The 54,018-nt window shown below is 65.0% G+C and carries 61 protein-coding genes (2 of these 61 cut by a window edge); 37 read left to right on the forward strand and 24 right to left on the reverse strand.

Features of this window, described 5'->3' with window-relative positions; genetic code table 11:
- Positions 1-277, reverse strand: the 5' portion of a protein-coding gene (locus ACYVKM_RS16970; protein WP_460878788.1) for a DUF502 domain-containing protein. It extends 401 nt beyond the left edge of the window; the window shows 277 of its 678 coding nt (coding positions 1-277); the start codon lies at positions 275-277; its stop codon lies beyond the left edge, outside the window.
- 28 nt (positions 278-305) lie between these two features.
- The gene (locus ACYVKM_RS16975; RefSeq protein WP_460878789.1) at positions 306-1,367 is read right to left on the reverse strand and encodes a tellurite resistance/C4-dicarboxylate transporter family protein; all 1,062 of its coding nucleotides are present in this window, start codon (positions 1,365-1,367) and stop codon (positions 306-308) included.
- Positions 1,368-1,487: 120 nt separating this feature from the next.
- On the opposite strand from ACYVKM_RS16975, the gene ACYVKM_RS16980 reads away from it, so the two are divergent.
- Together ACYVKM_RS16980 and ACYVKM_RS16985 are read left to right on the forward strand one after the other, a co-directional pair.
- Positions 1,488-2,009: an RNA polymerase sigma factor gene (locus ACYVKM_RS16980; protein WP_460878790.1), complete on the forward strand. Its 522-nt coding sequence runs from the start codon at positions 1,488-1,490 to the stop codon at positions 2,007-2,009.
- Between the two features lie 2 nt (positions 2,010-2,011).
- The gene (locus tag ACYVKM_RS16985; protein WP_460878791.1) at positions 2,012-2,656 is read left to right on the forward strand and encodes a hypothetical protein; all 645 of its coding nucleotides are present in this window, start codon (positions 2,012-2,014) and stop codon (positions 2,654-2,656) included.
- Between the two features lie 168 nt (positions 2,657-2,824).
- Here the strand turns inward: ACYVKM_RS16985 and ACYVKM_RS16990 are convergent, their stop codons facing one another.
- Positions 2,825-3,277 carry a DUF4442 domain-containing protein gene (locus tag ACYVKM_RS16990; protein ID WP_460878792.1) on the reverse strand — a complete coding sequence of 151 codons (453 nt, stop codon included), beginning with the start codon at positions 3,275-3,277 and terminating at the stop codon, positions 2,825-2,827.
- A 113-nt stretch (positions 3,278-3,390) separates the two neighbouring features.
- On the reverse strand, positions 3,391-4,260 hold the full coding sequence (trxA, locus tag ACYVKM_RS16995) for a thioredoxin (RefSeq protein WP_460878793.1): 870 nt from the start codon (positions 4,258-4,260) through the stop codon (positions 3,391-3,393).
- 152 nt (positions 4,261-4,412) lie between these two features.
- Here trxA and ACYVKM_RS17000 point away from each other — a divergent pair, with 152 nt between their 5' ends.
- From ACYVKM_RS17000 to nadD, 8 genes are all read left to right on the forward strand, one after another.
- The gene (locus ACYVKM_RS17000; protein WP_460878794.1) at positions 4,413-5,030 is read left to right on the forward strand and encodes a paraquat-inducible protein A; all 618 of its coding nucleotides are present in this window, start codon (positions 4,413-4,415) and stop codon (positions 5,028-5,030) included.
- Positions 5,027-5,680 carry a paraquat-inducible protein A gene (locus ACYVKM_RS17005; protein ID WP_460878795.1) on the forward strand — a complete coding sequence of 218 codons (654 nt, stop codon included), beginning with the start codon at positions 5,027-5,029 and terminating at the stop codon, positions 5,678-5,680. The genes ACYVKM_RS17000 and ACYVKM_RS17005 overlap by 4 nt, the downstream gene beginning before the upstream one ends.
- Positions 5,673-7,385, forward strand: a complete 1,713-nt coding sequence (locus ACYVKM_RS17010) for a PqiB family protein (protein ID WP_460878796.1) — start codon at positions 5,673-5,675, stop codon at positions 7,383-7,385. The genes ACYVKM_RS17005 and ACYVKM_RS17010 overlap by 8 nt, the downstream gene beginning before the upstream one ends.
- Positions 7,382-8,005, forward strand: coding sequence for a PqiC family protein (locus tag ACYVKM_RS17015; protein WP_460878797.1), 624 nt, complete (start codon positions 7,382-7,384; stop codon positions 8,003-8,005). The genes ACYVKM_RS17010 and ACYVKM_RS17015 overlap by 4 nt, the downstream gene beginning before the upstream one ends.
- Before the next feature lie 103 nt (positions 8,006-8,108).
- A complete protein-coding gene (gene leuS, locus ACYVKM_RS17020; RefSeq protein WP_460878798.1) occupies positions 8,109-10,763 on the forward strand; it encodes a leucine--tRNA ligase in 2,655 nt (884 codons plus the stop codon).
- A 5-nt stretch (positions 10,764-10,768) separates the two neighbouring features.
- Positions 10,769-11,317, forward strand: a complete 549-nt coding sequence (locus ACYVKM_RS17025) for an LPS-assembly lipoprotein LptE (protein ID WP_460878799.1) — start codon at positions 10,769-10,771, stop codon at positions 11,315-11,317.
- On the forward strand, positions 11,317-12,327 hold the full coding sequence (gene holA / locus ACYVKM_RS17030) for a DNA polymerase III subunit delta (RefSeq protein ID WP_460878800.1): 1,011 nt from the start codon (positions 11,317-11,319) through the stop codon (positions 12,325-12,327). Before ACYVKM_RS17025 ends, holA begins: the two co-directional genes overlap by 1 nt.
- 48 nt (positions 12,328-12,375) lie before the next feature.
- A complete protein-coding gene (nadD, locus tag ACYVKM_RS17035; RefSeq protein WP_460878801.1) occupies positions 12,376-13,023 on the forward strand; it encodes a nicotinate-nucleotide adenylyltransferase in 648 nt (215 codons plus the stop codon).
- 12 nt (positions 13,024-13,035) lie between these two features.
- On the opposite strand, the gene ACYVKM_RS17040 is transcribed toward nadD, so the two are convergent.
- The 3 genes from ACYVKM_RS17040 to ACYVKM_RS17050 form a co-directional block, all read right to left on the reverse strand.
- Positions 13,036-14,907: a 3'-5' exonuclease gene (locus ACYVKM_RS17040; protein ID WP_460878802.1), complete on the reverse strand. Its 1,872-nt coding sequence runs from the start codon at positions 14,905-14,907 to the stop codon at positions 13,036-13,038.
- Between the two features lie 106 nt (positions 14,908-15,013).
- Entirely contained in the window at positions 15,014-15,955 is a 942-nt protein-coding gene (locus tag ACYVKM_RS17045; RefSeq protein ID WP_460878803.1) for an oxygenase MpaB family protein, read from the reverse strand.
- A 58-nt stretch (positions 15,956-16,013) separates the two neighbouring features.
- On the reverse strand, positions 16,014-16,439 hold the full coding sequence (locus ACYVKM_RS17050; RefSeq protein ID WP_460878804.1) for an OsmC family protein: 426 nt from the start codon (positions 16,437-16,439) through the stop codon (positions 16,014-16,016).
- Between the two features lie 149 nt (positions 16,440-16,588).
- Between ACYVKM_RS17050 and ACYVKM_RS17055 the strand changes: the two genes are divergently transcribed.
- The 7 genes from ACYVKM_RS17055 to ACYVKM_RS17085 all read left to right on the forward strand — a co-directional run bounded on the left by ACYVKM_RS17055 (position 16,589) and on the right by ACYVKM_RS17085 (position 20,933).
- Positions 16,589-16,873: a GNAT family N-acetyltransferase gene (locus tag ACYVKM_RS17055; RefSeq protein ID WP_460878805.1), complete on the forward strand. Its 285-nt coding sequence runs from the start codon at positions 16,589-16,591 to the stop codon at positions 16,871-16,873.
- A gap of 70 nt (positions 16,874-16,943) precedes the next feature.
- The gene (locus ACYVKM_RS17060) at positions 16,944-17,633 is read left to right on the forward strand and encodes a DUF1345 domain-containing protein (protein ID WP_460878806.1); all 690 of its coding nucleotides are present in this window, start codon (positions 16,944-16,946) and stop codon (positions 17,631-17,633) included.
- A 9-nt stretch (positions 17,634-17,642) separates the two neighbouring features.
- Positions 17,643-18,716: an NAD(P)H-dependent flavin oxidoreductase gene (locus ACYVKM_RS17065; RefSeq protein ID WP_460878807.1), complete on the forward strand. Its 1,074-nt coding sequence runs from the start codon at positions 17,643-17,645 to the stop codon at positions 18,714-18,716.
- An 88-nt stretch (positions 18,717-18,804) separates the two neighbouring features.
- The gene (gene rsfS / locus ACYVKM_RS17070; protein WP_460878808.1) at positions 18,805-19,191 is read left to right on the forward strand and encodes a ribosome silencing factor; all 387 of its coding nucleotides are present in this window, start codon (positions 18,805-18,807) and stop codon (positions 19,189-19,191) included.
- Positions 19,192-19,205: 14 nt separating this feature from the next.
- The gene (rlmH, locus tag ACYVKM_RS17075) at positions 19,206-19,676 is read left to right on the forward strand and encodes a 23S rRNA (pseudouridine(1915)-N(3))-methyltransferase RlmH (RefSeq protein ID WP_460878809.1); all 471 of its coding nucleotides are present in this window, start codon (positions 19,206-19,208) and stop codon (positions 19,674-19,676) included.
- A 60-nt stretch (positions 19,677-19,736) separates the two neighbouring features.
- Positions 19,737-20,186 carry a GNAT family N-acetyltransferase gene (locus tag ACYVKM_RS17080; RefSeq protein WP_460878810.1) on the forward strand — a complete coding sequence of 150 codons (450 nt, stop codon included), beginning with the start codon at positions 19,737-19,739 and terminating at the stop codon, positions 20,184-20,186.
- Between the two features lie 168 nt (positions 20,187-20,354).
- Complete coding sequence (locus ACYVKM_RS17085) at positions 20,355-20,933, forward strand: Maf family protein (RefSeq protein WP_460878811.1); 579 nt, start codon at positions 20,355-20,357, stop codon at positions 20,931-20,933.
- Positions 20,934-20,936: 3 nt separating this feature from the next.
- On the opposite strand, the gene ACYVKM_RS17090 is transcribed toward ACYVKM_RS17085, so the two are convergent.
- The gene (locus ACYVKM_RS17090) at positions 20,937-21,779 is read right to left on the reverse strand and encodes a lysostaphin resistance A-like protein (protein ID WP_460878812.1); all 843 of its coding nucleotides are present in this window, start codon (positions 21,777-21,779) and stop codon (positions 20,937-20,939) included.
- A gap of 206 nt (positions 21,780-21,985) precedes the next feature.
- On the opposite strand from ACYVKM_RS17090, the gene ACYVKM_RS17095 reads away from it, so the two are divergent.
- Entirely contained in the window at positions 21,986-22,762 is a 777-nt protein-coding gene (locus tag ACYVKM_RS17095) for a class I SAM-dependent methyltransferase (RefSeq protein ID WP_460878813.1), read from the forward strand.
- A gap of 10 nt (positions 22,763-22,772) precedes the next feature.
- Here ACYVKM_RS17095 and ACYVKM_RS17100 read toward each other — a convergent pair whose 3' ends face one another.
- On the reverse strand, positions 22,773-23,165 hold the full coding sequence (locus ACYVKM_RS17100; protein ID WP_460878814.1) for an MAPEG family protein: 393 nt from the start codon (positions 23,163-23,165) through the stop codon (positions 22,773-22,775).
- Between the two features lie 120 nt (positions 23,166-23,285).
- Here ACYVKM_RS17100 and ypfJ point away from each other — a divergent pair, with 120 nt between their 5' ends.
- A complete protein-coding gene (ypfJ, locus tag ACYVKM_RS17105) occupies positions 23,286-24,146 on the forward strand; it encodes a KPN_02809 family neutral zinc metallopeptidase (protein WP_460878815.1) in 861 nt (286 codons plus the stop codon).
- A gap of 100 nt (positions 24,147-24,246) precedes the next feature.
- Positions 24,247-24,633, forward strand: a complete 387-nt coding sequence (locus tag ACYVKM_RS17110) for a YkgJ family cysteine cluster protein (protein ID WP_460878816.1) — start codon at positions 24,247-24,249, stop codon at positions 24,631-24,633.
- A 3-nt stretch (positions 24,634-24,636) separates the two neighbouring features.
- Here the strand turns inward: ACYVKM_RS17110 and ACYVKM_RS17115 are convergent, their stop codons facing one another.
- Positions 24,637-25,431 (reverse strand): anti-sigma factor family protein, encoded by a 795-nt coding sequence (locus tag ACYVKM_RS17115; protein ID WP_460878817.1) that lies wholly within the window; start codon positions 25,429-25,431, stop codon positions 24,637-24,639.
- Positions 25,421-25,990 carry a sigma-70 family RNA polymerase sigma factor gene (locus tag ACYVKM_RS17120; RefSeq protein ID WP_460878818.1) on the reverse strand — a complete coding sequence of 190 codons (570 nt, stop codon included), beginning with the start codon at positions 25,988-25,990 and terminating at the stop codon, positions 25,421-25,423. The genes ACYVKM_RS17115 and ACYVKM_RS17120 overlap by 11 nt, the downstream gene beginning before the upstream one ends.
- A gap of 164 nt (positions 25,991-26,154) precedes the next feature.
- On the opposite strand from ACYVKM_RS17120, the gene ACYVKM_RS17125 reads away from it, so the two are divergent.
- A complete protein-coding gene (locus ACYVKM_RS17125; RefSeq protein ID WP_460878819.1) occupies positions 26,155-27,099 on the forward strand; it encodes a metallophosphoesterase family protein in 945 nt (314 codons plus the stop codon).
- Positions 27,096-27,491, forward strand: a complete 396-nt coding sequence (locus ACYVKM_RS17130; protein WP_460878820.1) for a cupredoxin domain-containing protein — start codon at positions 27,096-27,098, stop codon at positions 27,489-27,491. The genes ACYVKM_RS17125 and ACYVKM_RS17130 overlap by 4 nt, the downstream gene beginning before the upstream one ends.
- Here ACYVKM_RS17130 and ACYVKM_RS17135 read toward each other — a convergent pair.
- A complete protein-coding gene (locus tag ACYVKM_RS17135; protein WP_460878821.1) occupies positions 27,478-28,302 on the reverse strand; it encodes a DODA-type extradiol aromatic ring-opening family dioxygenase in 825 nt (274 codons plus the stop codon). The two genes, ACYVKM_RS17130 and ACYVKM_RS17135, sit on opposite strands and share 14 nt — an antisense overlap.
- Before the next feature lie 117 nt (positions 28,303-28,419).
- Positions 28,420-30,354 (reverse strand): DEAD/DEAH box helicase, encoded by a 1,935-nt coding sequence (locus tag ACYVKM_RS17140; protein ID WP_460878822.1) that lies wholly within the window; start codon positions 30,352-30,354, stop codon positions 28,420-28,422.
- 143 nt (positions 30,355-30,497) lie between these two features.
- Here ACYVKM_RS17140 and fghA point away from each other — a divergent pair, with 143 nt between their 5' ends.
- Entirely contained in the window at positions 30,498-31,346 is an 849-nt protein-coding gene (fghA, locus tag ACYVKM_RS17145; protein ID WP_460878823.1) for an S-formylglutathione hydrolase, read from the forward strand.
- Positions 31,347-31,391: 45 nt separating this feature from the next.
- Here the strand turns inward: fghA and ACYVKM_RS17150 are convergent, their stop codons facing one another.
- Together ACYVKM_RS17150 and ACYVKM_RS17155 are read right to left on the reverse strand one after the other, a co-directional pair.
- On the reverse strand, positions 31,392-32,708 hold the full coding sequence (locus tag ACYVKM_RS17150) for a DEAD/DEAH box helicase (protein WP_460878824.1): 1,317 nt from the start codon (positions 32,706-32,708) through the stop codon (positions 31,392-31,394).
- Between the two features lie 175 nt (positions 32,709-32,883).
- Positions 32,884-33,549: a class I SAM-dependent methyltransferase gene (locus tag ACYVKM_RS17155; protein WP_460878825.1), complete on the reverse strand. Its 666-nt coding sequence runs from the start codon at positions 33,547-33,549 to the stop codon at positions 32,884-32,886.
- A 162-nt stretch (positions 33,550-33,711) separates the two neighbouring features.
- Between ACYVKM_RS17155 and ACYVKM_RS17160 the strand changes: the two genes are divergently transcribed.
- Both ACYVKM_RS17160 and ACYVKM_RS17165 read left to right on the forward strand, forming a co-directional pair.
- Entirely contained in the window at positions 33,712-34,944 is a 1,233-nt protein-coding gene (locus tag ACYVKM_RS17160; protein ID WP_460878826.1) for an MFS transporter, read from the forward strand.
- A gap of 78 nt (positions 34,945-35,022) precedes the next feature.
- Entirely contained in the window at positions 35,023-35,508 is a 486-nt protein-coding gene (locus tag ACYVKM_RS17165; protein WP_460878827.1) for an FKBP-type peptidyl-prolyl cis-trans isomerase, read from the forward strand.
- An 80-nt stretch (positions 35,509-35,588) separates the two neighbouring features.
- Here the strand turns inward: ACYVKM_RS17165 and ACYVKM_RS17170 are convergent, their stop codons facing one another.
- On the reverse strand, positions 35,589-36,098 hold the full coding sequence (locus tag ACYVKM_RS17170; RefSeq protein ID WP_460878933.1) for a C40 family peptidase: 510 nt from the start codon (positions 36,096-36,098) through the stop codon (positions 35,589-35,591).
- A gap of 327 nt (positions 36,099-36,425) precedes the next feature.
- Between ACYVKM_RS17170 and ACYVKM_RS17175 the strand changes: the two genes are divergently transcribed.
- The 4 genes from ACYVKM_RS17175 to ACYVKM_RS17190 all read left to right on the forward strand — a co-directional run bounded on the left by ACYVKM_RS17175 (position 36,426) and on the right by ACYVKM_RS17190 (position 40,370).
- On the forward strand, positions 36,426-37,685 hold the full coding sequence (locus ACYVKM_RS17175) for an NAD(P)/FAD-dependent oxidoreductase (protein ID WP_460878828.1): 1,260 nt from the start codon (positions 36,426-36,428) through the stop codon (positions 37,683-37,685).
- 97 nt (positions 37,686-37,782) lie between these two features.
- The gene (gene gorA / locus ACYVKM_RS17180; RefSeq protein WP_460878829.1) at positions 37,783-39,129 is read left to right on the forward strand and encodes a glutathione-disulfide reductase; all 1,347 of its coding nucleotides are present in this window, start codon (positions 37,783-37,785) and stop codon (positions 39,127-39,129) included.
- A gap of 30 nt (positions 39,130-39,159) precedes the next feature.
- Complete coding sequence (gene hutG / locus ACYVKM_RS17185) at positions 39,160-39,939, forward strand: N-formylglutamate deformylase (RefSeq protein ID WP_460878830.1); 780 nt, start codon at positions 39,160-39,162, stop codon at positions 39,937-39,939.
- A 191-nt stretch (positions 39,940-40,130) separates the two neighbouring features.
- Positions 40,131-40,370 (forward strand): hypothetical protein, encoded by a 240-nt coding sequence (locus ACYVKM_RS17190; RefSeq protein ID WP_460878831.1) that lies wholly within the window; start codon positions 40,131-40,133, stop codon positions 40,368-40,370.
- Positions 40,371-40,460: 90 nt separating this feature from the next.
- Here ACYVKM_RS17190 and ACYVKM_RS17195 read toward each other — a convergent pair whose 3' ends face one another.
- From ACYVKM_RS17195 to asnS, 7 genes are all read right to left on the reverse strand, one after another.
- Complete coding sequence (locus ACYVKM_RS17195; RefSeq protein ID WP_460878832.1) at positions 40,461-40,889, reverse strand: RidA family protein; 429 nt, start codon at positions 40,887-40,889, stop codon at positions 40,461-40,463.
- Positions 40,886-41,554, reverse strand: a complete 669-nt coding sequence (gene can / locus ACYVKM_RS17200; protein ID WP_460878833.1) for a carbonate dehydratase — start codon at positions 41,552-41,554, stop codon at positions 40,886-40,888. The genes ACYVKM_RS17195 and can overlap by 4 nt, the downstream gene beginning before the upstream one ends.
- A gap of 56 nt (positions 41,555-41,610) precedes the next feature.
- Positions 41,611-43,077 (reverse strand): aldehyde dehydrogenase, encoded by a 1,467-nt coding sequence (locus ACYVKM_RS17205; protein ID WP_460878834.1) that lies wholly within the window; start codon positions 43,075-43,077, stop codon positions 41,611-41,613.
- Positions 43,078-43,156: 79 nt separating this feature from the next.
- Positions 43,157-43,948, reverse strand: coding sequence for an SDR family oxidoreductase (locus ACYVKM_RS17210; RefSeq protein ID WP_460878835.1), 792 nt, complete (start codon positions 43,946-43,948; stop codon positions 43,157-43,159).
- Between the two features lie 19 nt (positions 43,949-43,967).
- Complete coding sequence (locus ACYVKM_RS17215) at positions 43,968-44,282, reverse strand: hypothetical protein (protein ID WP_460878836.1); 315 nt, start codon at positions 44,280-44,282, stop codon at positions 43,968-43,970.
- The gene (locus ACYVKM_RS17220) at positions 44,279-45,139 is read right to left on the reverse strand and encodes a MalM family protein (RefSeq protein WP_460878837.1); all 861 of its coding nucleotides are present in this window, start codon (positions 45,137-45,139) and stop codon (positions 44,279-44,281) included. Before ACYVKM_RS17220 ends, ACYVKM_RS17215 begins: the two co-directional genes overlap by 4 nt.
- Positions 45,140-45,153: 14 nt before the next feature.
- Positions 45,154-46,554: an asparagine--tRNA ligase gene (gene asnS, locus ACYVKM_RS17225; protein WP_460878838.1), complete on the reverse strand. Its 1,401-nt coding sequence runs from the start codon at positions 46,552-46,554 to the stop codon at positions 45,154-45,156.
- Between the two features lie 160 nt (positions 46,555-46,714).
- On the opposite strand from asnS, the gene ACYVKM_RS17230 reads away from it, so the two are divergent.
- From ACYVKM_RS17230 to radA, 7 genes are all read left to right on the forward strand, one after another.
- A complete protein-coding gene (locus ACYVKM_RS17230; RefSeq protein WP_460878839.1) occupies positions 46,715-47,041 on the forward strand; it encodes a HesB/IscA family protein in 327 nt (108 codons plus the stop codon).
- 154 nt (positions 47,042-47,195) lie between these two features.
- Entirely contained in the window at positions 47,196-47,627 is a 432-nt protein-coding gene (gene rpsF / locus ACYVKM_RS17235; RefSeq protein ID WP_149364367.1) for a 30S ribosomal protein S6, read from the forward strand.
- Positions 47,628-47,641: 14 nt separating this feature from the next.
- Entirely contained in the window at positions 47,642-47,872 is a 231-nt protein-coding gene (gene rpsR, locus ACYVKM_RS17240) for a 30S ribosomal protein S18 (protein WP_007081973.1), read from the forward strand.
- A gap of 134 nt (positions 47,873-48,006) precedes the next feature.
- Positions 48,007-48,462 carry a 50S ribosomal protein L9 gene (gene rplI, locus ACYVKM_RS17245; protein ID WP_460878840.1) on the forward strand — a complete coding sequence of 152 codons (456 nt, stop codon included), beginning with the start codon at positions 48,007-48,009 and terminating at the stop codon, positions 48,460-48,462.
- Between the two features lie 246 nt (positions 48,463-48,708).
- Positions 48,709-50,103: a replicative DNA helicase gene (locus ACYVKM_RS17250; RefSeq protein WP_460878841.1), complete on the forward strand. Its 1,395-nt coding sequence runs from the start codon at positions 48,709-48,711 to the stop codon at positions 50,101-50,103.
- A 19-nt stretch (positions 50,104-50,122) separates the two neighbouring features.
- Positions 50,123-51,211 carry an alanine racemase gene (alr, locus tag ACYVKM_RS17255; RefSeq protein ID WP_460878842.1) on the forward strand — a complete coding sequence of 363 codons (1,089 nt, stop codon included), beginning with the start codon at positions 50,123-50,125 and terminating at the stop codon, positions 51,209-51,211.
- A gap of 111 nt (positions 51,212-51,322) precedes the next feature.
- Complete coding sequence (gene radA, locus ACYVKM_RS17260) at positions 51,323-52,705, forward strand: DNA repair protein RadA (protein ID WP_460878843.1); 1,383 nt, start codon at positions 51,323-51,325, stop codon at positions 52,703-52,705.
- Between the two features lie 6 nt (positions 52,706-52,711).
- Here radA and ACYVKM_RS17265 read toward each other — a convergent pair whose 3' ends face one another.
- Positions 52,712-53,512: a cytochrome C assembly family protein gene (locus ACYVKM_RS17265; RefSeq protein ID WP_460878844.1), complete on the reverse strand. Its 801-nt coding sequence runs from the start codon at positions 53,510-53,512 to the stop codon at positions 52,712-52,714.
- A 95-nt stretch (positions 53,513-53,607) separates the two neighbouring features.
- Between ACYVKM_RS17265 and ffh the strand changes: the two genes are divergently transcribed.
- A protein-coding gene (ffh, locus tag ACYVKM_RS17270; RefSeq protein ID WP_460878845.1) for a signal recognition particle protein crosses the window boundary here: on the forward strand, positions 53,608-54,018 show its 5' portion. Its footprint extends 978 nt past the window's final position; only the first 411 of its 1,389 coding nucleotides appear in the window; it begins with the start codon at positions 53,608-53,610; the stop codon falls past the right edge of the window.

Raw genomic sequence — 54,018 nt, forward strand, 5'->3', positions numbered from 1 at the left:
AACGCTGGCCGATCACGCGATTGGCCACCCAGCCGAGCAGGTACAGCGCGCCGAGCGTGATCAGCAGCGCGACGATGAAGGTCAGCCATTGCGTGCCGAGCGTGGCTGCGGCACGAGGCGCCACCAGGGCCAGCGCGCCGAGGAATGCATTGACCAGCGGTGCACCGATATCTGCCAGCGTGCCCAGCACCAGTTTGAATACGGCCCAGGTCACCCACAGCGGAATGAAGGTGAGCAGACCAGTCAGCAGGTAGCGTTTGAGGCGCAACGATCGCATGGCGATTCTTGTCGATGACGGGGAACGCTCATTGTAGATGACGGCCATGACGTACCGTGACCACGCCGCGATACCAGCGCACCAGGCCCGCGGCCATCACCAGCAGCCACGCCAGCAGGCTGACGTAGACGCCGACGATGGGTATGACCCGCAGGAAATCCAGTTGCAGCGCATGTGCCAGTTCGTAGGTGCCGACGGTGTACATGCCCAGCGGAAACACAATGTCCCAGTCGTCCACCTCGTAACGCAGTGGCACATGCCGCCATGCGTAGCGCCACAGCTCCAGGATCACCAGCAACGGGATCCACCACGTTGCGGTGGCCCAGAAAAACAGTGTGAAGCCTTTCACGAACGGCATCAGCTCGCTCAACGGCCCGGGCGTCGGCGTATGCAGCACGATCAGGCTGCCAGCCAGCGTGGTGATCGCCAACGCACCCATGTCGATCCAGTATGGCGGCGTGAATTCGCGCGCACGCAGCGGAAAGAACACCATGCGATAGACCACCAGCGTGATGATCAGCAAGTACAACGCGTCGCCCAGCAGGTAGAGACATAACGCGGCGAACAGCCACACGACGTCCAGGGACGGGGCGTCGGCGACCAGCAGTACCAGCAACACCGCCAGTGCCTGCGTGGCGACCACCGCCACCAGCCAGCCACCGTTGATGCTGCGGGTGAAGCCGGGCTTGATCCGCGCGGTGATGGTGGCGGCGAAGAACAGATAGATCAGCGCAGCCCAGAACAATGCGCCAGCTACGGCCAGCATGTTGGCCAGTACCGGAAGTGGCACCACCAGCAGACACTGGCTGCCAAGTACGCAGGTGGCTGCGGCAAGCGTGAGGAAACCGGCGCCGCGGCCCGGGTCCCTGAAATCGGCGATCAGCTCGCGGTAAAAGCGCAGCAGCCGCAGCACGGTCAGCACGAGCAGTGCTGCGTAGGCGAGCAGGTTCAGGCCGAACAGCACCCGCGCCAGGTCCGGCATGCCGTGCTGGCCGACGTCGATGGAGACGATGCCGGTGGCCATGACCAGGGCAAAGCAGCCCGGGTCGAGGTGGCGGACGCGGGACCACAGGTAATCGACGAGCGTCATCGCAGTCTCCGTGGTGCGGCGGTGGACGCCACCATTATTCGCCCGGGCCGTGCCAAGCCACTGTGATTTTTCCGCCGGCCGTGCGAATCATGGGAAGAACGACGGGGACTATGGGCGGCCATGACGGACAGACAGCAACAGCAACGCTTCGAGGCACTGCTGCAGGAACATCGCCGTATCGTGTTCAAGGTGGCGGGCCTGTACAGCCGCCGTGTTGCCGATCGCGACGACTTGATGCAGGAGATCGCCGTGCAGTCGTGGCGCGCATTCGCCCGCTATGACGAGACGCGCGCGAAGTTCTCCACCTGGCTGTACCGCATTGCGCTGAACGTGGCGATCTCGCAGGTGCGGCGTGAGCGCCGGTCGGAATCCGATCGTTTCGAGCCGCTGGAAATGCATCATCTGGAGACGGTGGACGGTGGCGAGATGATCATCGAACCGGACGAGCGATTGATCGCGCTGTACACATTCATCGGCCAGCTCGACCCGTTCAACCGCGCGTTGATCCTGCTGTACCTGGAAGACCGCAATTACGCCGAGATGGCCGAGATCCTCGGCATCAGCGAAACCAACGTGGCGACCAAGATCAGTCGCATCAAGCAGAAGCTGCGCGGGCAGATGACCGCGCCCACCGGAGCGTGACGATGGAACTCGACGAGATGAAACTGGCGTGGCAGACACTGGATCAGCGGCTGGTGCAGCAGCACGCGCTGAATTTTCAGTTGCTTCGGGACGGCAAGCTGGACAAGGCACGTCACGGACTGCGACCGCTGGTTTGGGGGCAGGTGACCCAGCTGACCATCGGCGTGCTGATCACCTTTTGGGCCGTCGCATTCCTGACGACACGCTGGCATGTCGTGCACCTGCTGGTTTGCGGTCTGCTGGTGTACCTGTACGGGATACTGTTGATCGTATTTGCCGCGCGTGTGCTGTATCTGGTCCGGCGCATCGACTATGCGGCTCCCGTACTGGCGATCCAGCGACAGCTGGCGGATCTGCGCGCATGGCGCGTGCGGGTCGAGTCGCCGGTGAACGCGGTGCTCGGCTGCTTCATCTGGATTCCGGTGCTGTGGATGAATCTCGCCTGGTATGGCATCGATCTGTGGTCGCCGGGGTTCATGCTCTGGGCCATACCCAGCAGTCTCGTAGGGCTTGCCGCAGTCGTACTGGTGGTGTGGCTGATGCGTCGGGCCGGCATGGCGCGCAAGATCGAGGACAATGCGGCCGGACGCAGCGTACAGAAGGCCGAAGCCATGCTGGCCGACATTGCGCGCTTTGCACAGGAGTGACGGGGATTGCTCTTCAGGCCACCTCGAAACATTCCGATGACGTCATTCCGGCGAAGACCGGAATCGCTTCACAACAGGGAAGCCGGCCATCCATATGGTCTTTCGCGCCAGCAACATGGATTCCGGCCTTCGCCGGAATGACGGTGGGGAAGGATCGTGCAGATGCGCTCATCGCGCCTTCGGTTTCAATCGCACGTAGAGCTGCTTGCGCACGCGGGCAATGACTTCGCCCGAGGCTGTGACCACGTCGGTCTCGAACCATCGCAGCACCTTCTCGCCACCGGCTGCCGCAGCCTTCAGCTCATCGACCACGGCCGGCGCCAGCCTGAAATGGGCATAGACGTCTTCGCGACCGGGTGCGACGAAATCGATCGCGCCGGCCTTGTCCCACACGTAGTAGTCACTGCCGAGCTGATGCATCGCCAGCAGCATCCAGAACGGATCGACCATCGCGAACAGGTTGCCGCCGAACTGGCTGCGCACGTAGTTGCGGTTCCATGGCCGCAGGCGTAGCACCACCTTCGCCTCGGTGTAGTCGTCGCTGAGCGACTGCAGGCGGATCGCGTTGACCAGGAACGGCGGCCAGAGATTGAGCAGGCGACGAAAGGTGGAGGCGCGCATGGATTTTTGAGTCCGGTCTTGTGGAAACGGCTTCGGTCGCGATGCTGTTGATTGATTGCCGGGATGGCATGGAGACCGAAACCACTCCCACACGTTGCATGCCGGCGATGGCTTCAGAACAGCAGGGAAGCCATCCTGCGGCGATAACGGCCCACCAGCTCGGCATCGTCCAGTGTGGCGAACGCGGCGAGCAGGCGTTTCTTCGCCTGGCCGTCGTTCCAGTCACGGGCCTTCTGCAGGATCGTCAGGAACTGCTCCAGTCCGGTCTCGGCGTCGCCTTCCAGCAGCAATCGCACGCCGAGCAGGTCGTGTGCGGCCCAGTCGGTGGCATCGGCCTGCACACGCTGCTGCAATTCGGCCAGCGTGGGCGCATCTTTCAGTGAATGCACCAGATCCAATTTGCTGCGCAAGCGCACGGCGCGGGCATCGGTGGCGAGGTTGGCCGGCAACGCGGCCAGTTCAGCTTCGGCGTCGTCGGTCTGGCCTTCGCGCATCAGTGCCAGTGCCAGTTCGAGTTTCAGTTCGGCCTTGGCGGGTTCGGCGGCAATCGCCCGGTGCAGTCGCTCGATCGCCTGCCCGGGCGTTTCGGCCACGGGTTCATCGATGGTGTCGACCTCTGGCAGTGCCTCCAGCGGCTGCACATGGCGCGACAGGAATTCGCGCAACTGGCCTTCCGGCAGGGCACCGGCGAAACCATCGAGTACCTGGCCATCCTTCACCAGCACCACGGTGGGCACGCTGCGGATGCCGAACATGCCAGCCAGTTCCTGCTGCTTGTCCACGTCGACCTTGCCCAGCCGGAATGCGCCGTGGTACTCGGCGGCCAGTTTTTCCAGCATCGGCCCCAGCGTCTTGCACGGCTCGCACCAGGTTGCCCAGAAATCCACCAGCACCGGGGTGGCCAGCGAGGCCTGCAGCACATCGGCTTCGAAGCTTTGCTGTTCCACGTCGAAGACATGGGCGGTGGCAGCAGCATCAGTCACGGGAAACTCCAGTTCGGCAGATGCCGCTACAGATCAGGGCATTGCCCAGCATATCAAGCAGTCGGAGATGGTTCAGCGCGTTTACGACAGATTTGCGAGAATCCGCAGATCGTCACGCCGCCGAAGCGAACAGGAACGAAGGTATCGGGTGCATGGACACGGCCTCACCAGAAGCGCTGCTGATCTGCGAGCACTGCGACACGGTTTATCGTCGCCGCACGCTGGCACGCGGCGATGTGGCCCGCTGCGCATGTTGTTACGCGGAGCTGGAGCGCTATCACGGCCTGAGCCTTGGTGCCATGCTGGCGCTCGTGCTGACGGCGATGATCGTGTTCGTGCAGGCGAACATGTGGCCGATCGTAACGCTGGGTCTGAACGGCCAGTACAGTGGTACCACCCTGTGGGGCATGATCATCACGATGTGGCAGCAACAGGCCCAGGTCGTTTCGGTGCTGGCTGCGTTCACACTGTTCTTCTTTCCGCTGGCCAAGATGCTGACGCTAGGCTGGCTGCTGTGGTTTGCCCGTCGTGGCCGACGGGCGCCGGGTTTCGTACGGTTGATGGTGGCGTTGCATTATCTCGGGCCGTGGACGATGAGTGAGGTGTTCGTGCTCGGCGCATTGGTGGCGATCGTCAAGGCGCACAACTATTTCGACGTGGTGGCGGATCCGGGCATCTATGCGTACGCCGCGTTGACCCTGTTGATCACGATCTTTGCAGGCGTCGACCTGCGTCAGCTGTGGGAGCTCGTGCCGGAGGATCCGGCATGAGCAGCGCGTTGCCGCGCGCTGCCGAACTCGGCCTGATCGGCTGCCATGTGTGCGGTCAGGTATGTCGACACGGCTCTGCTGACGAAGATGCCGGGGCCGGGGCCGGCGACAGCATGGCGTGTCCGCGTTGCGGCGCGACGCTGCATCGGCGCAAGCCAGCCAGCTATGCGCGCACCTGGGCGCTGCTGATTGCCGCGTTCATCCTGTATATCCCGGCCAACGTGTTGCCGATCATGCGTACGGCCAGCTTGAACGACATCGACGACAACACCATCATCAGCGGTGTGGTGGAGTTGTGGGTGAAGGGCTCGCCGGACCTGGCGATCATCGTGTTCACCGCCAGCATCGTGGTGCCGATGCTGAAGTTCCTTTCGCTGGGCACGCTGCTGGTGAGCAGCCAGCGCGGCAGTGGCTGGGCCCGGTTGCAGCGCGCCAAGCTGTATCGGCTGGTCGAATTCATCGGCTACTGGTCGATGCTGGACGTGTTCGTGGTGGCGTTGCTGACGGCCCTGGTGCGCTTCAATTTGCTGAGCCTGGTCGAGCCGTTGCCGGGTGTGATCTTTTTCGGCCTGACCGTGGTGCTGACCATGCTGGCCTCGATGAGTTTTGACCCCCGGTTGATCTGGGATGGCAGGGATACTGATGACTGACGACAGCCACATTGCACCGGGTGGCCGGGACGGCGGCGACTTGCCGCGACCGGTGGTGAAGCATCGTCGTTTCAATGCCTCGCTGGTCTGGCTGGTACCTGCGCTGGCCGCACTGGTCGGGCTTTCGCTGGTGGTCAACAGCTGGCTGCAGGCCGGTCCGCAGATCACCATCAGCTTCCAGAGTGCCGAGGGGCTGGATGCCGGCAAGACGCCGGTGAAATACAAGAATGTGGTGATCGGCCGGGTCAACAAGATCCACCTCAGCGGTGACCGCAGCCATGTGCTGGTCAAGGTGGCACTGGAAAAGAGTGCCGAGAGTTTCGCCACCAAGGGCACCCGTTATTGGGTGGTGCGGCCGCGGATCGGTCTGGGCGGCGTGTCGGGTATCGATACCCTGCTGTCCGGTGCGTTCATCGGCGTCGACGCCGGCGATTCGAGCGAACCGGAAGACGAATTCAAGGGGCTGGAAATACCGCCGGCGGTGAATCACGGCGCACCCGGGCGCAGCTTCGTGTTGCACAGCGATGACCTCGGCTCGCTGGATGTGGGCTCACCCGTGTATTACCGGCGCATCCAGGTGGGCCGGGTGGTGTCCTACCAGCTGGACCCCGACGGCAAGGGCGTCTCGCTGCAGATTTTCGTGGATGGCCCCAACGACAAGTTCGTCACCACCGCCACGCGCTTCTGGAACGCCAGCGGTGTCGACGTGTCGATCGGCGCGAACGGGCTGAAACTCAATACGGAATCGCTGGCTACGGTACTGGCCGGCGGCGTGGCGTTCCAGGATCCGCGCGGGCCGCATGACGCCACGCCCGCGCCGGAGGAGACCAGCTACCGGCTGTTCGGTGACCAGGCTTCGGCGATGGCGCCACCCGATGGCGAGCCGCATTACTTCCGCATGCGCTTCGAGCAGTCGGTGCGTGGGTTGGCCGTGGATTCGCCGGTGGAGTTCCTTGGCATCAATATCGGCAAGGTGGTGTCGGTCAACCTCGATTACGATGAAAAGGCGCAGCGCTTCCCGGTGGTCGTGGGGGCGGTGGTCTACCCGCAGCGTCTGGGCAATGCCTACGACAAGCTGGAGGCGCTGGCCAAGGCACGTGGCGAGAATCCCGACCTGTCGCAGCTGATGGGGCGCCTGGTCGATCACGGTCTGCGCGCGCAGGCACGCAGCGGCAACCTGCTGACCGGCCAGTTATATGTGGCACTGGATTTCGTGCCGCATGCGCCGAAAGTGTCGTTCGATCCGAACGCCAAGCCGCTGATGATCCCTACCGTGCCCGGCAGTTTCGACAAGCTGCAGGAGCAGCTGGCCGAGATCGTCGACAAGCTCGACAAGATCCCGTTCGACAGCATCGGCAAGAATCTCGATCAGACCCTGGCCGGGCTCAATGCCACGCTGAAACAGGTCAATGGCCAGACGTTGCCGGAGTTCAAGAGCACCCTGCAGGGCGTGCAGAAGACCATGGGCACGGCCAATGCCGCGCTCTCCGGCGACTCGCCGCTGCAGCAGAATCTCGGCGCCACGCTGGAGCAGGTGCAGCGGATGGCGCGTTCATTGCGCGTGCTGACCGATTACCTGAGCGGCCATCCGGAGGCATTGCTCCGTGGCCGGCGTCCCGATGCCAAACCAGTCGATGCGCCCGCCGCCACCGCCGCACCACCTGCCCAGGCCGCCACCCCACCGTCGCAAGGGAACCCGCCATGATCCGTACCGGAATGCGCCTGCTTGGCATCGGAATCGCACTTGCCCTGACGGCCTGCGCATCGGCGCCGCTGCATTACTACACATTGGTTGCACCGGCCGGCGAACCGGCCGATGGTGCGGCAACTTCAGGCACCCCTTCGCTGCCGTTCGAGTTGCTGCCGGTCGGCGTCCCGTCGCAGGTCGACCAGCCGCAGCTGGTGGTGCGCGAGGGTGGCCAGGCGGTGGCCATGCTCAACAGCGAGCGCTGGATCGCGCCACTGGGTGACGAAGTGCGCAGTGCGCTGTCGGGCGATCTCGCGCGCGAACTGCATAGCCAGGACGTCAGCGGCCTGCCCGGCAACGACAAGCCGCTGTTGCGGATCAAGCTGGACCTGCATCGTTTCGACTCGCTGCCGGGCAGCTACGCCTTGATCGAGGGGAGCTGGAGCATACGTGTGCTGCATGATGCCCATGGCGGCGGGGTGCTGGCCTGTACCAGCCGCATCAGCGAAGCGGTAGGGCCGGGTTATGCGGCGCTGGTGCAGGGACACCAGCGCGCCATCGGCCAACTGGCGGCGCAGATCGCCACCGCGGCGCGCTCGCTGGGTGATGGGCAAACGGTGGCATGTCCGGCCGGGTAAACCGCTTCAGGCTTGGCGCCCGGCCCGCGCTGGGCTAGTCTGACCAGTTCACTGCGGCCGGCGGTTGCCCGGCTGCGATAATCGCATCATGGCGCCAGGAATCATGCAGGACATTCAAGACACAGGCTCTCCCGAGCAGGGCGGCACACCCGAGCAGGGCTATGGACCGCAGGCGGTGGAAGCCGCCGCGCAGAGCTACTGGACCGCGCAACGCGCGTACGAGGTGAAGGAGGATGCCTCCCGGCCGAAGTTCTTCTGCCTGTCGATGCTGCCGTACCCATCCGGCGCGCTGCACATGGGCCATGTGCGCAACTACACCATCGGCGACGTGATCAGTCGCTACCAGCGGATGCAGGGCAGGAACGTGCTGCAGCCTATGGGATGGGATGCGTTCGGCCTGCCGGCCGAGAATGCCGCGATCAAGAACAACACGGCTCCGGCCAAATGGACCTACGCCAACATCGACCACATGCGCAGCCAGCTGAAGTCGCTCGGCTACGCGATCGACTGGAGCCGCGAGTTCGCCACCTGCCGTCCCGACTATTACCGCTGGGAGCAGCTGATGTTCACCCGCCTGCTGAAGAAAGGCATGGCGTACCGCAAGAATGCGGTGGTGAATTGGGATCCGATCGACCAGACCGTGCTGGCCAACGAGCAGGTCGTCGACGGCCGTGGCTGGCGCTCCGGCGCGATCGTGGAAAAGCGCGAGATCCCGCAATGGTTCCTGCGTATCACCGACTATGCGCAGGAGTTGTTGGACGGACTGGACACGCTGCCGGGCTGGCCCGACGCCGTCAAGACCATGCAGCGCAACTGGCTGGGGCGCAGCGAAGGGCTGGAAATCCACTTCGCGGTGGCAGGTGAGGCCGAGCCGCTGACGGTGTTCACCACGCGTCCTGACACGTTGATGGGCGTCACCTTCGTCTCGATCGCCGGTGAACATCCGCTGGCGATCAAGGCAGCGCAGGGCAATGCGAAACTTGCCGCTTTCCTCGATGAACTGAAGCACGGCGGTGTCTCCGAAGCCGAGCTGGAGACGCAGGAAAAGCGCGGCATGGATACCGGCCTGCGCGCGATTCATCCGCTCAGCGGCGAGACCATTCCGGTCTATGTCGCCAATTTCGTGCTGATGGGTTACGGCACCGGCGCGGTGATGGCCGTGCCCGGCCACGACCAGCGCGATTTCGAATTCGCGCACAAATATGGCCTGCCCATCAAGCAGGTCATCGCCGTGGCCGGCGAAGGTTCCGACTACGATCCGAACCAGTGGAAAGAGTGGTATTCGGACAAGACGCGCACGGATATGCGCGTAGTCCATTCCGGTGAACTGGATGGCAAGAGCTACCGCGAGGCGTTCGATTTCCTGGCAACCAAGCTGGAAGGCGAGAACAAGGGCCTGCGCCGGGTCAATTGGCGCCTGCGCGACTGGGGTGTCAGCCGCCAGCGCTACTGGGGCTGCCCGATTCCGGTGATCTACTGTCCGAAGTGCGAGGCCGTGCCGGTGCCGGAAGACCAGCTGCCTGTGGTGCTGCCCGAGGACGTCGCGTTCAGCGGTGTGCAGTCGCCGATCAAGGCCGATCCGGAGTGGCGCAAGTGCGTCTGTCCGCAATGTGGCGGCCCGGCCGAGCGCGAGACCGATACGTTCGACACCTTCATGGAGTCGAGCTGGTACTACGCGCGCTACACCAGTCCCGGTGCGAATGCGCAGATCGACGAGCGTGCGAACTACTGGCTGCCGGTCGACCAGTACATCGGCGGCATCGAACACGCGATCATGCATCTGCTGTACTTCCGCTTCTATCACAAGCTGCTGCGCGACGCGGGCATGGTGCATTCGGACGAGCCGGCACAGAACCTGCTGTGCCAGGGCATGGTGATCGCCGAGACGTTCTACCGCGACAACGCCGACGGCTCGAAGGACTGGATCAACCCTGCCGCGGTCGACGTGCAACGTGACGAGCGTGGCCGGGTCACCGGCGCGCTGCTGCGAGCGGATGGTCAGCCGGTGCAGATCGGTGGCACCGAGAAGATGTCCAAGTCGAAGAACAACGGCATCGACCCCCAAACCATGGTGGACAAGTACGGCGCCGACACCGTGCGCCTGTTCTCGATGTTTGCCGCACCGCCGGAGCAATCGCTGGAGTGGAGCGAGGCCGGTGTCGAGGGCATGGCGCGCTTCCTGAAGCGGCTGTGGCGTGAAGTCACCACGCATGCGGCGAACCCGGATCATCCGGTCACCGATCCATCCGCGCTGGATGCCGGTCAGAAGGCATTGCGTCGCCAGCTGCACCAGACGATCCAGAAAGTAGGTGACGACTTCGGCCGGCGCCATGCATTCAACACGGCCATTGCCGCGTTGATGGAGCTGCTGAACGCACTGAACAAGTTCGCCGACCAGAGCGATCAGGGTCGTGCGGTGCGTCACGAGGCGCTGGAAGCCATGGTGCTGCTGCTCAATCCGGTGGTGCCGCACATCAGCCACGCGTTGTGGCAGGTGCTCGGCCATGCCGAAACCGTGCTGGAGGATCAGCCATGGCCCAAGGCCGATCCGTCCGCACTGGTACGCGACACGGTTACCCTGGCGGTGCAGATCAACGGCAAGTTGCGCGCTACCATCGAGCTGGCCGCAACTGCCTCGAAGGAAGAGGCCGAGGCTGCGGCACGTGCACAGCCGCAGGTGATGCATTTCCTGGAAGGGATGAGCGTGCGCAAGGTCATCGTGGTTCCCGGCAAGATCGTCAACATCGTCGCAGGATGAAATCCATGAGCTTCATGAAAGCGGGTCGCCTGTTCCAAGTTACACTGCTGCTGATATCGGCGCTCGCACTGGCCGCTTGTGGCTTCCATCTGCGCGAGAACGCGGCGTTGCCGCCATCACTGCAGCGCATCCATCTCAACGTCAGTGGAGGCGGTGAATTCCAGCGCATGCTTACCCGTGCACTCGAGACTTCCGGTGTCACTGTCGAGGACAACGGTGGCGCCGGCATTGCCGAACTGCGCGTGCCGGTGGCGGCATTCGGTACCGACTCGCTGACCAACGGCGGTTATGTGCGGATCACCGAATACTCGGTGCACTACCAGGTGCAGTTCGACGTGGCTGGTCCCGATGGCAACGTGCTGATACCGCTGCAGCACATCAACATGTCGCGCGAATACAGCTACGACGCCACCAATACCGTCGGCAACGCCTCGCAGGTGCAGGAGATCCAGCACAGCCTCAACGACGACATGGTGCAGGCGATCCTGTTCCGCCTGCAGGCCGCCGGCAAGCACGGGCTGGCCGTACCGGCGAGCGCAGCCAGCACGCGCTGATGCCGCTCAGTCCGGGTCAGTGGCAGAAGGCGCTGGCGGCCGACCGCCTGGCCCCGATATACCTGCTTGCCGGCGAAGAATTGCTGGTGCTGGAAGCGGCCGATGCGCTGCGCGCGCAGGCGAAGAAACTCGGTTACAGCGAACGCGACGTGCTCGATGTCGGTCAGCATTTCGACTGGGACGAGCTGGCGCGTTCCGCCGCCGGCATGTCGCTGTTCGCGACCCGTCGCCTGATCGATCTGCGCCTGCCCACCGGCCGTCCCGGCATCGAGGGTGCCAAGGCGATCAACGCGTTCTGCGCCGACCCGCCACCGGATGTCACCCTGCTGATCACGGCGATGGAGTGGAGCAGCAAGCATGATGGTGCGTGGAGCAAGAAGCTCGACGCCGGCGGCACGATGGTGGTGTTCAATGCGCCGCGGCCGAACGAGTGGAGCGCATGGATCGGTGCACGGCTCGCCTCGCGCGGGCTGTCCGCCACGCCGGATGCCACGGCCTTGCTGGCCGAGCGCGTCGAGGGCAATCTGCTGGCCGCCGCACAGGAAGTCGACAAGCTCGCCGTGTTGCACGGGCAAGACCGCATCGACACTGCCGAGATGGAAAACCTGGTGGCCGACAGTGCCCGCTACGACGTGTTCAAGCTTACCGATGCCGCGTTTGTCGGCGACGGCGCACGCGCGTTGCGCATTCTCGCCGGACTGCGCTCCGAGGGAGACGAGCTGCTGGCGCTGATGGGCTGGCTGGTCAATCAGCTGCAACTGGCTCTGCGCCTCGCCAACGCGCATGATCTCGCCGCCCAGTTCCGTGCCGAGCACCTGTGGCAGGCGCGTGAGACCCTGTTCCGCCAGGCGTTGCGCCGTGCGCCGCGTGAGCACTGGCTGCAATGCCTCGCGCGCGCCTCGCGCATCGACCGCATGGTCAAGGGCCGCGAGACCGGCAATCCCTGGCAGGAGGCCGAACGGTTGATCGCCGCGATCGCCGAACCACACGCGGCCAAGGCACTCGCATGACATTCCCCCTTCCCTGCTTGCAGGGGAGGGCCGGGGAGGGTAAGGCTCTTGCCACAGACATCGATCCAACCGCTTGCGCTCTTCGGCGGCACCTTCGACCCGGTGCACCTGGGCCATCTCAGCGTGGCGTGGGAGGCTTCGGAACTGCTCGACGCCGAGGTACGTCTGCTGCCGGCCAGCGTGCCGCCGCATCGACCGCCACCGATTGCCAGTGCCGAACAGCGCGTCGCCATGTTGCGTGCGGCATTGCAGGGGCAATCGCGGTTGGGCCTGGATACCCGCGAGCTGGAGCGCAGCGGTCCGTCGTACACCATCGACACCTTGCACGAGTTGCGTGCCGAGCAAGGTGATCGGCCGCTGGTATTGCTCATCGGCGCCGATGCATTTGCCGGTCTGTCCAGCTGGCATCGCTGGCGCGAGCTGTTCGAGGTGGCGCATATCGGTGTGCTGAGTCGACCGGATGTCGATGCTGTACTGCCCGAAGAGCTGCAGCAGGAAACCACTGACCGCTGGGTGGGTGCGACTTCCACCATTCGCCACCTGCCTGCCGGCAAGCTGATCGAACTGGCAGTTACACCATTGGTGATTTCCGCCACCCGCGTTCGCGAACTGCTCGCGGCTGGGCGCGATCCGCGCTACTTGTTGCCGGCAGGACTGTTCGACGACACGACCTTGCTTGCACCGTACCGGCGTTGACCACGAGCCCTGCTAATGGTGGCCGCTCAACTGCCTCTGCACTTCGTTGATCGAATCGCGGATGCGCTTGCTGAAGACCGAGTCGTCGTGGTGGATCAGCAGCAGGTGTTCGGTGGCGCGGGTCATGGCGACGTAGAGCAGGCGCGCTTCGTCGGCTTCGCTCTGGCCGGGCTTCGGCAGCGAGCCGAGGCCGGGGATGATCACGAACGGAAACTCCAGACCCTTGCTGGAATGCATGGTTACCAGCTTCACGCTGTCCTCGACCACGAACAGGGTGTGCTTGCCGGTGCTGTCGGCGAGCCGGCTGGGGATGCCGACACGTTGTAGTGCCTCGTGCAGCTTCTCGCCTTCCCACTGGTTGCGGAACAGCACGGCCATGTCGGAATACGGCCGGCCGTGCGCGTGCTCGTCGCGCAGCCGCGCGATCAGCACGTCGAGCTGGGCGGCGGCGGTGTCGGTGCGCACCAGTTCGGGCACCGCGCCACGGCGGCCGGCACTTTCCGGCGCGATCAGCGGTACGCCGTCGTCGTCCTCGCCGCGCGATTCGAGCAGTTCCTGGGCGAAGCCACGTGCGACCGAGAGGATTTCCAGCGTGTTGCGGTAATTGAGCTTGAGAATGGTGGTGCGGCCCTGCGCCTGCACGCCCAGACTCTTCCAGCTGATCTTGCGGCGGTCGGCGTTGCCATAGATGTTCTGCGCGTCGTCGTACAGCACCAGCAGCGAGTTGGTGGCCGGGTCGATCATCTGCACGATCAGCTTGTACCAGTCCGGCTCGAAGTCGTGGCCTTCGTCGATCAGCACGGCGCCGTACTGGAAGCGCGGAATCTGGCCGCGGTCCACGCCGGCGATCACCGCCGGCGGCAGCGCTTCGAAGAACGCCTTGTCTTTGCCGGTCGGCAGCGGCACGTGGTAGGCCACCAGCATCTTGCGACACCACTTGTGGAAGTTGTAGACCTGCACCTTCTCGCTGAGGCCGCGTTCGCCGATCAGCTGTTCGAGCCGCGCGGCCAGCGTCTTGTTGTAGCACAGCACCAGGATGGGTTTGCCGAGTTCGCGCGCGAGCTGCATCGCGCGGAAGCCCAGGATCATCGTCTTGCCGGAGCCGGCGACGCCGTGGATGATCCGGTGCTCGCTGCCGAGCGAACGCGCCAGCTGCTCCTGCTGCGAGTCCATCACCTTGACCAGGTCGGGAATCTCCAGCGGACGCACCGCCGCGTCGGTGGGACCGAACAGGCCGAACTGGCCGCTGCCGGCTTCGACCCGCAGCTCGGGAAACAGGTGCCAGCGCACGCGGTCGATCTGCGGCAGGGTCAGCGCCACCGGGAACACCTGCGGGAACATCGCCCACAGGCGCTCCTGGAACGCCTCGGCGTCGACCGTCTCGTACAACTCGTCGCGGCAGATCACCAGATGCTCGGGCAGCACTTCGCCCAGGCCGCCTTCGTCGAACTGCCTGCGGGTGATGTTGGCCAGCACCACGCCCCAGGCCCACGGCATGATCAGCTTGCCGGCATGACGGGAACCTTGCGGATGACGTAGTGCCGGATCGCGCTCCAGCACTACGCCGATCTCCAGCGCATAGGCGCGTGCCTGCAGCAGCGGGTTGTTCTCCTTGACCAGGCCGCGCTCGGTGATCAGGGTGAACTGGGTGCTGTCGGCATGGCGGATGGTGTCGGCCTTCCAGTCCTTCACCTCCAGCACCAGCAGCCCGCGGCGCGGGTGGAACACCACGAAGTCCGGATGGCGCTGCTTCACGCTGACCGGTACGTCGTACCAGAGCAGGTAGTCGTCCTCGAGCTTCTGCTCCAGTCGCTCGGAAACGCGTTTCTCGCCACCGGTCATGCGTGGCAGGCAACTGTTGCGGGTCGGAATGAGTGTCGCCACTGGAGCCCCTGGATGACGCGTATCGAGGGACGTTAGCGGATCGGGCGAAGCTGTCAATCTCGGACGGGCGGTGTGGCGCGGGATATCCGACAGGAAATGCGGGTCATCATTCCCAGTGCTGCAGCTGCTCGGGTGCCACATCTACACGCCGGCAGGCGCGGCTGGCGATGCCGTCTTTCAGGGCGGCACGGAACACCGGCGCAATCGAGCGCAGCGCGTGGGCCGCCAGCCGCGCCTGTCGTTGCTGACGCGATGTGCGCCCCAGCAGGGTGACCGCCCAGTCCGGCAGCAACGCACTGCCGGCCAGCAGGAACAGGTCGCGCGACAGGCCGGCAGCCGGTACCGGCAGGCGTACCTGCGACAGCAGCTCCAGCACCACGCGCGAGCGTTCGGTACAAGCCAGTTCGGGCAGGATGCGCTGGAAATATTCGACCACAGCGTGTTCGGATGCCGGCACCTCGCGGGCGCCGAGCGCTTCGGCAATGCGCCGCACTTCGTCGTAATAGCTATCGGCCGCGCTGGCCGGCATGGCCACATGGCTGTAGCGACGGTAACCCTGCAGGAAGCTGTACGCCTCGGTGACATGCACCCAGGTCAGCAGGGCCGGATCGTTCGCCGCATAGGGGCGTCCGTCCTCGCCATGCCCGGTGATATGCGTGTGGATCTGCCTGACGTGTTCGATCAATGCCTCGGATTGCGCACGAGGTGCGTAGGTGGTGCCACCCACAAACGTGGTGGTGCGACGCAGGCGGCCGACCAGGTCGCCGCGGAAATTGGAGTGATCCCACACCCCGGCCAGCGCCAGCGGATGCAGTGTCTGCAGGGTCAACGCAGCGAGGCCACCCGCGAGCATGCCGGGGAAATCCGAGTGCACGCGCCAGGTGGCGCTGTCCGGCCCGAACAGGCCGGGATCGCCGTGCGGATGGTCGTAGTCGATGCCACCGCTGCCGCTCTCGGCACGCGGGAACGCACTCAGCACCCAGTGCCGGATCGCAGCGCGAACCGGTTCGCGGGCGGCACGGGTGAGGAAATGCGGCGGCGAGGGCATGCCGCCAGTCTAGCGGCATGTGTGTCGTATCCGTGCCGTCGTCGGTCAGCGCAACAGCTCAGCCGTCCAGCGCGGCATCCAGCGTGATGGTGGCCTTCAATACCTTGGAGACCGGGCAGCCCTCCTTGGTGGCCAGGGCGATCTTCGCGAAGGTAGGCGCATCGGCACCAGGCACCTTGGCCTTGCAAACAAGGTGTACTGCCGTGATCGAAAAGCCATCGCCGTCCTTGTCCAGAGTCACCACCGCCTTGGTGTCGATGCTGTCGGCGGTGAGTCCCGCATTGCCGAGCCCGAGCGACAGCGCCATCGAATAGCAGCCGGCATGGGCTGCCGCGATCAATTCCTCCGGGTTTGTGCCGGGGCCGTCCTCGAAGCGCGAGCGGAAGCCGTAGGGCGACTCGCGCAGCACGCCGGATTCCGTCGAGAGCGAGCCCTGGCCGTCCTTGATGCCGCCGGACCAGTGGGCGGATGCGGATTTCTTCATGGGATTCTCCTGCGGGACGATAGCGGACAAGCGCCAACCATGACGGGCGACATGTACAGGTGGCGCGAACGGATCGATACATCGGCATCACATCGGCATCGCCGCACTGATCGTAAGCTTGGTAGTCGACTTCCCCAGCAGGGTTCCCCATGCCACCCGTCATCCAGCACGATCGCAGCGCGCACCGTTTCAGCACGCAGGTGGACGGTGCCGATTGCGAGCTCGACTACACCCTCGCTGCGGGTGTGATGACGATCACCCACACGGGAGTGCCGCCTGCGGTGGGTGGCCGCGGCATCGCGGCGGCGCTGGTACAGGAGGCGTTTGCGACGGCACGCAGCGAAGGCTGGAAGGTGATGCCGGCATGTTCGTATGCCGCCGCGTGGTTGCAGCGGCACCCGGAGTATCGGGATCTGATTGCCCGGGGATCGTGAACAGGTACCGGTGCTCCCGCTATGATCGCGGCATTGCCGGCGCCGGCGGGGCGCCGATCCGGAGGTTCGCATGGGTAACGACAATGCAGGCGCAGCCAGCGTCACGAAGAAGCGCCGCTGGCGGCCGCTGCATTACGTGAGGGCGCGACCGCGGACGTTCATTGCCCTGATGATCTTCATCGTCGTCTGCGCCGTGCTGATGGCAATGAAACTGCGACCGGCCACGGCGGTCCTGCTGGCGTTCGATCTGGCGGCGCTGGTGTTCCTCGGCATCATCGCCCGCATGTTCAACCGGGCTTCCGCAGCGCACATGCGCAGCCAGGCACGCGCGCAGGACACGGGGCGCTGGGGCATCCTGTGGAGTGGCATCGTGCTGTCGACGGTGGTACTGGTGGCATTGAGCAGTGAGCTGCATGCGGCCAAGGGTGGCGGTCTGCTGGGATTGGGGGTGGGGGCGCTCAGCGTGGTGCTGAGCTGGCTGTTCCTCAACATCATGTTCGCGATCCATTACGCGCATGGCTTCTACGGCGATCTCGGCGAGAAGCATGCAGGGCTGGAGTTCCCGGATACACCGCAACCCGACTACTGGGACTTCGCCTATTTCGCGATCGTGATCGGGATGACCTTCCAGGTTTCCGACGTGCAGATCACCAGCCGTTACCTGCGCCGCGTGGCCTTGCTGCACAGCGTGATCGCGTTCTTCTTCAACGTGTTCATCATCGCGATCACGGTCAACATCGTGGCCGGACAGGGCGGCTAGGCCATCCGCATGAACTCGCCATTCGCCAACCGTCTCGGCATCGAGCATCCGCTGATCCAGGCACCGATGTCCGGCTCGACGCCACCGGTTCTGGTGGCTGCCGTGTCGAACGCCGGTGGCCTCGGTTCGCTCGGTGCCGGTTACCTGGAGCCGCAGGCGATCCTCGATCAGGCCGCGCAGATCCGTGCACTCGGCGATCGCCCGTATGCGATCGGCCTGTTCGTGCTGCCGGACGAATTCGAGGCCGACATGGCGGCCGTGGCGAAGGCGCGCGAACAACTCGATGCACTGATGGCGCAGGAGGGCCTCGGTGTCCGCACCAGCCTGCCCGCACGCTGGGCACCGCGTTTTTCCGATCAGTTCGCGGCGCTATGCGAAGCGCGCCCGGCGGTGGCCAGTTTCGCGTTTGGCGTGATCAGCCCGGCGCAGTTGCGCGAGCTGCGTCAGCGCGATATCTACGTGATCGGCACCGCCACCACGGTGACCGAGGCGCGCGCATGGGTCGAAGCGGGCGCGGATGCCGTCTGCGTGCAGGGCGCCGAAGCCGGCGGTCATCGCGGCACCTTCCTGCACCGGGCCGAGGACGCGATGATCGGCCTGTTTGCGCTGCTGCCGCTCACCGTGCGCGCACTGGCGGGGAATATTCCGGTCATCGCCGCCGGCGGCATCATGGACGGCTCTGGCATGCTTGCGGCGGAAGTTCTTGGCGCGTCAGCCAGCCAGCTCGGCACCGCCTTTCTCACCTGTCCGGAATGTTCGGCTGCCGAGGCATGGAAGCACGATCTGCTGCAGGCCCAGGACCACCAGGTCGCCACCATCACGGGTTTCTCCGGGCGCGCCGCCCGTGGCCTGCGCAACCGCTTTGTCGAGGCCATGCCGGAGGCGGCGCAGGGATTGCCCTATCCCGTGCTGAACGCGCTCACCGCGCCGTTGCGCCGTGCCGCCGCGGCAGCCGGACGCGGTGATCTGCTGTCCGAATGGTGCGGGCAGGCCGCCAGTCTGGCACGCCCGCAACCGGCAGCCGAACTGGTGGCGCGCCTGACCCACGAGTACCGGCTGGCCAGACGGGCGCTGGCTTCCTGATCAAGGCCCGGAACACGGCCTGCCGGCAGGGCAGGTATACTGCGTCCGCGCCATTTTGCGCTGCGATCCCGCATCGAGGCCCATCCTCTTGAGTACTGCCCGCACGAACAAGTCCGTCACCACGGCCACCCTGCGCAAGTCCGTCATCGACGCGCTGGAAGAGCTGAAAGCCAAGGACATCCGGGAGATCGACGTCCGCGGCAAAACCTCGATTGCCGACCTGCTGGTCATCGCCTCCGGCACCTCCGCACGCCACGTCAAATCCATCGCCGACGAAGTGTCCAAGTTCGCCAAGAAGGCGGGCGTGATGCCGTTGGGCGTGGAAGGCGAGCTGGAAGGCGAGTGGGTGCTGGTCGACCTCGGTGACGTGATCGTCCATGTGATGCTGCCGCGCATCCGCGAGTTCTACGGGCTGGAGCGCCTGTGGACGGTCGGTGACCACGGGCACGAAGCCGACGCTGTGCAAGCCGGCTGAGCCGAATCTGCGGCATGCGCGCGCGCCTCATCGCGGTTGGCGAACGCATGCCCGGCTGGGTGGCCGAGGGTTTTGCCGAATACCGCAAGCGGCTCTCGCACGAGCTGCCGCTCGAACTGATCGAATTGAAACCCGGCAACCGCGGCAAGGGTCGCGACGATGCACGGGCCATCCAGGACGAAGGCGCGGCGATACTCGCTTCCTTGCCGCACGATATCCACGTGGTTGCGCTCGATGGCCGCGGCAAGACGTGGTCCAGCGAAGACCTCGCCGGACAGCTCGCACGCTGGCGCATGGCCGGACGCGACCTGGCCTTCCTGATCGGCGGTCCCGATGGCCACGCCCCCGACGTGCTGGCACGCGCCGACCAGCGCTGGTCGCTCGGCCCGCTGACCCTGCCGCACATGCTGGTGCGACTGGTGCTGGCCGAGCAGCTGTATCGCGCCACCACCATCATGGCCGGACACCCTTACCATCGCGCCTGATGTCAGGCTCGCGAAAGCGTGCGGCGCGAATCTAGGTCACTGCATTGCACAGGAGTCGCCATGAGCTTCCAGATCCGCCAGGCCAGCATCGACGATCTCGACATACTGGTGCCGTTGTTCGATGGCTACCGCCAGTTCTACAGGCAGGCATCGGATCCCGCGCGTGCGCGTGCCTTCCTGGCCGAGCGCATGGCGAAACAGGAGTCGCAGATCCTGCTGGCTCTCGACGATTCTGGCGTTGGCCTGGGTTTCACCCAGCTCTATCCGCTGTTCTCGTCGGTGCGCGCCGTGCGCACCTACCTGCTCAATGATCTGTTCGTTGCCGCCGAGACGCGCCGTCAGGGTGTGGCAAAGGCCTTGCTGATTGTCGCCGCCGATCATGCCCGCAGCCTGGGTGTCGCCAGCCTGTCGCTGTCCACGGCACTCGACAATGCACCGGCGCAGGCGCTCTACGAGTCGCTGGGCTGGCAGCGCGATCAGGGGTTTTGCGAGTACGGCCTCGTGCTTTAGCGCGCAGGTTGGGGTGAGCGAATGCGAACCCCGACGCTGGCGCTGACTCCCATCGTTGGGCATCGCTGCACCCGGCCCAACTTGCAACATGGCAGTAGCGTACGTGCCTGCGCCTGATACGGCCGCCAGCCGCTATCCTTGTGTTTCGTACGGTCCCGGGAACAACCCATGCTTTATCTGGCTTCGCAGTCGCCACGTCGTCGCGATCTGCTGAAGCAGCTCGGCGCGACATTTTCTGTGCTTGATGTGGATGTGCCGGAACAGCGAGCTGCCGACGAATTGCCGCAGGACTACGTCCATCGCGTTGCGCGCGACAAGGCGCGCGCAGGCCTGGCTCTGCTCGCCACGGGCGATCGTGACGTTGCCATCGTGCTTGGCGCGGATACCGAGGTGGTGCTGGATGGCGATGTGTTCGGCAAACCGCGTGATGCCGGCGATGCCGCGGTGATGCTGCGCCGGCTTTCGGGGCGCACGCATGAGGTCATTTCGGCGGTGTGGCTGGTTGGCACCACGTTCGAACAGGGCGATGCCTGCATATCGCAGGTGCGCTTCGCCACCCTGGACGAAGCGACGATTGCCGCCTATATCGCCACCGGCGAGTCGTTCGGCAAGGCGGGTGCGTATGCGATCCAGGGGCGCGGCGCGGCCTTGATCGAGCACATGCAGGGCAGCTATTCCGGCGTGATGGGTCTGCCGTTGTTCGAGACGGCGCGCCTGTTGCGTCGCTTCTGGGCGGCCGTGACCTGAGCTTCAACCGGGCAGATTGATCGCCACGAACCATGCGGCTACCGCCAGCAGGTTGTTGACGCCGTGTGCCAGCACCCCCGGCCAGATCGAGCCCGAACGCAGCCGCAGCCAGGCCAGTGCCAATGCCAGCAGCAACAGGTCGGGCAGCGCGAACCATTGCCATTGCAGGCCGGGCAGGTGCACCAGGGCGAACGTCAGCGAACTGAGCGTCACCGCCCGGCCGGTCTGCCAGCGTTGCCATAGCGCCGACAGCAGCACGCCACGGAACAGCAGTTCCTCCACCAGCGGTCCCACGCCCACCACGACCACCACCAGCACGATGCGCCATGCCGGTGGGGTATCCGCGCCAAGCTGCTGGATGTTCTGGGTCACGGCATGCCCGTGCGCCAGCAACTGGGTCAGCCATCCGCCGAACAGTGGAGCAGCCAGTCCGAGCACGACAGCCAGTGCGAGGAACCGGGGGCGGGTCGTGCGCACGAAACCGAAACCCGGCGGCTGCGCCAGTGACCACAGGTGCGGCCAGCGCCGTCGTGTCAGCAGCAGGATCAGGACCGCGGCCAGACTCAGGGTGAGTATCACCAGCAGCGCCGGCATGCCGGGTTGATCCAGCATGTTGCGGATGCCATCGCCGGCATCAGCCACGCCCTGCCACGGGTGCACGAAGCCCATCGCCACGCCCAGCACCAGCGCGATCAGGCTGCTGCCGACAGCCTGCAGCACGAAGTACAGCGCGACCAGGCCCAGCGCGGCCCGCAGGTCCGGCGCTCGCGCGACAGGCGTTGCGATGGGCTGAGCCGGCGGTATCGCGGGCGGCGTCAGGAAGGTGTCGGTAGGCATGGCATCCATGGTGGCGTCGATTCCGCAGTCGGGCAGGCCAGTGACCGCGTGTACGGTGCGACGTTCAACACGTCCAAGCTAGCCACCTGCCGGCGGCAGGCGCAATCGGTCGATCGGCATGGTCGTGGTGATGGACTGCGATGGTCTCCCCGCAGCTTGCAGCAGCGGGTCATCCCGGTAACATCAGGGGTACCGATCGGGTCAGGGGAACATCGATGACTATCGATTTTGGCAGGACTGCCAGTGACTACGCGCGCCACCGTGCCGGGTTTCCCGAGGCGTTCTTCGAGCGGCTGTTTGCCGACGGCACCGTACAGAAGGGCAATCAGGTGCTGGATCTCGGTACCGGTACCGGAACCGTCGCCCGCGGGCTGGCCGTACGCGGCTGCGAGGTCACCGGTCTGGATCATTCCGCACCCTTGCTGGCGGAGGCAGCGGAGCTCGATCGTGCTGCCGGCGTGCAGGTGAAGCAGGTGCGTGCACGAGTCGAGAACGCCGAGTTTCCGCCGGCGTCGTTCGACGTGATCACCGCTGGCCAGTGCTGGCACTGGTTCGACCGGCCACGCACGGCGGCGCAGTCACGCGGCTGGCTGAAGTCGGGTGGTCGCCTGGTGATTGCGCACTTCGACTGGCTGCCGCTGAACGGCAACATGGTGCAGGACACCGAACGGCTGATCCTGGCCTGCAATCCCGGCTGGACCATGCATAGCGGCAGCGGCCTGTACCCGGCGTGGCTCAAGGATGTCGCCGAGGCCGGTTTCACCGACCTGCGCACATACTCGTTCGATATCGACGTGCCTTACAGCCACGCGGACTGGCGTGGCCGCATCCGCGCCAGTGCCGGCATCGGCGCGGTCCTGGACAAGGCCAGGGTGGAGCGCTTCGACAACGAACTGGCAGCGATGCTGACAGCCCGCCATGCGGCGGAGCCCATGGCGGTGCCACATCGTGTGTGGGTGTTGAGCGCAGTCGCGCCAGGCCTGCTGGCTTGAGGTTGTCGCCTCAGCCCAGCAGCATGGCGCGGACGACACCGATCGAGGCCATCACCAGCACAGCGGCCCAGCCGAACATGCCGACCATGAAGCCCGGGCCACGCTTGCCGGCATCCTTCAGATACGACAGCGCATACCACACTCGACCGATCAGCCAGACCAGTCCGGCGATGCCGGCCCATCCGCTGAAGCCGTAAGTTGCCGCCAGCCATAGCGTGGGCAGAAACATGAGAGTGCTTTCCAGCGTATTCATCTGCACCCGGTAGGCACGCTCGAATGCCGGATCGCCACTGATCGCAGGCGCCTTGATGCCGTATTTGTCGCGGGCGCGGCCCACCGCCCACATGGTGCCTAACAGCAGCAAGACGGTGAGCAGGGTAACCAGGGCGGGCAGGTGGGTCATGATGGGCTCTCGCTGAAAGGTCGCCCACTGTAACGGGAAGGCGCGCATGGCGTGATGCCGGGCAAGGCGCTATCGTCACCCGGCGTGCCGGGGGCGGTGCATCAAGACAGCGAGGGGCGTATGGACTGGCAGAAAGGCGGCAGCAGCGACAACGTCGAAGTCGATAGCGGCAACGGTGGCGGCGGAGGGGGCGGTTTCGGCGGTGGCCGCATGGGCTTGGGCGGGTTGATCGTGCTGGCCATCCTGGGCTGGATCTTCTTCAAGAATCCGCTGGCATTGCTGGATCAGGGTGGCGCCCAATCGAACGTGCCCGCACAGAGCACGCCGGTGCAGATCGATCCACAGCAGAAAGCGTTTGTCAGCGCGATCCTGCATTCGACCGAGCAGACCTGGGGCGAGATCTTCCAGGCCAGGGGTATGACCTACGTCGACCCCAAGCTGCACTTGTTCAGCGGTGGCGTGAACACGGCATGCGGCGGTGCCACGACCGCGGTGGGGCCGTTCTACTGCCCGGGTGACCAGAAGGTGTACCTCGATGTGGCGTTCTTCCAGCAATTGCAGGATGAGCTGCATTCCTCCGGCGATTTCGCCCGTGCCTATGTGATCGCACACGAAGTCGGGCATCACGTGCAGAAACTGACCGGCGTGTTCGACAAGGTGCAACAGTTGCAGCGGCAGGGGCAGCCGATGGATGGTGCGGACGGCTTGTCCGTGCGGCAGGAACTGCAGGCGGATTGCTATGCCGGCGTGTGGGCGAACCACAGCCAGAAGGATCTGAACTGGCTGCAGCCGGGCGACATCGAGTCGGCACTCAATGCGGCCAGCCACATCGGCGACGACACCTTGCAGCAGCAGGCACAGGGGCGCGTGCGGCCGGACACGTTCACCCATGGCACTTCGGCGCAGCGCGTGAAGTGGTTCAAGACCGGCTTCAGCAGCGGTGACATGGACCAGTGCAACACGTTTGCCGGCGAACCGTAGGAAAGTTCGACGTTCGTGAGGAAAGGCCTGCCGCACGGCAGGCCTTTTACGCTCTAGACTTCGCAGGCTGCGCGCCTCGGGGTGCGCCATGGTCAGCTTGATGAAACATCCCTGTCTGCGTTGCGGTGTCTGCTGCGCCTTCTTCCGTGTGTCATTCCACTGGTCGGAGGCGGATGCATCGCTGGGTGGATGCGTGCCGCCGGAGCTCACCGAGAAACTTGATCCGCACCGATTGGCGATGCTCGGCACCGATGCCGCGCAGCCACGTTGCGTGGCCCTGCAGGGCACGCTGGGCGTGGCGGCGCATTGCGGCATCTATGCGCGGCGGCCGTCGGTATGCCGCGAGGTGCAGCCATCGTGGGAGTTCGGCACGATCAGCCTGCAATGCGACAAGGCGCGCCTTGCGCACGGACTGCCGGTGCTGATGCCGCAGGACTGGCTCGAACCATTCGATACCGACACGCCGCCGTTGCCGCAGATCGCCTGACTGTTATCGCGACGGGTTCGCGACCGGTGTGCCGGCATCGTTCTGGAAGGCGAGCACGAACTGCTTCAGATCGCCCGCGCTGACGTCGGAGACGGCGATATAGCGCATGCCTTCGGCGGTCCAGCGAATGACGGTGTAACCGTGGCGCTGCACTTCCGGTTGCGCCGTCGCCGCCGAATCCGCCGGCCACTGGTAGAGGTTGATCACGTGCAGGTGCCGCTTGTAGATCAGGGCGGCGACACTGCGCCCGTCGATTGCATCGAGACGGCCACCGATCAGCGGGAACCCTTCACTGGCCAGATCCTTCACGCGCGGCGAGAAGTCGAGCTTGCCCTCGAACCATGGCTTCACCGTGTGCTGGTCGGTCGACACCACGTCCATCAGGTGTTGCGCCTGCAGCGAGCGGATATGGCTGGAGATGGCTTCGGCCACGACCGGATTGCTGTCCGTGCCACGCTGCTGCAAGGCAGTGATCCAGGCCGGACTGGTGAGTAGCAGTGCGCCGGCAAAACCGGCGGCCATGGCGTAGGCGAGCGGTGCGCGGCGGGGTCGGGAAGACGCCGGCAGGGCGGCCTGCGCCGCGGATGGCGCGGGGCTCCAGCGTTCGCGCAATGCGTCCGGCGCACGATGGTACAGCCCGGGTTGCGCCAGTGCCTTGCGCAGCCGGCCATGGAGGCCATAGCTGGCTGCGCATGCGGCGCAGTCCTGCAGGTGCCGGGCCATGGTCGCGCTCTGCGCAGCATCCAGCTCGTCATCGAGATAGGCGTGCATCAGCAGCCTGGTGTCATCACAGGTCATGACGACGTACCTCCTTGGGACGGCAGGTCAGCTCGGTCTTCAGACGTTCGCGCGCACGGGCGAGCCGGGACATGACGGTGCCGATTTTCTGTTCGGTGATCGCAGCGATTTCCTTGTAGGAACACTCTTCCAGTTCGCGCAGCACGAGCACTTCACGCAGCGGAGGCGGCAGTCGTTCCAGCGCGAGCTGCAGCGTGCCGATGTCCACCGCCAGCAGGGTCAGGGCTTCCGGTGAAGGACCCTGATCGACCAGCGGGTGGGCATCCTCGTCCAGTGATTCGCGCAGGTTGTCGGGCGGGGTCTTCATGTGCAGCGTGTAGTAGGTGTTCCGCACGATGGCGAGCAACCAGACCCGCGCGTCGTTGCCGTGGAAGCTGTCGAAATAGCGCAGCGCCCGCAGCATCGCTTCCTGCACCACGTCCTGCGCATCCGCATCGTTGCGCGCGAGCCAGCGCGCGAGGTTGTAGGCCGCGTCGAGGCACGGCAGCACGAGCGCCTCGAAGCGCGCGCTGCGGACACTGTCCGGGCTTGGCGGGATGACGTGCAAATCGGCGGGCATGAAAGGGATTACCTCGGCTGACTCGACTTTATTCCCGCCGCGCAAAAGCGGGAATAGGCGAGCCAGGCGATCGGTAATGCAGGAAGAGGGAAGCCCAGACATCTACGGCCACCCGATTCCTGGCCGTGGCCGTTCCACCATTCACCCCCTGCGGAGAGTTCATCATGCAAGACAATCACGACAACGAAGCCGGCGGCCGACGCCAGTTCCTCAAATGCATGGCCTGGGCCGGAGCCGGCACGCTCTGGCTGATGAAGGGTGGCGTGCTGCGCGCCCAGCCACTGGGTGATGGCACGGCGACGGCATCCACGGTGGACGCCAGCTTCAGCTTTGCGCAGATCAGCGATTCCCACATCGGTTTCCACAAGGCGCCGAACATGGACGTGGTGGGCACGCTGCGCGCGTCGGTGGCGCTGGTCAGTGCGCAGGCCGCGCGCCCGGATTTTCTGCTGCACACCGGCGATCTCACGCATCTCTCCAAGTCCGAGGAGTTCGACACGCTGGCCGGCGTGATGCAGGAATCGCACGCGCGCAAGGTGTTCTACGTGCCGGGCGAGCACGACGTGATCGGCGACAACGGCGCCGAATTCTTTCGGCGTTTCGGCGAACGCCAGCACGCCGGCGGCTGGTACAGCTTCGACCATCGCGGCGTGCACTTCGTTGGACTGATCAACGTGCTCGACCTCAAGGCCGGTGGGCTGGGTTCGCTGGGTGCAGAGCAGCTGGCCTGGCTGAAAAAGGATCTTGCCGGGCTGTCCGCCGAAACGCCCTTGGTGGTGTTCGCCCACATGCCGCTGTGGCCGCTGTACCCGCCGTGGGGCTGGGGCACGGACGACAGCGCCGAGGCGATGTCGTACCTGCGGCGGTTCGGCTCGGTCAGCGTGCTCAATGGCCACATCCACCAGATCCAGCAGAAGGTGGAAGGCAATATCACCTTCTACACGGCGCGCTCGACTGCCTATCCGCAGTCGGCGCCGGGTGTCGGACCCGGGCCGGGACCCATGAAGGAGGTGGCGCCCGGTGCGCTGCATCGCTATCTCGGCATTCGCGATGTACGCCACGTGCAGGGCAGGCAGGCACTCGCCGTGACCGAGGAGGTGCTGTCGTGAAAGCGATTGCCCGTGGATTTGCACGACCGCACGCGTCGCGTTGGCATCCGGGCGCGCTGCTGGTGATGGGCGCGCTGTGCTGCGTCATCGTGGCATGGCCTGCCGCCATGGCAGCGAGTGTCTCTGCTTCCAGGAAGGTGCATACGCAGCAGATCGAGATACGCAACTTCGCCTTCGTGCCCGCGACGTTGACGGTGCCGGCAGGTACCCGCGTGGTGTGGACCAACCAGGACGAGGAACCGCACGTGATCACCAGTGCCGGCTCGTTGTTCGCTTCCTCGAAGGGGCTGGATACCAGCGACTCCTACGCCGTGACGTTTTCCAAACCGGGCACTTATGCCTATTACTGCTCGATCCACCCGATGATGGTCGGTACGATCATCGTGCAGTGAGCGGGGTGCGCAAGTCGTCGAAGGTCGGGCCGTCGAAGCGGTAGATGTCCATCGCCAGCAGGCCCATGTCGATGCCCGCGTCGATCCGTTGCGCATGAGCTTTCGCGCCGGCGGCGCCCAGCGCCACGAACAGCGGCAGCAGGTGCTCGTCGGTGGGATGCGCGCGTTCGGCGAACGGTGCCTGCCGGCGATAGTCGAGCAGGGCGTCGATGTCGCCGGCAGCGAGCTTCTGCTCGATCCAGTCGATGAACGGCTTCACGTACGGCGCCTGCCGTTCGTCGCTGTAGCCGGCGCGGAGATCGTGCAGGTTGTGGGTGATGCTGCCCGAGCCGATCACCAGCACGCCTTCGTCGCGCAGCGGCGCCAGCGCCTGACCCAGCGCGTACTGGTGCGCGGGACCGAGTTCCGGCTGGATCGAGACTGGTACCACCGGAATGTCCGCCGCCGGATACAGCAGGCGAAGTGGCACCCAGGCGCCGTGATCCAGTCCGCGCACGGGATCGGCGATTGGCGTCAGGCCCGCATGATCCAGCAGCTGCATGACGCGGTCGGCCAAGGCAGGATCACCCGGCGCCGGATAACGCAGCTGATACAGCGCTGCGGGAAAACCGCCGAAATCGTGGATAGTCTCGGGTGTGGTCACACTGCCGACCTGTGGCCGCCGGGACAGCCAGTGGGCGCTGGCCATCACGATCGCTTTCGGCCGCGGCAGCACGGCAGCCAGTTCGGCCAGTCGTTCGCCGGTCAGGCCGGGTTGCAGCGCGGTCATCGGCGAACCGTGCGAGATGTACAGGCTGGGCAGGGCGGTCATGGCGTCATTCGCTGGCGAGTATGGCCCACGAAGTATGGGCGCTCGCGAATTTTCCAGCGGCGCCAGCCGGAAACGTTGCGTCGCCCAATCGAAACAATCGGGCGATGCCGTTGCGGCCTACTTGCGGTGGGGCGGTTTGCCGCCGCCATGGCGTGGCTTGCCGTCACCAGACTTGAAACCGCCAGGCTTGGACCCGCCAGGTTTCCTGAAGCCACCCGGCTTGTGCGACGGTGCCGCGCTGCCGGCGTCGGTGTCCTTGCCGTCCCATTCGTGGATGCGCAGCTGTTGCTGCACCACCCACACTTTCTTCAGGTGCTCGAACACCTCCTTCGGCATGCCATCGGGCAGGTCGATCAGGCTGTAATGGTCGCGGATGCTGAGGCGGCCGATGAACTGGCTTTCCAGCCCTGCCTCGTTGGCGATCGCACCGACGATGTTGCCCGGCTTCACGCCGTGCTCGTGGCCGACCTCGATGCGGTAGGTGCGCTTGCCTTCCTCGGTGGCATGCGCGCGCACCGGCCGATGGCCGAATTCGCGCGATGGGACATGTTCGTGCGCGCCGTGTTCGCGCGGCTTGTGCTCACGCGGTGGACGGCTGGCGCCCGCTTCGCGCTCGAACGACGGACGGCGCTCGTTGCCGGCGCGTTCGCGTGGCGCACGGTCGGATGAGCCACGCTCACGCGAGGCAGGTTCGTATTTCTCACGCTTCGGCGGTGGCGCCAGCAGCAGCGGCTGGTCGCCTTGCGCGATGCGCGCCAGGGCAGCAGCGATTTCGATCGCCGGCACGTTGTGTTCCTGCTCGTACTGCTCGATCAGTTTCTGGAATTCGCCCAGATCGCCGACAGCCAGCATGTCGCTGATGCGTTGCTTGAACTTGCCGATGCGCACGTCGTTGACCACGTCGACCGACGGCAGCTGCATCTGCTCGATCGGCTGCCGGGTGGCACGCTCGATCGCGTTCAGCATGCCGCGCTCGCGGGGGCTGACGAACAGGATCGCCTCGCCGCTGCGGCCGGCGCGGCCGGTGCGGCCGATACGGTGCACGTAGCTCTCGGTGTCGTACGGAATGTCGTAGTTCATCACGTGGCTGATGCGTTCCACGTCGAGGCCGCGCGCGGCGACGTCGGTGGCCACCAGGATGTCGAGCTTGCCGTCCTTCAGCTGCTGGATCACCCGCTCGCGCTGTGGTTGCGCGATGTCGCCGTTGATCGCGGCGGCCGCCAGGCCGCGTGCCTGCAGCTTGCCGGCCAGCTCCTCGGTGGCCTGCTTGGTGCGCGCGAAGATGATCATCGCGTCGAACGGTTCGGCTTCGAGGATGCGCGTCATCGCATCGAGCTTGTGCATGCCGCTGACGAACCAGTAGCGCTGGCGGATGTTCGCCGCGGTGGTGGTGGATGACTTGATCGTGACTTCGACCGGGTCCTTCAGATGGCGCTGCGCGATCTTGCGGATGACGCTGGGCATGGTCGCCGAGAACAGCGCGACCTGGCGTTCCGGCGGGGTCGCCTGCAGCACCTTCTCGACGTCGTCGATGAAGCCCATGCGCAGCATCTCGTCGGCTTCGTCGAGCACCAGATACTTCAGCTCGGACAGGTCCAGCGTGCCCTTGTCCAGATGGTCGATCACGCGACCGGGTGTGCCGACCACCACGTGCACGCCACGCTTCAACGAATGCAGCTGCGGGCCGTAGCTCTGACCGCCGTAGATCGGCAACACCTGCAGGCCGGGCAGATGCGTGGCGTAACGCTGGAAGGCTTCGGCCACCTGGATGGCCAATTCGCGCGTAGGCGCCAGCACCAGCGCCTGCGGCTTGCCGGGCTTGAGGTTGATGCGCGACAGGATCGGCAGCGCGAACGCCGCGGTCTTGCCGGTGCCGGTCTGCGCCTGGCCGAGCACGTCGCGGCCTTCCAGCAGCGGCGGGATGGTGGCGGCCTGGATCGGCGAGGGGGATTCGTAGCCGACGTCGGTCAGGACACGCAGAACGTCGGGGTGCAGCGCGAGTGCGCCGAAGCCGGACGAAACCGGGGCGTTGTCGGAAGCGGGGGATGACATGGGAACCTCGAAACAGGGAGCGGCACCGGGAATGCGGCGCGCAAGTCGTGCATTCTATCAGTCTGCGGTCTTGCGCGTTGCGGTATTGGCTGAACGTGATGTGGCCGGTGCATGGTTGGAATGGGATGGTGAAGGTAGGAACGATGGACGTGCTTGAAACGATTTCCGAACAGCGGCTGCATGGCGGTGTGCAGGGCTTTTACCGGCACCATTCGGACGCCTGTGGCGGGCCGATGCGCTTTGCCGTGTACCAGCCGCCGCAGGCGACGCGACAGCCCTGTCCGGTGCTGTATTTCCTGGCCGGACTGACCTGCAGCGAGGAAACCGCCACGATCAAGGCCGGTGCGCAGCGACTGGCCGCCGAGCTGGGTTTGGTGCTGGTGATGCCCGATACCAGTCCTCGCAGCACCGGTATCGATGGTGCTACCGGCGACTGGGAGTTCGGCGAGGGCGCCGGCTTCTACGTCGACGCCACCGAGGCGCCGTGGTCGTCACGCTTTCGCATGCACAGCCATGTGGCCGAGGAGCTGCCGGCGTGGATCGCCGCCCACTTTCCGGTGGATGCCTCGCGCAGCGGCATCTGCGGCCATTCGATGGGCGGTCACGGGGCGTTGACCATCGCCCTGAAGCATCCATCGCGCTACCGCTCGGTGTCGGCGTTCGCGCCGATCGTGGCACCGAGCCAGGTGCCATGGGGACGCAAGGCGCTGCCACGTTATCTTGGTGCCGATCCGACTGCCTGGGCTGCCTACGACGCTTGCGAACTGGTACGCCAACAGGTCTTTCCCGGCACGATCCTGATCGATCAGGGCGAGGCGGACCAGTTTCTCGATGCGCAGTTGAAGCCCGAGCTGTTCGAGCAGGCCTGTGCCGAGGCAGGGCAATCGCTGCGGCTGCGCCGGCATGCCGGCTACGACCACAGCTACTGGTTCATCAGCAGCTTCATCGACGATCACCTGCGCCATCACGCCGCTGCACTGGCGTCGCGCTGAACCATGCGACATGGCGGCCTTCAGGCCGCCATGTCGTCAATCCACTCAGGCCTTGGCAGCTGGCCGATGGTTCGAGCGACGCCGCTGGTTGCCGGCGGCATGGTCGCTGCGTCCCTGCGCGGCATAGCCGTTCGGCCGTGCCGAGCTGGCGGGCTTGCCCTGTCGCGGTTGACGCTGACCCTGGCCACCCTGCTTCGGACGCGGCGCGCCGGCATCCAGCCGCAGCGGTGCCGACGGCTCGTAGCCGGTCACGTTGTTGATCGCGATGTCCTGGTTCAGCAGCTTGCGGATGTCACGCAGCAAACCGGACTCGTCGTGACTGACCAGTGACACGGCCAGGCCTTCCATGCCGGCACGACCGGTACGGCCGATGCGGTGCACGTAGTCCTCGGCGACCATCGGCAGGTCGAAGTTGATCACGATCGGCAACTGTTCGATGTCGATGCCACGCGCAGCGATGTCGGTGGCGACCAGCACGGTGACGCGACCGCTCTTGAAGTCGCTGAGCGCACGGGTGCGCGCGTTCTGGCTCTTGTTGCCGTGGATCGCGGCGGTGCGCAGGCCCGAGGCATTGAGGAAGGTCACCAGCTTGTCGGCGCCATGCTTGGTGCGGCTGAACACCAGTGACTGCCGGCGGCTGTCGGTCGACAGCAGGTGCAGCAGCAGGTCGCGCTTGCGCGATGCGTCGACCGGATGTACCTGGTGGCTGACCAGGGTGGTGACGGTGTTTGGCGCGGAGACCGAGATCTCGCGCGGATTGCGCATGAAATCCATCGCCAGCGCCTTGATCGCCGGCGCGAAGGTGGCCGAGAACAGCAGCGTCTGGCGCTTCTTCGGCAGCGCCACGAGGATCCGCTTCAACGCGGGCAGGAAGCCCATGTCGAGCATGCGGTCGGCTTCGTCCAGCACCAGCGTTTCCACCGCGGACAGGTCCAGCGTGCGCTGCTGCATGTGATCCAGCAGGCGGCCCGGGGTGGCGATGACGATGTCCACGCCGCGGCGCAGCGCGTTGATTTGCGGGCCCATGCTGACGCCGCCGAAGATGGTGGTGGCGCTGACCTGCATCTGCTTGCCGTAGTCACGCAGGTTCTCGTGCACCTGGGCAGCCAGCTCTCGGGTCGGGGTGAGCACCAGCGCGCGCGGGCGGCGTGTCATGGTCTGGCCGCTGGTTGAAAGCTTCTGCAGCAGCGGCAATGCGAATGCAGCGGTCTTGCCGGTGCCGGTCTGGGCGGCGGCGAGCAGGTCGTGACCTTCCAGCGCGGCGGGAATCGCGGCGGCCTGGATCGGGGTGGGCTGGGTGTAGCCGTAATCGGCAAGCGCACGCAGCAACGCGGGCGCTAGGCCCAGCGAATCGAAGGACATGTAACACTCCTGAGCAACCCGGAGTGTTCATACCGTGTTGCAGACTTGGGGAAGGGGCGGCAGTGTGCCGCAGCAATCAGAGCGATTGCGCCGGCAAGTATAGCGGATAAATCGAGCCGACGTATGCATGGGCAACAGCCAGCCCGTGCGCGGGGGTACTTGCTCTTGCGCTTTCTCAGTGATGCTGTCGCGCCACGACCAGGTAACTGTTGTAGGGCGTGTGGCCGTACAGGGTGGTGATGCGCACCTCGAGCCCGGCTGCTTCCAGCGGCATGCGCAGTTCGTCGATGGTCGGGTAATGTTGTGCGCCACCGGAGATCCAGCCGGACGCATACAGGAAGAATTCTTCCAGCCGGGTAGCGTGGAAGCGCCAGTTCGGTTCGCACAGGACATTGCGGATCACCAGCATGCCATGGGGTGCCAGATGTGTCGTTGCGGCCTGCAGCAGCGGGAGCTGGCGATCGGCAGGCAGGTAGTGCAGCACGTCGATGAGGGCAACGTGACCATGGATCGGCGGCAGCGTGGCGATGTCGGTGCAACTCAGTTGCATGGTTTGTTCGAAGCCGCCATGCCTTGTCGCTTCCTGCGCGGACTCGATCTTGTGGGCGTCATGATCCACGCCGACGTAGTGCGCAAGGGCGCCGACGGCATGCAGGTATTGACCGAGCAGGCCGATGCCGCAGCCGATATCCAGCAGCGGCAGGGCGCAAGGGCGCAGCAGATCCGCGGTGGCGGCATAGGCCGGATCGTTGGCCAGTTTCCAGCGCGCATGCAGGCGGTGACTGCGGTGGCTGTAATGACTGGCAATGGCGTTGCGCGTTGCGCGATCGAGCACCTGCATGCCACATCCCCGGTGCGCCGGCAGCGACGCCCTGATGCGATGGTTGCGGCAAACCCGCACTGACGCAAATGAAGCCGTGCCGATGAGCTGCCGGCTCCAGTCCAGGCGCGGTGATTGCCGTCGGCGTGCTAGTTTTCACGCCAGTTCTGCCGGAGCCTGTCGATGTCGATCCTGTCGCCGTTACGTGAACTCAATCGCGAACAACGCCACACCGTGCTTGCCAGTTTCCTCGGCTGGACGCTGGATGCGTTCGATTACTTCCTGCTGACTTTCGTGATCCTGGCGGTGGCGAAGGAGTTTGATGCCAGCAAGGCCCAGGTTACCTACGGCCTGTTTCTGACGCTCGCGGCACGGCCGATCGGCGCGCTGCTGTTCGGTCGGCTGGCCGATCGCTTCGGCCGGCGCCCGATCCTGATGCTGGACGTGATCCTGTTTTCGCTGTTCGAACTGGCCACCGCGTTCTCGACATCGCTCACCATGCTGCTGGTGCTGCGCTTCCTGTTTGGCATCGCGATGGGTGGCGAGTGGGGCATCGGTGCCTCGCTGGCAATGGAATCGATACCCACCAAGTCGCGAGGGCTGATCTCCGGTTTGCTGCAGAGCGGCTATCCGTGCGGGTTCTTTCTTGCCGCGCTGGCGAACTGGCTGCTGGTCGACCACATCGGCTGGCGTGGACTGTTCATCGTTGGTGCCGTCCCGGCGCTGCTGGTGCTGTACATCCGCCGCAGCGTGCCGGAGTCGCCGGTGTGGCAACGCGACCACGCACGGCATGCCAGGACCGGCGTGCTCGAATCCATGCGCGGCCACTGGAAGCTGGCGATCTACCTGATGCTGCTGATGGCGGCGTTCAACATGTTCAGCCACGGCTCGCAGGACATGTATCACACCTTCGAGGAGGTCAACCTGCACCTGGATACCAGCTCGGGCGCAGCCTTCCTGCTGGTGGCGCTGCTCAATCTCGGTGCGCTGGCAGGTGGACTGTTCTTCGGTTCGCTGTCGGAACGCATCGGCCGGCGCAAGGCGATGATCATCGCTGCACTGCTCGCGATCCCGGTGATCCCGTTATGGGCCTATGGCGGTTCGTTGCTGCTGCTCGGGCTCGGGGCGTTCCTGATCCAGGTGATGGTGCAGGGTGCGTGGGGCGTGGTTCCGACCCATCTCAACGAACTCTCACCCACCGCCACGCGTGCCACGCTGCCGGGCTTTGCCTACCAGATGGGCAACCTGCTGGCGGCGGGTACCGCCACGGCGCAGACCTGGATCGCCAACTGGCGCGGAGGCGACTATGCCTTCGCGATGTCGTTGTGGATCGCGGTGGTGGCACTGCTGCTGGCCCTGCTGGTCTGGCTGGGGCCGGAGGCGCGCGGACTGGATTTCGACAAGGCGCAACCGTGATTGGGACACGCCGACAGGAGCGCGCCGACAGAAGCACGCTGATAGAATTGTCCACTTTATTTCTTCGAGAGACAGGCAATGAAGGCTGGCAAGGACAAGGTCATCGCGATCCACTACACCTTGACGGTGGACGGCGAGAAGGTTGAAAGCTCGCACGATCGCGACGAACAGTTGTGGATCCTGCTTGGCCATGGCCAGCTGATTCCGGGCCTGGAAAAGGCGCTGGAAGACCGTGAGGCTGGCGAGACGCTGCAGGTCGAGGTGGCAGCTGCCGATGGTTACGGCGAGCGCCAGGAAGACCAGATCCAGCGCATGTCGAAGAAGTACTTCCCGCAGGCGAACCGTCTCAAGCCCGGCATGGTCACCGTGCTGAAGCTGAAGGATGGTGGCCAGCGAGCGGTGACGGTGCACAAGGTCGGCATGAGTGCGATCGACGTGGACCTGAACCACCCGATGGCCGGCAAGACGCTGCTTTTCGACGTGGCCATCGGCGACGTGCGTGATGCCACCGAGGAAGAGTTGCAGCACGGCCACGCCCACCCGCCGGGCGGCGCAGCACACTAAATCCCGGCTTCCATCGAGTGAAACGGCAACGGCGCCCTGGGGCGCCGTTGCTCGTTCGTCCCATCGTCCCCGGAAGGGTCTCAATCCAGCAGTCGCTTGCCGTACTCGAAATGATCCACCCAGTATGGTCCGTCGATATCGTCCAGCCGCACCGTGCCGCCGCTGTTCGGTGCATGCACGAAGCGCCCCTGGCCGACGTAGACGCCCACATGGTCGATGCCGCTGTGGTTGCCGAAGAACACCAGATCGCCGCTGGCCAGTTCGGTCATGCGGCGGATCTTGCGGCCCTGCATGTCGGCCATCGCGCGTGAGCTGTGCGGCAGCAGGATGTCGGCCGCATGCTGGTAGATGTAGTCGACCAACCCGCTGCAGTCGAAGCCGCTTTCCGGCGTGTTGCCACCCCACTTGTAGGGCGTACCGACCAAGGCCATCGCACGGAACAGCACGTCGTTGGCCACCTGCGCACTTGCCGCCGAGGGTGCCTGCGGCGGCAGATCGGCAAGTGCGGAATGCGACGACTTGAAGGTGGCTTCGTGCCGGTGCGGTGTACTGGCGCAGGCGGCGAGCAGTGCGATGCCTGCACCAAGCATCGTCAGACGCAGCAGTTGCCGCAGCGGTCGCGTATCCGCAGGTAGCTCGGCTTGATCTCGATGCATATGGCTAACCTCGGCGTGTGGCGTGCCGAGGTTATCAATTCAATAATTCATATGCAATTCAATGAATTTCAGTCTTATTTGAAGTAAGTTTCTTAACTTGCTTTCCGATGACCGTGCCGATGGACTCATGCTGGCTGAAATCCATCGATAACCGCTGCGCCGGGATTCCGATTGGCCTACCGTTCGCCAAGGGGGAATGAACTGCCAGTTCATGGCAGCATCACCGGCGGCGCCGCTGACCCGGACCGCTACAATCGGCAGATGAATGATTCGCGCAGTGACGTGTTGATTCTTGGCGGCGGTGTCATCGGGCTGGCGTGTGCGCTGTACCTGCTCAAGGCGGGCGCCAGCGTGCGGGTGCTTGAACAGGGCACACCCGGCTGCGGCAGCTCGCATGGCAACTGCGGCACGATCACGCCGAGCCATGCAGCGCCGCTGGCGATGCCTGGCATGATCGGCGTCGCGCTGCGTTCGATGCTGAATGCGGATGCACCGCTGTACCTCAATCCGCGTTTCGACGGGCCGCGCCTGCGCTGGCTGCTGGGCTTCGCGCGGCACTGCAACTGGCGTGACTTTGCCCGCGCCACTACCGCGCGAGCGGCGATCCTGCAGCGCTCGCGCCGGTTACTGGCGGAGCTCGTGCGCGATGAATCGCTGGACTGCGAATTTGTCGAGGAGGGCGATCTGTACATCTATCGCACGGCACAGAAGCAGGCAGCGGACGCGCGCGACCACGTCGCCGTGCTGGAAGGTCTCGGCATCGAGGTGCAGCGTCTGCGTGGAGAGCAGGTCGAAGCGATGGAACCTGCGTTGAAGCCTGGCGTGGTCGGTGGCCTGCTGCATCCCGGCGATGCGCGGCTGCGGCCGGACCGCTATGCGGCCGAACTGGCGCGGCGGGTGGTCGAGCTGGGTGGAGTGATCGAGACCGGCGCACGGATCGAACGCTTCGGCACGGACAGTAACCGTATCAGCGATGTGCAGAGCAGTCGTGGCGCCTTCCAGGGCGACCGGGTGGTCATGGCGCTCGGCGCGTGGTCGCCGCTGCTGGCCAAGACGCTGGATCTGCGCCTGCCGATGCAGCCGGGCAAGGGTTATTCGCTGACCTATTCGCGTCCTGAGCGCGCGCCGCGCCGCGCACTGGTGCTGCGTGAACCGTCGATTTGCGTCACCACCTGGAGCAGCGGTTACCGATTGGGTAGCACGATGGAGTTTTCCGGCTATGCCGAGGGGCTCAATCGCACCCGGCTCGACGCGCTGCGGCGCGGCGCTGCCAGCGGCCTGCGCGAACCGGAAGGTCCGGAGTTGCTGGAGGAGTGGTGGGGTTGGCGGCCGATGAGCGTCGACGAGGTGCCGATCATCGGCCCCAGCACGCGCTGGTCGAACCTGCTGCTGGCGACCGCCCACGGCATGCTCGGTGTCAGCATGTCGGCAGCCACCGGCGAACTGGTCGCCGCGATGCTGGCCGGCTCGGCCTCACCCATCGACGCGACACCTTATGCACCGGCACGCTTTGGCTTGTAGACCTATCTTGCAGGCGATGGCGCATACCCGGGTGATCGTTTGACGACGACTTCAGCGGTTAGCTGCTAGCTTCGCCCGAATCACCGAGGGCACAGCGATGACCGCAAGCCATGACCTGATCGTGCTGGGTGCCGGCTCCGCTGGCCTGGCTACCGCTTTTCGCGCCGCACAGCATGGTGCCCGCGTGACGCTGCTCGACCCTGGCGCCCTGGGCGGAACCTGCGTGCACCGCGGTTGCGTGCCCAAGAAGGCGTTGTGGTTTGCTGCGCAGCTGGCGCAGGCACAACAGCTCGCGCTCGAGTTCGGTTTTGCCTTGCAACCGGGGCCGCTTGACTGGGAGCGCTTTCGTGGACTGCGACAGCGTTATATCGATGCGATCGATCAACGCTACGCACAGCGCTTGCAGGAAGCTGGCGTGGAGTTGCTGCGTCAGGCCGGGCGCTTTGTCGCCACCGATACTATCGAGCTGTCGGATGGTCATCGGTTGCAGGCGTCGCAGATCGTGATCGCCACGGGAGCACGGCCACGTCAGCTTGCGCTGCCGGGTTTCGAGCAGGGTATGGTCTCCGACGACATGTTTGCACTGCATGCGTTGCCGCGGCGCATCGCCATCGTGGGCGGTGGCTACGTGGCGGTGGAATTTGCCGGTTTGTTGCGGGCGTTGGGCAGCGAGATAGACGTGCTGGCGCACGGCCGGCTGCTGCAAGGTTTCGATGAGGAACTGGTCCGGGCCTTGGTGCAGCAGATGGGAGCGCAGGGCATTCGCGTCGACCACCACAGTGCGATCCGGGCTGCGCGCCGTACACCTGACGGCATCGTGCTGGAGGATGTATCGGCTGGTACACGCGGCCCCTACGACGCCTTGCTGTGGGCGGTGGGGCGTGTGCCCAATACCGAGGCCCTGGGGCTCGATGCCGTGGATGTGCGTATCGACGAGAACGGTCACGTGCTGGTCGATGGGTGGCAGAACACCAATGTGGCGGGAATCCATGCAGTCGGGGATGTGACTGCACGCAAGGCGTTGACGCCGGTAGCAGTTGCCTCCGGTCGACGGCTGGCGGACCGGTTGTTCGGCGGTCAGCCGGATGCGCGACTGGACTACGAACATATTCCCAGTGTGGTGTTTGCCGAACCGCCACTCGGCATGGTCGGGTTGACCGAAGAGCAGGCCCGCAACCGGTACGGCGATGCGGTGAGGATTCATGGCAGCCGGTTCACGCCGATGCAGTGGGCTCTCGCCGGCAGGCAGGAACAAAGCGTGATGAAGCTGGTCTGCGTGGGCGCCGAGGAGCAGGTGGTCGGCATCCATGCGCTGGGCCCTGGCGTCGATGAAATGCTGCAGGGTTTTGCGGTGGCGCTGAAGCTCGGCCTGTGCAGGCGCGACCTGGAGGCCACCGTGGCGATTCATCCGACGTCGGCGGAAGAGCTGGTGTTGCTGGATTGAACGCAGGCCATCGCCGGTAGAATGGCGAGCATGGCCAATTTCACCCTGCAGCGCGGCCGCGTGCCGCTGTTGATCAGCCTGCCGCACGACGGCAGCTTCATTCCCGATGACATTGCCGCACGCATGCGCCCGGCGGCGCGGCGTTCGCCGGACACCGACTGGCATGTCGGTCGGTTGTACGAACCGCTGGCCAAGGCACTGGGCGCCAGCGTGCTGCGGCCGTTGGCCTCGCGTTATGTGATCGATCTGAACCGGCCTGCCGATGGTCATGCGCTGTACCCGGGGCAGCGCGAGACCGGCCTGGTATCGACCATCGGCTTCGATGGCGAGCCTTTGTACCGGGACGATGGTTTGCCCGATGCCGCTGAAGTTCAACAGCGGGTGAATGACTATTGGGTGCCTTACCACCAGGCCATAACGCATGAACTTGCGAGATTGCGTGCCGAGCACGGCCGGGCCGTGCTGTGGGAAGGCCACTCCATCCGCAGTCGGGTGCCGATGCTGTTCGACGGGCAGTTGCCGGATTTCAACCTCGGCACGGCATCGGGGGCGAGTTGCAGTGCGCCATTGCAGGCGCGCTTGCAGGACTGCCTGGAGTCCCAGTCACGCTACAGTTTTGCCGTGAACAGGCGTTTCAAGGGGGGCTACATCACCCGTCATTACGGCAACCCCGCGGCGGGCGTTCAGGCGGTGCAACTGGAACTTGCGCAGCTCAATTACATGAATGAAGAGAGCTTCGACTACGACGAGGGTCGGGCGGTCGGCGTACAGGAATTGATAAGCCGGTTGCTGCAGATCAGCCTGGCATGAGCGCAAATTGTTGCGTGTGAAATCGGTGCGAATGAATGTCAAGGACCCGCATCCCGGCCAATGTGAATATCCCGTGTCCTGTTCATGCCTCGTACGCTCTTCCTGCTGTTATTGTGGATTTGTCGCGCCACCCGAGTTGCCGGGGTCCGGCCGGGTTCGCGATACCTAAATTCTCCGAGGCTGAACATATGATGCGTAAACTTGCGATCGCTTCCCTGCTCGTGGCTGGCGTGGCTCTTTCCGGTTCTGTGCTGGCCCAGACTGCTGCGCCGAAGGCCGCCGCGACAGCCGAGCAGGCTGCTCCTGCCGCCGCCCCGGCCGCCGCCCCGGCTGCAGATGCGCCGAAGGCCGCCACGACCACGACTCACCACAAGAAGCACAAGAGCCACAAGAAGGCTGCCGCTCCGGCTGCCGCCAGCACGGCGGGCTGATAGCTCGATCCGGCTGTTATGAATCAAGGCCCCGCCGATGCAAACGGCGGGGCTTTTTTCATGGTCGCTGCAGTGGACGTCCGTGCTGATTCAGCGCGCCGATGGCGGCAGCGCCGCAATGCATTTCAGCTCGATCGCGATGGGGGTCGGCAATGCGCTTATACCCAGGGTGGTGCGGCAGGCGTCGACACCTGCGAAATATTCCGCATACAGCCGGTTGTAGGTCGCGAAATCCCGTGACATGTCAGTCAGGAACACGGTGATGTCGACCAGGTCGTCCCACGCGGCTCCGCTGGCTTCCAGCACCGCGCGCACATTGGCAAATACCTGGCGGCATTGCGCTTCGAAGTCATAGGCGATCAACTGGCCGTGGTCGTCGCAGACATTCCCGGGAATCGCGTTGCTGCCGGGCTGGCGTGGGCCGACACCGGACAGGAACAGCAGATCGCCGACACGGCGTGCGTGCGGGTAGGCACCGACCGGCGCAGGTGCCGTGTCGGTGCGGATGATTCCGCTCATGGTTGCACGGCCGGAGCCCGGGTCAGCCGCTGTATCGCCATGTCGTAGGCTGGTCGCAGCGCGGTGCGCGAGTCCACATGCATGTTCAGGTCGTGCATATGACCGTTGTCGAGGCTGTAGCACCACGCATGTACCGACAATTTCTGGCCGCGTTCCCAGGCGTCCATCACCATCGTGGTATGGCAGGTATTGACGACCTGCTCGATCGCGTTGAGCTCGCACAGCCGGGTATTGCGCAGCGACATCAGATCGAGTGTGGTGAGCATCCGCGAATGCTTCTGCGCCACGTCGCCGACATGGCGCAGCCAGTTGTCGACCAGGCCGAGCCGGCGCTCGTCCAGCACCGCCTGGATGCCGCCGCAGCCGTAGTGGCCGACGACGATGATGTGTTCAACCTTGAGGATGTCCACCGCGAACTGGATCGCGCTGAGGCAGTTGAGATCGCTGTGCGAGACCACGTTCGCCACGTTGCGTTGCACGAAGATCTCGCCCGGCGGCAGGTCGACGATCTGGGTGGCCGGCACGCGCGAATCGGAGCAGCCGATCCACAGGTATTTCGGCGACTGCTGCTTCGCCAGGTGTTCGAAGAAATGCGGATCTTCCGCATGCCTGGCAGCGGACCAGCGGCGGTTGCCGTCGAGCAGGACTTGCAGGGGACTGGTCAAGGTAGGGTACTCACATCGATGCGGCTTGCGTCGCGGGGTTGATCAATGGCGTCTGGTCAAAAGCGGATGCAGATGTTCTTGGGTTCCGTGAAGAAATGCAGCGCATCACTGCCGCCCTCGCGGCCGAGCCCGGACTGCTTGGCACCGCCGAATGGCGTGCGCAGATCGCGCAGCAGCCAGCAGTTGATCCAGACGATGCCGAACTCGAGCTGGCCGGCGAGCCGGTGGGCGCGGGAGAGATCCTGTGTCCATAGCGAAGCGGCCAGTCCGTAACGGCTGTCGTTGGCGACCGCCAGTGCCTCGGCTTCGTCCTCGAACGGAATCAGGCTGACCACCGGGCCGAAGATTTCCTGCTGGTTGGTCTGCGCCGTCGAGGGCAGACCCTCGATCACCGTGGGCGCGATGAACCAGCCGTCGGCGCAGCGACCGGGCACGCTGATCGCGTGGCCACCGCACAGCACGCGCCCGCCATCGACGCGTGCCTGCTCGATGCAGCCGATCACCTTGTCGAAATGCGCCCTCGAAACCATGGCGCCGAGGTCGCTGGCCGCATCATCCGGATCGCCGACTTGCAGCGCACGTACCTTGGCGAGGTAGCGTTCGCGGAAAGCTTCGTAGATCGATCGCTGCACCAGCAGGCGCGAACCGCACAGGCAGATCTCGCCCTGATTGGCGAAACCCGAACGCACGATGCTGTCCAGGTTCGCATCCGAAAGGTCGGCATCGGCGAACACGATCGCCGGATTCTTGCCGCCCATCTCCAGCGATACTTTCTTGAATTGCGCGGCGCCGGCGCCGGCGATCTGCGCACCGGTGGCGGTGCTGCCGGTGAAGGAAATCGCCTTTACCCGTGGATGCTCCACGATTGCCTGGCCAACCGCCGGGCCGCGACCGTGCACGATGTTCAGCACGCCGGGCGGAAAGCCGGCGGTAATGCTCAAGTCGCCAAGCAGCGCTGCCGTGCACGGCGTCACCTCCGACGGCTTGGCCACTACCGTGTTGCCGGAGGCCAGCGCCGGCGCGATCTTCCATGTGAACAGGTATAGCGGCAGGTTCCACGGACTGATGCAGCCGACCACGCCGAGCGGCTGCCGCAGCGTGTAGTTGATCGCGCCGGTCTCCGGTGTGCCGGTGGCCATTGCGTGCGACTCGCTGCCCCAGGTCATGATTGCGGCCGCGAAATGACGCAGGTTGCTGATGGCGCGCGGGATGTCGAGCCGACGCGCAAGGGCCAGCGGCTTGCCGCTGTCGCGCGATTCCAGTGTGGCGAATTCTTCCAGCCGCGCCTCGATCAGATCGGCCAGCCGCTGCAGCAGTTGTGCACGCTGCTCGATCGGTGTGTTCGCCCAGCCTGCGGCGGCACGGCTCGCCGCAGCGACGGCGCGCTCGACATCGATCGCGGCGGAATCGGGGCAATGCGCAAACACCGTGCCGGTGGCCGGCTCATGCACGTCGAGCCACGCGTCGTGCTGCGGGGCCTGCAGACCGCCGTCGATCAGATTGGCTAGACGCTGAATGGACATCTGCACAAGCTTAAAACCAGCGTGCCGCAATTGCACCGGACGCCGGCGTATGCGCCGCACCGGAACGCGCTTTTGGCGTTCAACTCAGTGCCCGTGTCCGTCCACCGTCCACCGCGATGCTGACTCCGTTGACATAGGCTGCTGCCGGCGTGCACAGGAAGGCGATGACCGCGGCGATTTCGCTCGCCTCGCCAAACCGGCGAGCCGGTACCGTGGCCAACATGCCTTGGGCAATTTCGTCCTCACTGCGTCCGCTGGCGGCGACTTGCGCCGCCAGCAGGCCGTCGAGGCGCTGGGTACGGGTGAATCCCGGCAACACGTTGTTGACGGTGATGCCATCGGCGGCGAGTTCAGCGGACAGCGTCTTGGCCCAGCCTGCCACGGCGGCACGCACGGTATTGGAAACACCGAGCCCGGCGATCGGCTCCTTCACCGACGTGGAGATCACGTTGACGATGCGGCCGTAGCCACTGGCACGCATGCCGGGCAGCAGCGCCTGCAGCAGGATTTGACCGGCGATCAGATGCTGGCGGAATGCCGTCTCGAACGCGGCAGGCGCCGCCGTGTTCGCGGGGCCGCCGGGCGGCCCGCCGGTATTGTTGATCAGGATGTGCACCGGCTGGTCTGCGACGATGTCGCCGGCGACGGTCTGCAGGTTGGCGGTATCCAGCATGTCGACGCCGTGCCAGTCGTGCCGCTGGTCCGCATGAGTCCGCGGCAGATTTCCGGCGACCGTCTTCAGGGCATCGGTCGAGCGCGCGAGCAGGGTGACATTGGCACCCAGCTCCGCCAGTTCGATCGCGCTGGCACGGCCGATGCCCTGCGAGGCACCACAGACCAGCGCATGGCGCCCACTCAGATCCAGTTGCATGGGACTCTCCCGTCGGGTTTCAGCGCAATTCCAGACGCATTGCCAGGGCGGCGAGCCAGCATAGCCAACCAAGCCACGGGCTGTAGCGCCATACCCGCTGCCAGCGATTGATGCCGGCATCTTCCAGTGCGGGCAATGCCGGTGAACGCAATGCATGCTGCATCCGGATCCAGATGCGAAATGCCGTGGCCTGACCATGCTCCGGTTCGGCAATGATCTTCCATTGCTGCGGGTGTCGTTGGCGCAGCAGGGCGGCAAGCCGGAACTGAGCCACAAAGGACAACACGAACAGACCGATGCCGCTGGTCAGCAGCGCGAGATACAGGGTGATCACTGGGGGCTGCCACTGGCATGGCTGTTGCTGTTTTTGCTGTTCGTATCGTTGTTGTTGGTGGTGTTGTTGGCGTTGCCGTTGATCCAGGGCAATGGCAATGCCGTTCGCAGGTCATTGAGCAGCCCATCGCCTTGCGGTGCCTTCTTGCAGATCGCGCTGTCGATGGCCTTGGCATAGGTCTTGTTCATCATGCCGATCCACAGCGTACCGTCCGGGCCGTGCGGAATGCTGAAGCTGCCCGTGGAATTCATCTGCAGCGTCGCGGCGGTCGTGTTGGCGACTGACGCGGGTGACTGCTCCCAGTAAGTCTTGCCCGACTGCTGCGTGGCGGAACTGTAGACCAGCATGTAACGCGCCTTGTCGCTGTCGATCTTGGCGCTGCCGAAGGCGCCGGTGGTTTCGTCGCTCCAGCCCATGTGCTCGCACAACTCGATGTCATCCGTGTGGATCGGCTGGAAGCCTTCATCCAGCAAGACGACCGTGGGTGCGAACAGATAGCTGGCATGCAGCCAGCGGCCGTTCAATTCCGATTTCAGCGCCACCCGATAGGGCAGCTTGACGTCGGCCGGCAGGCGAAAGGCGATGAAATAGCTGTGCGTGCCATTGAGGTTGGCGACCATGCTGCCGCTGCCCAGCGTGAACTTCTGCGGCTGCCACGGCAGCATGCTGCTGTAGGAGAAATCGGCGAAACTGCTGCAGCATGGCGAAGCCTGCTGCAACTGTTGCTTGGCTATTTTCAGTGCGTCGGCAGAATCTTCCGTCGGAGCTCGCAGATTCGGCGGAATCAAGACCTTGGCGCTATGGCAGCCAGCCAGCAGTACGGCGAAGATCAGGGCGGCGGTAAAGCGATACGACATGGCGGGCACGGTACTCAGAATTCGGCCGTTCCGGCCGCGCGGGGATAGGGGATGGCGTCGCGGATATTGGCCAGGCCGCAGACGTAGACCAGCAGTCGCTCGAAACCGAGGCCGAAGCCGGCATGCGGCACCGTGCCATAACGGCGCAGGTCGCGGTACCAGCCATAAGTCACGGGATCGAGACCGAACTGGGCCATGCGGCGGTCGAGGTAGTCCAGCCGTTCCTCGCGTTGCGCACCGCCGATGATCTCGCCGATGCCCGGCGCGAGCACGTCCATCGCCGCCACGGTTTTCTCGTCATCGTTCAAGCGCATGTAGAACGCCTTGATCGCCTCGGGGTAGTTCATTACGACCACGGGACGGCCGATATGTTTCTCGGCCAGATAACGTTCGTGTTCGGTCTGCAGATCGATGCCCCAGGCCACCGGGTAGTCGAACTTCTGTCCGGACTTCTGCAGGATCGTGATCGCGTCGGTGTAGTCGATGCGTTCGAACGGCTGCGCGATGAAAGCCTCCAGGCGGCTGATCGCGTCGGGTTGTACGCGTTCGGCGAAGAACGCCATGTCGTCCGCGCGCTCGTCCAGCACCGCCTTGAAGATGGCCTTGAGGAAAGCCTCGGCGCAGTCGGCATTGGCAGTGAGGTCGGCGAACGCGATCTCCGGCTCGACCATCCAGAACTCGGCCAGGTGGCGCGGCGTGTTGGAGTTCTCGGCGCGGAAGGTGGGGCCGAACGTATAGACCTTGCTCATCGCCAGGCAGTACGCCTCGACGTTGAGCTGGCCGGACACGGTGAGGAACGCCTCGCGGCCGAAGAAATCCTTGCGGAAGTCGATCTTGCCATCCGGAGTGCGCGGCAGGTTGGCCAGGTCCAGCGTGGACAGGCGGAACATGTCGCCGGCACCCTCGGCATCCGAGGTGGTGATGATCGGCGTGTTGATCCAGAAGAAGCCCTGCTCGGTGAGGTGGCGGTGGATCGCCATCATCATCGTGTGGCGCACGCGGGTCACCGCGCCGAACAGGTTGGTACGCGGGCGCAGGTGGGCGACTTCGCGCAGGAACTCCATCGAGTGCTGCTTGGGCTGGATCGGGTAGGTTTCCGGATCATCGACGAAGCCGGTGACGATCACCTCGTCGACCTGCAGTTCGAAGCCCTGGCCCTTGCCCTGCGACGGCACGAGGGTGCCCGAGACGATCACGCCGGCGCCGGCAGTGAGGTGCTTCACCTCACTCTCATAGTTGTCCAGCGTGGCCGGCACCACCGCCTGGATCGGGTCGAAGCAGGAGCCATCGGTGACATTGACGAACGACAGGCCGGCCTTGGAGTCGCGCCGCGTGCGCACCCAGCCGCGCACGGTCACCGTGCTGCCGGCTTCGAGCTTGCCGGATAAAGCCTGCTTGACGCTCACCACTGCCATGAATTGAAACTCCTGCTGGAGCACCGCATATCGGTGCACTGAATGGTCGGGACGGCATGCGTGCATTACAAGCGCGCACACAAGACCGCCATGATAATGTAGCTGTTGTCCGGGCTGCGACTTTCCGGGCCAATGAATACGAGGCTGGATACACCCGATCATGAGCATCAGCATCACCCCCGCCGCCAATGAACGCATGCGCCTTTTCCTGGCAGCCACGCCGGCTGCGGCCGGGGTACGGTTCGGCGTCAAGCGCACTGGTTGTTCCGGGTTCGCCTACGTGGTGGACCTGGCCGAGTCGGTCGGCGAGGGCGATCAGCTGGTCGAGGTGGACGGCGTGCCGCTGGTCATCAACGAAAAGAGCGTGGCCCTGGTTGAAGGCACGGTGATCGACTTCCAGCGTCAGGGCCTCAATGCCAGCTTCGTGTTCCACAATCCCAACGCTACCGGTGAATGTGGCTGCGGCGAGAGTTTCACGGTCGGTTGAGTCTTAGCTTTCAATCGCTTGCGCCAAGTACCTGCGGCATTCTACAATTCCGCTTCTGTCCATGCCCGCAAGGCCATGGACGGGACACTTGCCTCACCGCATCGGCGGGAGGCTGCGAGGCCGCAAGGCCGCATCCACAAGGAGTCAAACCACAATGACCCTGCGTCATTACGAAGTTGTGTTCATGGTCCACCCTGACCAGAGCGAGCAGGTTCCGGCCATGCTCGAGCGCTACAAGGCGCTGATCGAGACCGACGGCGGCAAGATCCATCGTCTGGAAGATTGGGGCCGTCGTCAGCTGGCCTATCCGATCGTGAACCTGGCCAAGGCACATTACGTGCTGCTCAACATCGAAGTCAGCCAGAACGCACTGAACGAGCTGGAGTCGGGTTTCCGCTTCAACGACGCCGTGTTGCGTCATCTCGTGATCCGTCGCGACGAGGCCGATATCGAGCCGTCCTTCATCCTGAAGTCGAAGGAAAAGGATGACGCCAAGTCCACCCGTCGCCGTGACGACGAGGGTGATGGCGAAGGCCGCGGCCGTGACCGCGATGACCGCGACAACGATCGCGACAGCGACGACTGATAGGAACCCAGACCATGTCCAAGTTTTTCCGCCGCCGCAAATTCTGCCGCTTCACTGCCGAAGACGTGAAGGAGATCGACTACAAGGATCTCAACACCCTGCGTCAGTACGTCACCGAGAACGGCAAGATCGTGCCGAGCCGCATCACCGGTACCAAGGCGCGCTACCAGCGCCAGCTGGCCACCGCGATCAAGCGCGCCCGCTTCCTCTCGCTGCTGCCGTACACCGACAACCACGACGTCTGATCGTGACCGGCCGCAGCCTCGTGCTGCGGCCGGCTGTTTCGCCCGGCTTCGACCGGGTGCGACTTCAGGCACCCTTCGGACAACCGTCCTCTGGCTGCGTCGGGCCACACCGGCGCTAACGAAAAGGAAGCATCATGGAACTCATTCTCCTGCAGAAAGTCCGCAACCTCGGCAACCTTGGCGACAAGGTCAACGTGAAGCCGGGTTACGGCCGTAATTTCCTCCTGCCGCAGGGCAAGGCCGTACGCGTCAATGCCGCCAACCTGGCCGCGTTCGAACAGCGTCGTGCCGAATACGAAGCCAAGGCCAACACCCTGCTGGCCGATGCCGAATCGCGCAAGGCCAAGCTGGCCGATGTGTCGGTGACGATCTCGGCGCACGCCAGTGCGGAAGGCAAGCTGTTCGGTTCGGTCGGTCCGCGTGATATCGCCGAGGCTCTGGCTGCTGCCGGTCACACCGTCCACAAGGGCGAAGTGATCCTGGGCGAAGGCCCGCTGCGCCACACCGGCGAGTTCGACGTTGCGGTGCACCTGCACGCCGACGTGCACACCACCGTCAAGGTGATCGTGGTCGGCGACAAGGACAAGTAAGCGACACCATCACACGATGGAAGCCGACGGGCGCCGCGAGGCGCCCGTTTGCTTTGGGCGGCAGGAACGCGAAACAGGCGCCAGGCCACCTGCGGCTGCCAGTCTTATCCCCATCAACGCACAGCTTATCCACAGACTTATTGTCTCGACGGGTGAGACGCCGCCGCGCATGATGGTCGGCGTGACCACCCGCGGGATGTCGGTGCATCGCGTGCCGGTCGTGGGTCATTCTCCTGAGGTAAGTCGATGTCCTTCGTGCCCGAACGCAAATCCTCGTCCTCGGCCATCGAGGCGCTGCGGGTGCCGCCGCATTCCATCGACGCCGAGCAGGCGGTGCTCGGCGGCTTGATGCTGGCGCCGGACGCGCTGGACAAGGTGGCCGACCGGCTGGCCGAAGACGACTTCTACCGCAAGGATCACCGCCTGATCTGGCGTGCAATCAACGAGCTGGCGAACAAGGGCATGCCGTGCGACGCGGTGACCCTGGGTGACTGGTTCGAGAGCAACGGCCTGGCCGAGATGGTCGGCGGTGCCGGCTACCTGATCGAGCTGGCCAACAGCACGCCGAGTGCCGCGAACATCGCCGCGTATGCCGAGATCGTGCGCGAGAAGTCGGTGATGCGCCAGCTGATCGATGCCGGTACCTCGATCACCGAGGATGGTTACCGGCCCGAAGGCAAGAGCGTGCAGGAAGTGCTGGAAAGCGCCGAGCAGCGCGTATTCCACATCGCCGAGTCCGGCGCGCGCGGCAAGAAGGATTCTGTCTCGATGCGCGAGGCGGTGAAGGATGCCTTCCGCCTGCTGCACGAGCGCTACCAGAATCGTGGCCAGCTCACCGGCATCACCACCGGTTTCACCGACCTGGACAACCTCACCTCCGGCCTGCAACCGTCGGACCTGATCATCGTCGCGGCGCGCCCGTCGATGGGCAAGACCGCGTTCGCGCTGAACATCGCCGAGACCGCCGCGATCCGCAGCAAGAAGGCGGTGGTGGTGTTCTCGATGGAAATGTCCGCCTCGCAGCTGGCGTTCCGCCTGATTTCCTCGGTCGGCCGCATCCACCAGCAGCACCTGCGCAACGGCGACCTGCAGGAGGAGGACTGGCCGCGCGTCTCCAACGCCATCTCGATCCTTTCCGAGGCGAAGATCTTCATCGACGACACGCCCAGCCTGTCGCCGGTGGAACTGCGCTCGCGTTCGCGCCGGCTGCACCGCGAACATGGTGGCCTGGGTCTGATCGTGATCGATTACCTGCAGCTGATGCAGGTGCCCGGCAACAAGGAGAATCGCGCCACCGAAATTTCAGAAATTTCGCGTTCACTCAAGGGCCTCGCCAAGGAGTTGAACGTGCCGGTGATCGCCCTGTCGCAGTTGAACCGCTCGCTGGAACAGCGTGCCGACAAGCGCCCGATGATGTCCGATCTGCGCGAATCCGGCGCGATCGAGCAGGACGCCGACGTGATCATGTTCATCTACCGCGACGATTACTACAACAAGGAGTCGCCGGACAAGGGCATGGCCGAGATCATCATCGGCAAGCAGCGCAACGGCCCCACCGACACCTGCAAGCTGACCTTCCTCGGCCATTACACCAAGTTCGAGAACTACGCGCCGGATTCCTTCGTCGGGTCGTTCGAGTGATGCCGGGTTCCCGTTCACGATGAGTCGTACCACCGTCGCCACCATCCATCTCGGCGCGCTGCGCCACAACCTGGCGCGGCTGAAGGCGCTGGCTGCACCGGCGAAAGTGATGGCGGTGGTCAAGGCCGATGCCTACGGTCACGGACTGGAGCGGGTTGCCCGCGCGCTGGATGGTGAGGCCGAAGCCTTTGCGGTGGCGGCACTGGGCGATGGCCTGCGTCTGCGGGCGGCCGGACATCGGCAGCGCATCGTGGTGCTGTCCGGTCCGGACAACGCCAGTGACCTTGCCGAGATGCAGCGGCTGCGGCTGGATGCAGCGATCCATCACGACGCGCAGCTGCAATGGCTGGCGCAGGCCTCGCCGGCGCGGGGGCGCCTGCGCGTCTGGCTGAAGGTCGACAGCGGCATGCATCGGCTCGGCTTTGCGCCGGAGCGTGTCGCCGACGTGCATGCGCAACTCGCCGCGATGCCTGGCATCGATCCCGAGATCGGGCTGCTCACGCACTTTTCCGAATCCGAAGTGTTCGATGGCACGCAGACGGCGGCGCAGATCGCCCGCTTCGTCGAGGCGACAAGGGCGCTCGACGGGCCGCGCTCGTTGTCCAACTCCGCAGCCGTGCTCGGCTGGCCCGATGCACGCGGCGACTGGGTACGCACCGGCGGCCTGCTGTATGGGTTGTCGGTGGTCGATGGCAAGGACGGCGCGGATTTCGGCTTTCGTCCGGCGATGACGCTGAGTACCCGCCTGATCGCGGTCAACCGGATCGGCAAGGGCGAACGCATCGGCTACAACGGTACCTGGACCTGCCCGGAGGACATGCCGGTCGGTGTGGCTGCGGTGGGTTACGGTGATGGTTACCCACGCAGTGCAGTGGCCGGCACGCCGGTGCTGGTCGGCGAGCGGCGCGTGCCGCTGATTGGCCGCGTCTCGATGGACCTGATCACGCTGGATCTGCGCGAAGCCGCCGGGGCGAGAATCGGTGATCGCGTGGTGTTATGGGGGCCGGAGCTTCCGGTCGAGCTGATCGCCGCGCAAGCAGGCACGATCTCCTACGATCTCACCTGCGGCATGACCCGCCGCGTGTTGTTCGTCGAAGACGAAGACTGATCGGCGCGGTCGGGGACGATCGCCGACAGCGCCATGCGTCGATGTGTCTCGCGGTGTGCGATGACGGCAGGCTAAGCTCTCGACCATCACCATCTTCCCGTTGGAATCCGCATGGCCAAAGCCAAGACCGCCTATGTCTGCACCGAGTGCGGCGCCGAGCACAGCAAGTGGCAGGGGCAGTGCGTCGAGTGCGGCGTGTGGAATACGCTCAGCGCGGTGGTGCTGGCGCCGGCATCGGCGGCATCATCGGTCGGTGCGCAGCGTTCCAGTTATGCCGGCAACGCGGCAGGCGCACCGCAGATCACGCCACTGACCGCGGTGGCATTGACCACCGAGGCGCGCACGCTGACAGGTATCGGCGAGCTGGATCGCGTGCTCGGCGGCGGCCTGGTGCAGGGCTCGGTGGTGTTGGTCGGCGGCGATCCTGGCATCGGCAAATCCACCTTGCTGCTGCAGATGCTCGGCACACTGGGCGCGCATCTGTCCAGCGTCTACGTCACCGGTGAGGAGTCGCTGTCGCAGGTGGCCTCGCGTGCCCAGCGCCTGGGCCTCTCGCTGGAGCCGTTGCGGGCGCTGGCCGAAACCTGCATCGAGCGCATCCTGGAGCAGGCAGTGGCGACGCGGCCGCGAGTACTGGTGATCGATTCGATCCAGACGATCTGGACCGAACTGCTGCCTGCCGCGCCCGGTTCGGTCAGCCAGGTACGCGAATCGGCAGCGAAGCTCACGCGCTTTGCCAAGGAAACCGGCACCTCGGTATTCCTGGTGGGGCATGTCACCAAGGAGGGCGGCATCGCCGGCCCGCGCGTGCTCGAGCACATGGTCGATGCCGTGCTGTATTTCGAGGGCGAGGCGGGGTCGCGTTTCCGTGTGCTGCGCGCATTCAAGAACCGCTTCGGTGCCGTGAACGAGCTGGGCGTGTTCGCCATGTCCGACAAGGGACTGCGCGAGGTGCCGAATCCGTCGGCGATCTTCCTGTCCTCGCACAGCGGGCCGACCTCGGGCAGCGCGGTGATGGTCACGCGCGAAGGCACGCGGCCGCTGCTGGTCGAGGTGCAGGCGCTGGTCGATCAGTCCTCGCTGGGCAACCCGCGCCGCGTCACCCTGGGGCTGGAGCAGAACCGGCTGGCCATGCTGCTGGCCGTGCTGCATCGGCACGGTGGCGTGGCGGCGTACGATCAGGACGTGTTCGTCAACGTGGTCGGCGGCATCCGCGTGCAGGAGACGGCTGCCGACTTGCCGGTGCTGCTGGCGGTGCTGTCGTCGCTGCGCGACCGGCCATTGCCGGAGCACACCATCACGTTCGGCGAAGTCGGCCTGTCCGGTGAAATCCGCCCGGTGCCGAACGGCGAGGAACGCCTGAAGGAGGCTGCCCACCACGGCTTCCGCCGCGCCATCGTGCCGAAGGCGAACGCACCCAAGAAGGGCAAGGTGGGCGAGATGGAAGTGGTCGGGGTGGAGCGGTTGAGCGAGGCAATCGATGCCTGCCGCTGAGCGGGTTCAGCCCATCGTGCGATGCAAGATCACTTCGAGCACGAACTTCGAGCCGAAGAATGCCAGCACCAGCATCGCCATGCCGATCAGGGTGAGGTTGACTGCGCTGCGCCCGCGCCAGCCGTAACGCCAGCGACCCCACAGCAGGGCGCCGAAGATCAGCCACGCGACGATGGTCAGCACGGTGGTATGCACCAGGTGCTGGGCGCGGATGTCGTCGATGAACAGCAGGCCACTCAACAGGGTCAACGTGAGCAGGGCAAAGCCGGCGCCGATCAGGCGGAACAGCAGGGACTCGGTCTGGATCAGCGGCGGCAGTGCGCGGATCAGTCGTCCCGGGCGGTGCGAGCGCAGCGCGCGTTCCTGCACCGCCAGCAGGATCGCCAGCACCGCCGCGATCGACAACAGGCTGTAGGCGAGCAAGGCGATCACCACGTGCAGCTTGATCTGCCAGTCGATCGGCGTGGGCGTGGTCGGCGGTGCCAGGAAGACATCCAGTGCCAGCAACAGGGCGGCCAGCGGAAACACGATCACGCCGAGGCCGGCAACCGGTCGCGCCAGGTTCACCAGCAGGGTCAATGCCGCCACCACGCAAGCAACCAGCGACAGCGCCGCGAAAAAATGCAGGTCGATCCGACCGCCATGCGCACCCAGCAGTACGCCGGCGTGCAGCAGTACCGCCAGGGTGGCGGTGCCCAGGCCGAGGCGTTGCGGCGTCCGCGGACAGCCGGTCATCGGCGCTGCCAGCAAGCTGGCAGCGCCGATATACAGCACGATGGCAAGGATGGAGGTCAGGACGATCAGCATGGCGGGCAAGTGTCGCACAGGGGCCTGTCGGCATGCATGCGAAGGCGGTCACTGCGTCCGCTATAATTGCCGCTTTCCTGTTTGCCGGTTCCGTCATGTTCGAGTCGCTCAGCCAACGTCTTTCCATCACCGTCAATCGTCTGCGCGGCCGCGGCCGGCTGACCGAGGAAAACATCCGCGAATCGCTGCGCGAGGTGCGTATCGCGTTGCTTGAAGCGGACGTGGCGTTGCCGGTAGTGCAGGCGCTGATCCAGCGCATCAAGGTACGTGCGGTCGGCCAGGATGTGTTGAAGAGCCTGTCGCCGGGCCAGGCGCTGGTAAAGGTGGTCAGCGACGAGCTGACCGTGGTGATGGGCACCGCCAACACCGAGCTGAACCTGGCCCAGCAGCCACCGGCGGTCGTGCTGATGGCGGGTCTGCAGGGCGCCGGCAAGACCACCACGGTGGCCAAGCTGGCGCGTCTGCTGACCGAGCGCAAGAAGAAAAAGGTGATGGTGGTCAGCTGC

It is taken from the genome of Rhodanobacter koreensis (assembly GCF_054782855.1).

Bases quoted from the DNA above. Each gene is read 5' to 3' on its own strand.
- ACYVKM_RS16975 (WP_460878789.1), bottom strand. From the start codon at position 1,367: ATGACGCTCGTCGATTACCTGTGGTCCCGCGTCCGCCACCTCGACCCG.
- ACYVKM_RS16980 (WP_460878790.1), top strand. From the start codon at position 1,488: ATGACGGACAGACAGCAACAGCAACGCTTCGAGGCACTGCTGCAGGAA.
- ACYVKM_RS16985 (WP_460878791.1), top strand. From the start codon at position 2,012: ATGGAACTCGACGAGATGAAACTGGCGTGGCAGACACTGGATCAGCGG.
- ACYVKM_RS16990 (WP_460878792.1), bottom strand. From the start codon at position 3,277: ATGCGCGCCTCCACCTTTCGTCGCCTGCTCAATCTCTGGCCGCCGTTC.
- ACYVKM_RS17000 (WP_460878794.1), top strand. From the start codon at position 4,413: ATGGACACGGCCTCACCAGAAGCGCTGCTGATCTGCGAGCACTGCGAC.
- ACYVKM_RS17005 (WP_460878795.1), top strand. From the start codon at position 5,027: ATGAGCAGCGCGTTGCCGCGCGCTGCCGAACTCGGCCTGATCGGCTGC.
- ACYVKM_RS17010 (WP_460878796.1), top strand. From the start codon at position 5,673: ATGACTGACGACAGCCACATTGCACCGGGTGGCCGGGACGGCGGCGAC.
- ACYVKM_RS17015 (WP_460878797.1), top strand. From the start codon at position 7,382: ATGATCCGTACCGGAATGCGCCTGCTTGGCATCGGAATCGCACTTGCC.
- leuS (WP_460878798.1), top strand. From the start codon at position 8,109: ATGCAGGACATTCAAGACACAGGCTCTCCCGAGCAGGGCGGCACACCC.
- ACYVKM_RS17025 (WP_460878799.1), top strand. From the start codon at position 10,769: ATGAGCTTCATGAAAGCGGGTCGCCTGTTCCAAGTTACACTGCTGCTG.
- holA (WP_460878800.1), top strand. From the start codon at position 11,317: ATGCCGCTCAGTCCGGGTCAGTGGCAGAAGGCGCTGGCGGCCGACCGC.
- ACYVKM_RS17045 (WP_460878803.1), bottom strand. From the start codon at position 15,955: ATGCCCTCGCCGCCGCATTTCCTCACCCGTGCCGCCCGCGAACCGGTT.
- ACYVKM_RS17050 (WP_460878804.1), bottom strand. From the start codon at position 16,439: ATGAAGAAATCCGCATCCGCCCACTGGTCCGGCGGCATCAAGGACGGC.
- ACYVKM_RS17055 (WP_460878805.1), top strand. From the start codon at position 16,589: ATGCCACCCGTCATCCAGCACGATCGCAGCGCGCACCGTTTCAGCACG.
- ACYVKM_RS17060 (WP_460878806.1), top strand. From the start codon at position 16,944: ATGGGTAACGACAATGCAGGCGCAGCCAGCGTCACGAAGAAGCGCCGC.
- ACYVKM_RS17065 (WP_460878807.1), top strand. From the start codon at position 17,643: ATGAACTCGCCATTCGCCAACCGTCTCGGCATCGAGCATCCGCTGATC.
- rlmH (WP_460878809.1), top strand. From the start codon at position 19,206: ATGCGCGCGCGCCTCATCGCGGTTGGCGAACGCATGCCCGGCTGGGTG.
- ACYVKM_RS17080 (WP_460878810.1), top strand. From the start codon at position 19,737: ATGAGCTTCCAGATCCGCCAGGCCAGCATCGACGATCTCGACATACTG.
- ACYVKM_RS17085 (WP_460878811.1), top strand. From the start codon at position 20,355: ATGCTTTATCTGGCTTCGCAGTCGCCACGTCGTCGCGATCTGCTGAAG.
- ACYVKM_RS17090 (WP_460878812.1), bottom strand. From the start codon at position 21,779: ATGGATGCCATGCCTACCGACACCTTCCTGACGCCGCCCGCGATACCG.
- ACYVKM_RS17095 (WP_460878813.1), top strand. From the start codon at position 21,986: ATGACTATCGATTTTGGCAGGACTGCCAGTGACTACGCGCGCCACCGT.
- ACYVKM_RS17100 (WP_460878814.1), bottom strand. From the start codon at position 23,165: ATGACCCACCTGCCCGCCCTGGTTACCCTGCTCACCGTCTTGCTGCTG.
- ypfJ (WP_460878815.1), top strand. From the start codon at position 23,286: ATGGACTGGCAGAAAGGCGGCAGCAGCGACAACGTCGAAGTCGATAGC.
- ACYVKM_RS17110 (WP_460878816.1), top strand. From the start codon at position 24,247: ATGAAACATCCCTGTCTGCGTTGCGGTGTCTGCTGCGCCTTCTTCCGT.
- ACYVKM_RS17115 (WP_460878817.1), bottom strand. From the start codon at position 25,431: ATGACCTGTGATGACACCAGGCTGCTGATGCACGCCTATCTCGATGAC.
- ACYVKM_RS17120 (WP_460878818.1), bottom strand. From the start codon at position 25,990: ATGCCCGCCGATTTGCACGTCATCCCGCCAAGCCCGGACAGTGTCCGC.
- ACYVKM_RS17125 (WP_460878819.1), top strand. From the start codon at position 26,155: ATGCAAGACAATCACGACAACGAAGCCGGCGGCCGACGCCAGTTCCTC.
- ACYVKM_RS17135 (WP_460878821.1), bottom strand. From the start codon at position 28,302: ATGACCGCCCTGCCCAGCCTGTACATCTCGCACGGTTCGCCGATGACC.
- ACYVKM_RS17140 (WP_460878822.1), bottom strand. From the start codon at position 30,354: ATGTCATCCCCCGCTTCCGACAACGCCCCGGTTTCGTCCGGCTTCGGC.
- fghA (WP_460878823.1), top strand. From the start codon at position 30,498: ATGGACGTGCTTGAAACGATTTCCGAACAGCGGCTGCATGGCGGTGTG.
- ACYVKM_RS17150 (WP_460878824.1), bottom strand. From the start codon at position 32,708: ATGTCCTTCGATTCGCTGGGCCTAGCGCCCGCGTTGCTGCGTGCGCTT.
- ACYVKM_RS17155 (WP_460878825.1), bottom strand. From the start codon at position 33,549: ATGCAGGTGCTCGATCGCGCAACGCGCAACGCCATTGCCAGTCATTAC.
- ACYVKM_RS17160 (WP_460878826.1), top strand. From the start codon at position 33,712: ATGTCGATCCTGTCGCCGTTACGTGAACTCAATCGCGAACAACGCCAC.
- ACYVKM_RS17165 (WP_460878827.1), top strand. From the start codon at position 35,023: ATGAAGGCTGGCAAGGACAAGGTCATCGCGATCCACTACACCTTGACG.
- ACYVKM_RS17170 (WP_460878933.1), bottom strand. From the start codon at position 36,098: ATGCTTGGTGCAGGCATCGCACTGCTCGCCGCCTGCGCCAGTACACCG.
- ACYVKM_RS17175 (WP_460878828.1), top strand. From the start codon at position 36,426: ATGAATGATTCGCGCAGTGACGTGTTGATTCTTGGCGGCGGTGTCATC.
- gorA (WP_460878829.1), top strand. From the start codon at position 37,783: ATGACCGCAAGCCATGACCTGATCGTGCTGGGTGCCGGCTCCGCTGGC.
- hutG (WP_460878830.1), top strand. From the start codon at position 39,160: ATGGCCAATTTCACCCTGCAGCGCGGCCGCGTGCCGCTGTTGATCAGC.
- ACYVKM_RS17190 (WP_460878831.1), top strand. From the start codon at position 40,131: ATGCGTAAACTTGCGATCGCTTCCCTGCTCGTGGCTGGCGTGGCTCTT.
- ACYVKM_RS17195 (WP_460878832.1), bottom strand. From the start codon at position 40,889: ATGAGCGGAATCATCCGCACCGACACGGCACCTGCGCCGGTCGGTGCC.
- ACYVKM_RS17205 (WP_460878834.1), bottom strand. From the start codon at position 43,077: ATGTCCATTCAGCGTCTAGCCAATCTGATCGACGGCGGTCTGCAGGCC.
- ACYVKM_RS17210 (WP_460878835.1), bottom strand. From the start codon at position 43,948: ATGCAACTGGATCTGAGTGGGCGCCATGCGCTGGTCTGTGGTGCCTCG.
- ACYVKM_RS17220 (WP_460878837.1), bottom strand. From the start codon at position 45,139: ATGTCGTATCGCTTTACCGCCGCCCTGATCTTCGCCGTACTGCTGGCT.
- asnS (WP_460878838.1), bottom strand. From the start codon at position 46,554: ATGGCAGTGGTGAGCGTCAAGCAGGCTTTATCCGGCAAGCTCGAAGCC.
- ACYVKM_RS17230 (WP_460878839.1), top strand. From the start codon at position 46,715: ATGAGCATCAGCATCACCCCCGCCGCCAATGAACGCATGCGCCTTTTC.
- rpsF (WP_149364367.1), top strand. From the start codon at position 47,196: ATGACCCTGCGTCATTACGAAGTTGTGTTCATGGTCCACCCTGACCAG.
- rpsR (WP_007081973.1), top strand. From the start codon at position 47,642: ATGTCCAAGTTTTTCCGCCGCCGCAAATTCTGCCGCTTCACTGCCGAA.
- rplI (WP_460878840.1), top strand. From the start codon at position 48,007: ATGGAACTCATTCTCCTGCAGAAAGTCCGCAACCTCGGCAACCTTGGC.
- ACYVKM_RS17250 (WP_460878841.1), top strand. From the start codon at position 48,709: ATGTCCTTCGTGCCCGAACGCAAATCCTCGTCCTCGGCCATCGAGGCG.
- alr (WP_460878842.1), top strand. From the start codon at position 50,123: ATGAGTCGTACCACCGTCGCCACCATCCATCTCGGCGCGCTGCGCCAC.
- radA (WP_460878843.1), top strand. From the start codon at position 51,323: ATGGCCAAAGCCAAGACCGCCTATGTCTGCACCGAGTGCGGCGCCGAG.
- ACYVKM_RS17265 (WP_460878844.1), bottom strand. From the start codon at position 53,512: ATGCTGATCGTCCTGACCTCCATCCTTGCCATCGTGCTGTATATCGGC.